The sequence below is a fragment of the Desulfosporosinus sp. OT genome (genome assembly GCF_000224515.1).
Lineage (GTDB): Bacteria > Bacillota > Desulfitobacteriia > Desulfitobacteriales > Desulfitobacteriaceae > Desulfosporosinus.
Genome location: NZ_AGAF01000043.1, coordinates 1 through 57,671 on the forward strand (window position 1 = coordinate 1; position 57,671 = coordinate 57,671).

The 57,671-nt window shown below is 42.0% G+C and carries 51 protein-coding genes and 1 riboswitch; of the genes, 15 read left to right on the forward strand and 36 right to left on the reverse strand.

Annotated features, from left to right (window positions below; genetic code table 11):
* The first annotated feature begins 261 nt into the window (after positions 1 to 261).
* The 5 genes from DOT_RS03500 to DOT_RS31580 all read left to right on the forward strand — a co-directional run bounded on the left by DOT_RS03500 (position 262) and on the right by DOT_RS31580 (position 7,358).
* The gene (locus DOT_RS03500) at positions 262 to 2,250 is read left to right on the forward strand and encodes a TPR domain-containing glycosyltransferase (RefSeq protein WP_009614256.1); all 1,989 of its coding nucleotides are present in this window, start codon (positions 262 to 264) and stop codon (positions 2,248 to 2,250) included.
* Positions 2,234 to 3,991, forward strand: coding sequence for a glycosyltransferase family 2 protein (locus DOT_RS03505; protein WP_009614257.1), 1,758 nt, complete (start codon positions 2,234 to 2,236; stop codon positions 3,989 to 3,991). The genes DOT_RS03500 and DOT_RS03505 overlap by 17 nt, the downstream gene beginning before the upstream one ends.
* The gene (locus DOT_RS03510; protein WP_009614258.1) at positions 3,988 to 5,100 is read left to right on the forward strand and encodes a glycosyltransferase family 2 protein; all 1,113 of its coding nucleotides are present in this window, start codon (positions 3,988 to 3,990) and stop codon (positions 5,098 to 5,100) included. Before DOT_RS03505 ends, DOT_RS03510 begins: the two co-directional genes overlap by 4 nt.
* 26 nt (positions 5,101 to 5,126) lie before the next feature.
* Complete coding sequence (locus DOT_RS03515) at positions 5,127 to 6,803, forward strand: glycosyl transferase (RefSeq protein WP_009614259.1); 1,677 nt, start codon at positions 5,127 to 5,129, stop codon at positions 6,801 to 6,803.
* Between the two features lie 243 nt (positions 6,804 to 7,046).
* Entirely contained in the window at positions 7,047 to 7,358 is a 312-nt protein-coding gene (locus DOT_RS31580; protein ID WP_242833763.1) for a tyrosine-type recombinase/integrase, read from the forward strand.
* A gap of 449 nt (positions 7,359 to 7,807) precedes the next feature.
* Here DOT_RS31580 and DOT_RS03525 read toward each other — a convergent pair whose 3' ends face one another.
* From DOT_RS03525 to DOT_RS03550, 6 genes are all read right to left on the reverse strand, one after another.
* A complete protein-coding gene (locus DOT_RS03525) occupies positions 7,808 to 8,113 on the reverse strand; it encodes a hypothetical protein (protein ID WP_009614261.1) in 306 nt (101 codons plus the stop codon).
* Between the two features lie 161 nt (positions 8,114 to 8,274).
* The gene (locus DOT_RS03530; RefSeq protein ID WP_009614263.1) at positions 8,275 to 9,291 is read right to left on the reverse strand and encodes a DUF6385 domain-containing protein; all 1,017 of its coding nucleotides are present in this window, start codon (positions 9,289 to 9,291) and stop codon (positions 8,275 to 8,277) included.
* Between the two features lie 155 nt (positions 9,292 to 9,446).
* Entirely contained in the window at positions 9,447 to 10,502 is a 1,056-nt protein-coding gene (locus tag DOT_RS03535; protein WP_009614266.1) for a DUF6385 domain-containing protein, read from the reverse strand.
* Positions 10,503 to 10,932: 430 nt separating this feature from the next.
* Positions 10,933 to 11,679, reverse strand: a complete 747-nt coding sequence (locus DOT_RS03540) for a UPF0280 family protein (protein ID WP_040411143.1) — start codon at positions 11,677 to 11,679, stop codon at positions 10,933 to 10,935.
* Positions 11,680 to 12,081: an NIL domain-containing protein gene (locus tag DOT_RS03545; protein ID WP_009614270.1), complete on the reverse strand. Its 402-nt coding sequence runs from the start codon at positions 12,079 to 12,081 to the stop codon at positions 11,680 to 11,682. It lies immediately after the preceding gene.
* Between the two features lie 4 nt (positions 12,082 to 12,085).
* Positions 12,086 to 13,282, reverse strand: a complete 1,197-nt coding sequence (locus tag DOT_RS03550; RefSeq protein ID WP_009614272.1) for a homocysteine biosynthesis protein — start codon at positions 13,280 to 13,282, stop codon at positions 12,086 to 12,088.
* Positions 13,283 to 13,502: 220 nt separating this feature from the next.
* A riboswitch (SAM riboswitch) is annotated at positions 13,503 to 13,628 on the reverse strand.
* A gap of 277 nt (positions 13,629 to 13,905) precedes the next feature.
* On the opposite strand from DOT_RS03550, the gene DOT_RS03560 reads away from it, so the two are divergent.
* The 3 genes from DOT_RS03560 to DOT_RS03565 all read left to right on the forward strand — a co-directional run bounded on the left by DOT_RS03560 (position 13,906) and on the right by DOT_RS03565 (position 15,305).
* Positions 13,906 to 14,466 carry a peroxiredoxin gene (locus tag DOT_RS03560; protein WP_139024115.1) on the forward strand — a complete coding sequence of 187 codons (561 nt, stop codon included), beginning with the start codon at positions 13,906 to 13,908 and terminating at the stop codon, positions 14,464 to 14,466.
* A 65-nt stretch (positions 14,467 to 14,531) separates the two neighbouring features.
* Positions 14,532 to 14,657, forward strand: coding sequence for a hypothetical protein (locus tag DOT_RS32220; RefSeq protein ID WP_009614278.1), 126 nt, complete (start codon positions 14,532 to 14,534; stop codon positions 14,655 to 14,657).
* A 309-nt stretch (positions 14,658 to 14,966) separates the two neighbouring features.
* Positions 14,967 to 15,305, forward strand: a complete 339-nt coding sequence (locus DOT_RS03565; protein WP_009614282.1) for a P-II family nitrogen regulator — start codon at positions 14,967 to 14,969, stop codon at positions 15,303 to 15,305.
* Here the strand turns inward: DOT_RS03565 and DOT_RS03570 are convergent.
* The 3 genes from DOT_RS03570 to DOT_RS03580 form a co-directional block, all read right to left on the reverse strand.
* On the reverse strand, positions 15,302 to 16,564 hold the full coding sequence (locus tag DOT_RS03570) for an ammonium transporter (protein WP_009614284.1): 1,263 nt from the start codon (positions 16,562 to 16,564) through the stop codon (positions 15,302 to 15,304). The two genes, DOT_RS03565 and DOT_RS03570, sit on opposite strands and share 4 nt — an antisense overlap.
* A 220-nt stretch (positions 16,565 to 16,784) precedes the next feature.
* Positions 16,785 to 17,315, reverse strand: coding sequence for a DUF5714 domain-containing protein (locus DOT_RS03575; protein ID WP_242833761.1), 531 nt, complete (start codon positions 17,313 to 17,315; stop codon positions 16,785 to 16,787).
* 450 nt (positions 17,316 to 17,765) lie between these two features.
* Positions 17,766 to 18,581, reverse strand: a complete 816-nt coding sequence (locus DOT_RS03580; RefSeq protein WP_009614296.1) for an N-acetylmuramoyl-L-alanine amidase — start codon at positions 18,579 to 18,581, stop codon at positions 17,766 to 17,768.
* Between the two features lie 601 nt (positions 18,582 to 19,182).
* On the opposite strand from DOT_RS03580, the gene DOT_RS03585 reads away from it, so the two are divergent.
* Both DOT_RS03585 and DOT_RS03590 read left to right on the forward strand, forming a co-directional pair.
* A complete protein-coding gene (locus DOT_RS03585) occupies positions 19,183 to 19,368 on the forward strand; it encodes a hypothetical protein (protein WP_040411152.1) in 186 nt (61 codons plus the stop codon).
* Positions 19,369 to 19,567: 199 nt separating this feature from the next.
* A complete protein-coding gene (locus DOT_RS03590; RefSeq protein WP_009614299.1) occupies positions 19,568 to 20,635 on the forward strand; it encodes an alanine racemase in 1,068 nt (355 codons plus the stop codon).
* Between the two features lie 296 nt (positions 20,636 to 20,931).
* Here DOT_RS03590 and DOT_RS03595 read toward each other — a convergent pair whose 3' ends face one another.
* Positions 20,932 to 21,633, reverse strand: a complete 702-nt coding sequence (locus tag DOT_RS03595; protein WP_050809819.1) for a TerC family protein — start codon at positions 21,631 to 21,633, stop codon at positions 20,932 to 20,934.
* A gap of 264 nt (positions 21,634 to 21,897) precedes the next feature.
* The gene (locus DOT_RS03600) at positions 21,898 to 23,280 is read right to left on the reverse strand and encodes a hypothetical protein (protein WP_009614304.1); all 1,383 of its coding nucleotides are present in this window, start codon (positions 23,278 to 23,280) and stop codon (positions 21,898 to 21,900) included.
* A gap of 219 nt (positions 23,281 to 23,499) precedes the next feature.
* Here DOT_RS03600 and DOT_RS30190 point away from each other — a divergent pair, with 219 nt between their 5' ends.
* Complete coding sequence (locus tag DOT_RS30190) at positions 23,500 to 23,664, forward strand: hypothetical protein (protein WP_009614306.1); 165 nt, start codon at positions 23,500 to 23,502, stop codon at positions 23,662 to 23,664.
* A gap of 612 nt (positions 23,665 to 24,276) precedes the next feature.
* Here the strand turns inward: DOT_RS30190 and DOT_RS30195 are convergent.
* The 8 genes from DOT_RS30195 to DOT_RS03635 form a co-directional block, all read right to left on the reverse strand.
* Positions 24,277 to 24,429 carry a hypothetical protein gene (locus DOT_RS30195; protein WP_009614310.1) on the reverse strand — a complete coding sequence of 51 codons (153 nt, stop codon included), beginning with the start codon at positions 24,427 to 24,429 and terminating at the stop codon, positions 24,277 to 24,279.
* Positions 24,430 to 24,511: 82 nt separating this feature from the next.
* Positions 24,512 to 25,597 carry a hypothetical protein gene (locus tag DOT_RS27655; RefSeq protein WP_009614311.1) on the reverse strand — a complete coding sequence of 362 codons (1,086 nt, stop codon included), beginning with the start codon at positions 25,595 to 25,597 and terminating at the stop codon, positions 24,512 to 24,514.
* Positions 25,594 to 27,411, reverse strand: a complete 1,818-nt coding sequence (locus tag DOT_RS03610; protein WP_009614313.1) for a cobalamin-dependent protein — start codon at positions 27,409 to 27,411, stop codon at positions 25,594 to 25,596. The genes DOT_RS27655 and DOT_RS03610 overlap by 4 nt, the downstream gene beginning before the upstream one ends.
* The gene (locus tag DOT_RS03615; RefSeq protein WP_009614314.1) at positions 27,408 to 27,656 is read right to left on the reverse strand and encodes a hypothetical protein; all 249 of its coding nucleotides are present in this window, start codon (positions 27,654 to 27,656) and stop codon (positions 27,408 to 27,410) included. The genes DOT_RS03610 and DOT_RS03615 overlap by 4 nt, the downstream gene beginning before the upstream one ends.
* A gap of 33 nt (positions 27,657 to 27,689) precedes the next feature.
* Entirely contained in the window at positions 27,690 to 28,973 is a 1,284-nt protein-coding gene (locus DOT_RS03620; protein ID WP_009614316.1) for an FAD-dependent oxidoreductase, read from the reverse strand.
* Positions 28,974 to 29,141: 168 nt separating this feature from the next.
* Positions 29,142 to 30,605 carry a hypothetical protein gene (locus DOT_RS03625; protein ID WP_009614318.1) on the reverse strand — a complete coding sequence of 488 codons (1,464 nt, stop codon included), beginning with the start codon at positions 30,603 to 30,605 and terminating at the stop codon, positions 29,142 to 29,144.
* A gap of 82 nt (positions 30,606 to 30,687) precedes the next feature.
* Positions 30,688 to 31,143 (reverse strand): RidA family protein, encoded by a 456-nt coding sequence (locus DOT_RS03630; protein WP_040411146.1) that lies wholly within the window; start codon positions 31,141 to 31,143, stop codon positions 30,688 to 30,690.
* 21 nt (positions 31,144 to 31,164) lie between these two features.
* Positions 31,165 to 31,590, reverse strand: coding sequence for a hypothetical protein (locus DOT_RS03635; RefSeq protein WP_009614320.1), 426 nt, complete (start codon positions 31,588 to 31,590; stop codon positions 31,165 to 31,167).
* Positions 31,591 to 32,056: 466 nt separating this feature from the next.
* Here DOT_RS03635 and DOT_RS03640 point away from each other — a divergent pair, with 466 nt between their 5' ends.
* Positions 32,057 to 33,484: an MFS transporter gene (locus DOT_RS03640; RefSeq protein WP_009614321.1), complete on the forward strand. Its 1,428-nt coding sequence runs from the start codon at positions 32,057 to 32,059 to the stop codon at positions 33,482 to 33,484.
* A gap of 275 nt (positions 33,485 to 33,759) precedes the next feature.
* On the opposite strand, the gene accB is transcribed toward DOT_RS03640, so the two are convergent.
* The 14 genes from accB to DOT_RS03710 all read right to left on the reverse strand — a co-directional run bounded on the left by accB (position 33,760) and on the right by DOT_RS03710 (position 51,843).
* The gene (gene accB, locus DOT_RS03645) at positions 33,760 to 35,616 is read right to left on the reverse strand and encodes an acetyl-CoA carboxylase biotin carboxyl carrier protein (RefSeq protein WP_009614327.1); all 1,857 of its coding nucleotides are present in this window, start codon (positions 35,614 to 35,616) and stop codon (positions 33,760 to 33,762) included.
* 347 nt (positions 35,617 to 35,963) lie between these two features.
* Entirely contained in the window at positions 35,964 to 39,503 is a 3,540-nt protein-coding gene (nifJ, locus tag DOT_RS03650) for a pyruvate:ferredoxin (flavodoxin) oxidoreductase (RefSeq protein ID WP_009614329.1), read from the reverse strand.
* A gap of 236 nt (positions 39,504 to 39,739) precedes the next feature.
* Positions 39,740 to 40,465, reverse strand: coding sequence for an FCD domain-containing protein (locus tag DOT_RS03655; RefSeq protein WP_242833762.1), 726 nt, complete (start codon positions 40,463 to 40,465; stop codon positions 39,740 to 39,742).
* Between the two features lie 543 nt (positions 40,466 to 41,008).
* Positions 41,009 to 41,734 carry an FCD domain-containing protein gene (locus DOT_RS03660; protein ID WP_009614334.1) on the reverse strand — a complete coding sequence of 242 codons (726 nt, stop codon included), beginning with the start codon at positions 41,732 to 41,734 and terminating at the stop codon, positions 41,009 to 41,011.
* 58 nt (positions 41,735 to 41,792) lie between these two features.
* Entirely contained in the window at positions 41,793 to 42,884 is a 1,092-nt protein-coding gene (locus tag DOT_RS03665) for a hypothetical protein (RefSeq protein ID WP_009614339.1), read from the reverse strand.
* Positions 42,881 to 44,701 carry a cobalamin-dependent protein gene (locus DOT_RS03670; protein WP_009614340.1) on the reverse strand — a complete coding sequence of 607 codons (1,821 nt, stop codon included), beginning with the start codon at positions 44,699 to 44,701 and terminating at the stop codon, positions 42,881 to 42,883. Before DOT_RS03670 ends, DOT_RS03665 begins: the two co-directional genes overlap by 4 nt.
* Positions 44,702 to 44,707: 6 nt before the next feature.
* On the reverse strand, positions 44,708 to 44,944 hold the full coding sequence (locus DOT_RS03675) for a hypothetical protein (protein ID WP_009614342.1): 237 nt from the start codon (positions 44,942 to 44,944) through the stop codon (positions 44,708 to 44,710).
* A gap of 353 nt (positions 44,945 to 45,297) precedes the next feature.
* Positions 45,298 to 46,587 carry an FAD-dependent oxidoreductase gene (locus DOT_RS03680; protein WP_009614344.1) on the reverse strand — a complete coding sequence of 430 codons (1,290 nt, stop codon included), beginning with the start codon at positions 46,585 to 46,587 and terminating at the stop codon, positions 45,298 to 45,300.
* Between the two features lie 140 nt (positions 46,588 to 46,727).
* Positions 46,728 to 48,191, reverse strand: a complete 1,464-nt coding sequence (locus DOT_RS03685; protein ID WP_009614346.1) for a hypothetical protein — start codon at positions 48,189 to 48,191, stop codon at positions 46,728 to 46,730.
* 72 nt (positions 48,192 to 48,263) lie between these two features.
* Positions 48,264 to 48,719, reverse strand: a complete 456-nt coding sequence (locus tag DOT_RS03690) for a RidA family protein (protein ID WP_009614348.1) — start codon at positions 48,717 to 48,719, stop codon at positions 48,264 to 48,266.
* Positions 48,720 to 48,740: 21 nt separating this feature from the next.
* Entirely contained in the window at positions 48,741 to 49,166 is a 426-nt protein-coding gene (locus tag DOT_RS03695) for a hypothetical protein (protein ID WP_009614350.1), read from the reverse strand.
* Positions 49,167 to 49,732: 566 nt separating this feature from the next.
* Positions 49,733 to 49,963 (reverse strand): hypothetical protein, encoded by a 231-nt coding sequence (locus DOT_RS03700; RefSeq protein ID WP_009614354.1) that lies wholly within the window; start codon positions 49,961 to 49,963, stop codon positions 49,733 to 49,735.
* 14 nt (positions 49,964 to 49,977) lie between these two features.
* Positions 49,978 to 51,150 carry an FAD-binding oxidoreductase gene (locus tag DOT_RS03705; RefSeq protein WP_009614356.1) on the reverse strand — a complete coding sequence of 391 codons (1,173 nt, stop codon included), beginning with the start codon at positions 51,148 to 51,150 and terminating at the stop codon, positions 49,978 to 49,980.
* Positions 51,151 to 51,186: 36 nt separating this feature from the next.
* The gene (locus tag DOT_RS03710) at positions 51,187 to 51,843 is read right to left on the reverse strand and encodes an HAD family hydrolase (RefSeq protein WP_009614358.1); all 657 of its coding nucleotides are present in this window, start codon (positions 51,841 to 51,843) and stop codon (positions 51,187 to 51,189) included.
* A 276-nt stretch (positions 51,844 to 52,119) separates the two neighbouring features.
* Between DOT_RS03710 and DOT_RS32225 the strand changes: the two genes are divergently transcribed.
* A complete protein-coding gene (locus DOT_RS32225) occupies positions 52,120 to 52,242 on the forward strand; it encodes a hypothetical protein (protein ID WP_009614360.1) in 123 nt (40 codons plus the stop codon).
* 611 nt (positions 52,243 to 52,853) lie between these two features.
* Here DOT_RS32225 and DOT_RS03715 read toward each other — a convergent pair.
* Positions 52,854 to 53,579 carry an SGNH/GDSL hydrolase family protein gene (locus tag DOT_RS03715; protein WP_009614362.1) on the reverse strand — a complete coding sequence of 242 codons (726 nt, stop codon included), beginning with the start codon at positions 53,577 to 53,579 and terminating at the stop codon, positions 52,854 to 52,856.
* A 1,328-nt stretch (positions 53,580 to 54,907) separates the two neighbouring features.
* Here DOT_RS03715 and DOT_RS30945 point away from each other — a divergent pair.
* On the forward strand, positions 54,908 to 55,063 hold the full coding sequence (locus tag DOT_RS30945; RefSeq protein ID WP_009614366.1) for a hypothetical protein: 156 nt from the start codon (positions 54,908 to 54,910) through the stop codon (positions 55,061 to 55,063).
* Between the two features lies 1 nt (position 55,064).
* On the opposite strand, the gene DOT_RS03720 is transcribed toward DOT_RS30945, so the two are convergent.
* Both DOT_RS03720 and DOT_RS03725 read right to left on the reverse strand, forming a co-directional pair.
* Positions 55,065 to 55,277 carry an aspartyl-phosphate phosphatase Spo0E family protein gene (locus DOT_RS03720; RefSeq protein WP_009614368.1) on the reverse strand — a complete coding sequence of 71 codons (213 nt, stop codon included), beginning with the start codon at positions 55,275 to 55,277 and terminating at the stop codon, positions 55,065 to 55,067.
* A gap of 589 nt (positions 55,278 to 55,866) precedes the next feature.
* Positions 55,867 to 56,709 carry an HDOD domain-containing protein gene (locus tag DOT_RS03725; protein WP_009614370.1) on the reverse strand — a complete coding sequence of 281 codons (843 nt, stop codon included), beginning with the start codon at positions 56,707 to 56,709 and terminating at the stop codon, positions 55,867 to 55,869.
* Between the two features lie 509 nt (positions 56,710 to 57,218).
* On the opposite strand from DOT_RS03725, the gene DOT_RS31335 reads away from it, so the two are divergent.
* Positions 57,219 to 57,506 (forward strand): hypothetical protein, encoded by a 288-nt coding sequence (locus DOT_RS31335; RefSeq protein WP_207637025.1) that lies wholly within the window; start codon positions 57,219 to 57,221, stop codon positions 57,504 to 57,506.
* Positions 57,507 to 57,671: the final 165 nt, after the last annotated feature.

Sequence of the window (57,671 nt, forward strand, 5' to 3'; positions counted from 1 at the left end):
AAACCCGTTGACGTAATTGTCAGATTACCTGAGGAATCTGTGTTTAACGCGGCATTATTACTACCGAAAATCTTAACCTTTGCCTGATCAGGATTGTCCTGAAAAATCTTAAAGTTTGCCATTCTTTTTTTGCCTCCCTTCTTCCGTTATCCAAAATTACCCAGATTACATACTACATGTTATTCTCTAACCCGACTGAAAGTTTCAATTTAATATGCATATATTATTGAAACGAAAAAGAGATGAGAGGCAAAACAAGTTATGGCTGAAAAAATCAGTTTGTGCATGATTGTAAAAAACGAAGGGCAAAACCTAAGCCGGTGCTTAAATAGCGTATCTAGTATAGTTAATGAAATTATTGTCGTCGATACCGGTTCAACTGACTCAACGTATAAAATTGCTCACCAGTATGGTGCTATCATTCATCATTTCCTCTGGAACGATAATTTCAGTGATGCCCGGAACGCCTCCTTGGAACTCGCTCATGGTGATTGGATATTATTCTTAGACGCTGATGAAGAGTTGTCGCCTGATAGTCGGGAGAGTTTGATCCGCTTAACTGAAAATATAGATATTGAAGGATATTTTGTAAAGATTCTAAATCGCCTTGGAAAAGAAGGTTGGATTGAAATTGTTCCCGATTTGGTCTTTAGGCTCTTCCGCAACAAAAAGGAATATCGCTTCCGTGGTGCGATTCACGAACAAATTGCCGATGTGATCTTGGAAAAGAACTCCCAGGCCCGTTATCAGGTCGCAGAAGAGCTAATAATCATTCATCATGGTTATTTAGATAAAGTAATTGAGGAGAAAGACAAGAAATACCGTAACCTAAAGTTAATTGAAAAAGAACTGGGGCTTCATCCTAATAATCGATTACTTCAATATCATTATGGCGTAGAGCTTTTTCGAGCCGAACGATATGTGGAAGCAGCCGCCGTCCTCATCCAGTCTGCGACAGATATCGATCCAAATACAATCTACCTCCCAAAGCTCTTACGCTATATTGTGATAGCTCAGCAGTATTCATCCCAACTCCATGAAGCTCTCAAATCCGCTGACCTAGGCCTCAAGCTCTTCCCTTACTATGCAGATCTTTACTATTATACTGGTCTCATCCTATTCGACCTTAAACATTATGCTCAAGCGCGGAATGCCTTTCTCCAGGCCCTATCCATGCCTGAACAACCCCCACACTACGCCTCTTTTGGTGGAATCAGGGGCTTTAGATCATACTATTATCTTGCTCAAATCGCGGAGTCCTTTTTGGATGAAGAAGAAGCACTCAAGTACTACCTCTATAGCCTGCGCGATAACGCACACTTTACCCACTCTTTAGAAAGTATTGTCAGGATTTTAAAGCCTACCAAGGAACCCTCCTATACGATGGAATGCCTGGAAAAGGTTTGTGATTTCTGCACGCCCGAGGCCAATCGCCTTATGGGAGATATATATTATCGAAATGGGGCCTATGGTTTGGCCTTACACTATTTCGACCAAGCAGAAGTCGGCTTTCCAGTTTCAACCGATATCAAACTGCGAAAAGGGATCTGCCTCATTCAGGAAAGGCGATTCTTTGAAGCATTAAGACTCCTTGAAGAGTTCATCCCTGGAAACTCTGAATACCCTATCGCCACAGTAAATAGGCTGTTTTACTTCTGGCTTCAGGACAAATCCCCGAAAGTACGCGCCCTTTGGAATGAGCTTCATTCTCTCGGATTAGCTCAGGATACTGAAAATGTAATCTCCCTATTTCTAACCTATTCAGAGGAAATTGCACCTCACCCTCAAATTTTTTTAGGTTCAGAAGGAATGTTACTTTTGCTTGATATTGTCCAACGCTTGGTCGCCATGCAGGAAATCAAGCGAGCTATGTATTTCTTACATGCGCTGCAAGCGGAATGCTTGACCGATTACAACCTGAAGATTGCCCAAATATTTATAGATTATGATGAGGAAAGCAGCGCAATTCCATTTTTGCAAGCAGTTATTGAAAGAAATCAATCGTCTGAAGCTTATTTCCAACTTGCAGAAATCTATTCCCACCTTGGACGGCTTACTGATGCAGAGCAATATTATAAACATGACCTCCAATTAGATCCGGATAGGCCTCGCTCCTATATTCGTCTTATCAACCTTTATACCGCTTGGCGACAAAACATTCTGAAGGAAGCCTTAGCAAAATACCCGGAAAACAATATTTTTCAGAAGTTGGCAAGGGAGGTTTCATCCAAACATGAAGGAACGGATTAGCCTCACTATGATCGTAAGAAATGAGTCCGCTCATTTAGCCAATTGCCTGGAAAGCGTTAAAGATAAAGTTGATGAAATAATCATTATTGATACAGGGTCTACTGATGATACTTTAAATATCGCTCAGCGTTATACCTCAAATGTTTTTACCTATCCATGGCACAACAATTTTAGTGACGCCCGAAACTTTGCCATTGAACACGCTTCAGGTGATTGGATCTTGGCATTGGATGCCGACGAGGAAGTTCAGTGCCAAGCTTCGTTTAGCTTTCACTCCTTAATAGCTAAAGAAAACGACAAAGAAGCTTTCTTACTTCCTCTTCTTAATCCGATTTTAGATTCAACGGAAGAATATAATTCATTTTATGTGCTCAGATTGTTCAGAAATAACGGGAACTATAAATATTTCGGTAAGATTCATGAACAGGTCACGATCCAAGACCAACAAAAAGTCGGGCTTGCCGTGGAGCCCATTTTAAAGCATAAATTATTACCCTTAAAGCTACGACATCAAAAAAGAAACCGCAACCTTCACCTGCTCAAAAAAGCTCTACAAGACGACCCTCATAACCCCTTCCTACATTATTATTTTGGTGTGGAGTGGCTCATGCTTGGTAAGGCTGGTTATGCTCTGCCTTACTTGCAAAAAGCCTATTCCAGACTAAGCGATGATCAGCTGCTTTTTCGTGCACCTACTCTAAAGTATCTCCTCGTATGCTTAAGAGCTTTAGGTCGTCTTGATGAAGCGCTCTCCCTTTGTCTCGAAACAAGCCTGCACTACCCCAACTTTACCGATATCTTTTATCTGGGTGGACTTCTCCTCGAAGAAAAGGAAGAATACCATGTTGCTTTAAAGTGGTTTAACCACGCTATTAATTGCGGTAAACCACCCGCTTTATTCAGCCATCTAACAGGGTCCGAAAGTTTCTTAGCTTACTATCACCTAGGCTTTTGTTATGAAAAGGTCGGGGAAACCTTTGAAGCTAGAGAAGCTTATGAAACCGCTCTTGAACTTAACCCAAGATTTCCTTACCCCCTATATAATCTCTTTTTGATCTTGCTTAGTGAGGAAGGAGCCGCTTACTGTTATCAATATCTAGAAGATCGCGACTACTTCGATGACGCCCTTTTCTGCCTTACCACTGCAGATTTATTTTTCCTTGCGGATCATGTGGCACAAGCCTATCTCTGTTTGGAAAACCATAAAGATTGTTTCCAAGGTGATGAACGGTTCCTCTTTTTCTATGGCAAATATTGTATCTATTCCGGAAGAGCAAACACTGGATTTGAGTCTTTAAACCAAATTCCAACGAAGAGCTCTTGTTACCCATCTGCGCAAGCACTATCGATTGTTGCGCTTATTCTACTAGGTGATTTTCCTAAAGCTAAATCCTCGGCAATCATGCTTTGGAAAAATCAACCGACCCGGTGTGAAGCACACATTTTCCTTTGCTTGATCAGGCTGATGCAAAAGCAAACCATTCCGCCATGTCCACTTAGAGTACGGGGTAAAGAAACCTTAGCCACTAATACCGAAATGCTTCTTGACTGTAAGCGCTATCGATCTCATATAATGTCTTACGATCCGCTAGTTGAGGCCTGGAACCAAGCCCTAGAGACTCTTATTAAATCTTCAGAAAAAGGTTTTGAACTGTTGTTTAATGATTATAACCAACGGGTACAGGGTCTCAATGACCGCCTTATTGCTAAGTTTGGGAACAGCTGGATGGATAAACTATGAAGACCAAAGAGACTGTAAGCCTATGCATGATCGTTAAAGATGAAGAAGACTGCCTTCTAGCCGCAATCCAAAGCGTCCAAGATTTAACAGATGAGGTTATTATTATTGATACGGGGAGTATCGACAGCACTCCCCAATTGGCTCTAGCAGCGGGAGCAAAACTATTTAAATTAGATTGGACGGCAGATTTCTCGTTGGCTAGGAACTTCGCCCTAAAACAAGCCTCCTCTGATTGGATCTTATTCCTAGACGCAGATGAAGTTCTTGAACCAATTGTCCCTGAAATCTTCAACAAACTCTTAAACAATGTCCATATTGAAGGGTATTTTCTGCGCATTAAAAATATTCTTGGCCCAACCTTGGGTGAATCCTACGATGAAGTTGTGCGTTTATTTCGAAATAGGCCAATTTACCAATTTGAGGGCGCAATCCATGAACAGATAGCCCCTTCTATTCTGAGAGCAAATAACGGCAGTAGTTTAGCTTCTGCCCTTCTCACTCTTAATCACTTTGGTTACCTAAGCAATCGTTTACAATCTAAAGAAAAATTTTCTCGAAATTGTAATATCCTTTTCGAGGAACTAGATAAGAATCCAAGCAATCCGTTTCTCCACTACTGCCTTGGGCTCGAATACTACCAACGGGACTTTATAACCGAAGGACTACAACACCTTACAAAAGCTATAACTCGCATGTCAGGTAACGAGGGTTATTTTGAAGATATTCTCCACAATATAGCGTTTGGCTATCTCCGTCTTGAGGAAACAATCAAATTAATTGACTTTTTAAGTCAAGCTATGGTTATGTACCCAGACCAATCGGATTTCCTTTTTCTTAGAGGAAACGCTTACCTTTCACAAGCGAATTACCATGAAGCAGCTGAGGATTTCAACCATCTCCTAGAGATTTTAGGGACTAGAACGAGTAAGTCTAATTCGGATAATGCAAAGAATATTTCCTATACCTTTTTAACACTCGCCCTTAAGGAAATCCAATTCTGTAGTTTAGCGCTAAAGAGACAAGCGCTAGAGCCTATGCATTCCAAAGCCAAGAACAAAATTAATGGTGCTTTGAAAGAAGCCTTCTTATTCTTTATCCAGCGAAAATAGTTTTCCATGAAGGGAGTCGAGAAGACATGAAGCATAAAGTTCTCATAGCTAGTCCAGTTAAACAAAAGGAAAAAATTCTATCTGAATTTTTAGATTCACTTTCCCACTTAAAGGCTAGCCAAGTTGAGCTTGATTTTACCTTTATTGATGACCATAATGACCACACTCTGCTTTCCCGCTTTGCCTTGGAACGACAGAATGTTCGAGTTTTCCCTGGTGCAACCGAGGGAGATTACCATTGTGACGAGTCAACCCATTATTGGCATGAAGATTTAATTTGGAAGGTTGCTCGCTATAAAGATTACTTTATTAAAATAGCCCTCGACGAAGGGTACGATTACCTATTTCTCGTCGACTCCGATCTCTACCTAGATCCCAATACCCTACCCCATTTGCTTTCTCTAAATAAGGATATTGTATCCGAAGTTTATTGGACACGTTGGAATCCCAAACTGATCCCTCTTCCTCAGGTCTGGATAAGGGATCAGTACACATTGTATGTGTCGAGCAGAGGGGAAGCTCTTAGTGAAGAGGAAATGAACAAACGGACCAAAGAATTTATTAAAATGCTTTCCCATCCAGGAACCTATAAAGTCGGCGGTTTAGGTGCCTGTACACTCATTAGTCGCACTGCCCTAGAACGAGGAGTATCATTTCAAGAAATATACAATTTAGGATTTACCGGTGAAGACCGTCATTTCTGTGTTCGGGCTGCAGCCTTAGGACTAGAGCTTTATGCAGACACGCATTACCCACCTTTTCATATTTATCGAGAGTCAGAACTTGAAAAACTGCAAGAGTATAAAGAAAACCTGGCTTGCGTCCACGAAGACACTGTCTTCGCACGTATTAGCCCTTCTTGCAGACACTGTCTTCGCACGGATTATTCATTCTGTCAGCTGCAGGCGCTGGCGGAAGACTCTGGTTGCTCTTTATACTCTGGCCATGGATGGTCAAGTGTCCCAGCAGATATGAATGGCGAGAAGGGATCTACCCCAAATTTAGGTAAAATTACTCTTGCAATGCTAGTCCGCAATGAATCTGGCCGCCACATAGAAATGGTACTAAAACAGGCTACCGAGTACATTGACCATGCCGTTATCTTAGACGATGCCAGTCAGGATAATACCACTCTGCTATGCCAAGAGATACTTCAACGAATTCCTTTAACTCTCCATTCGAATAAGGAACCTCTGTTTCATAACGAAATACTTCTACGAAAGCAACTTTGGGAAATGGCCATTAGTACGCAGCCAGAATGGATAATCATTTTAGACGCAGATGAAATGTTCGAACAAAACGCTCCGAAACAGCTGCGAGAGCTTTTAGCACAATCTTCAAATATCGATTACTATTCTTTTCGTCTCTTTGACATGTGGACAGAAACCCACTACCGAGATGATCTGCTTTGGCAAGCCCACAAATGGTATCGGCCTTTTATAGTTCGCTATATTCCCAAATTTCGTGCCGAATGGCAAGAAACCCCCCAACATTGCGGGAGATTTCCCAAAAACGTTATTGACCTACGCGGAGGAACAAGCCCTCTTCGCCTAAAACACCTGGGCTGGCTCAGACCCCATGACCGCTTGGATAAATATTACAGATATAAAAAGCTTGATCCCCATGGAACCTACGGCAATTTGGAACAATACCGATCAATCCTCGATCCCAACCCCACCCTAGTTCCATGGAAAAATAACTGAATATCACTTGTTCGCACCGCCATGCAAACGAGAACCCTCAATCGACCAGGCGACTGCACATGAAATGTGCTGCCTTGCCCAGACCCTGTTGCAAAAAAAGCATGCAAGAAGAACCGTCCTTAGTCCCCTCCGTTCCCTAGCCCAGGATGCAGTATAACACGAGCGCGACGTCTTTACGTAAGCAGAATCAGCAAACTTCCGTTAAAGCGAACAACCCCAATCGGGTAGGAGGCCTCATTATTGGTGTGTGATGTTGTACTCAGCAATCCGGCAGTACTTATCCTTACAGGAAAAGGTAATAAGGTACGCAGGGTTCCACTGATGAAAAACACTTTTACTTTATTGGAGCATTATATCCTGGAGAATTCCCTGGATAAACTCTGGAAAAGTGATTATCCTCTCTTTATTAATAAACAGCGTAACAAGCTCACAAAGGAAGGCGTGGCTTACATTATTTCTCAGTATGTTAGTTTAGCAAGAAGAATATCTACTATTGTGCCGGAGAAAGTGATGCCCCATATGTTTTGCCATTCGAAAAGCATGCACCTGCTATAGACTGATGTTAGCCTTATTTATATCCGAGACTTTCTCGGGCATGAGGATATTAAAACCACCGAGATTTATGCAAAATGTGATTCTGAGTTGAAACGCAAGGCTATTGAGAACGCCTATCCAGATTTAGTAGATAGTTATCTTCCTGATTGGAATAAAGATGCTGCATTACTTGACTGGCTTTCGAATCTTAAGTAGTCCAGATATTATGCAAAGTAAATTATGATGAATCACTTGAACCACGGTAGCTTTAGCGATTTACTTTGCATAATCGTCTAGTTAATCGCCATGCGTGGCGCACGACATGGGGTAGCGCACAAGGACGTGCGCTGCCGCCAATGCGCCAAGGATGGCGCTTTTGGCGGGAACCCCGCTCACCAAAGAAAGTAGCTTGAACGGGTAGTTTGCTCTGCTTCGTAAGACTGAGCGCTGTGTCATACAAGTCCCCCTTCTTAGTGTTTCTTCACCTTACTAAACGACTGGAAAAAATCATGCGCGAAGTTAGCTCCCTTTCCTATCACCAATCCAGTTGTAGCTATACCAATGATAGGGGTTGAGATCTTAACATTTAGCAGATCAAAAGCATTAATGTTGGTCTGAAAAGCAAGAAGTATTCCACATGCCAAACTCAATATTTCCAAAGTAAGGGGCCTAAATTTATCTGGGAACATGGGAATAGAGTAAACAATGTCTTTAAAAATCTCAACTAATTTTTCTACCACAACGGCTAATAAGAACACTAAAGCAAGCCCGTCCAAAACAATCTCCCCTCTATAGCTCCAACTTCCTCCTTTGTATATTCCATTATATTCCACACGGCTAATAGGGTTCTTTCAAAAGAACCCTTTCTCTAACCTTGAGATAACTAAGCAACCCAAATACCGTCCCTTGTCCCGTCTGTTCTCTGTCGTACAAGTCCCTAACACTGAGCCTGAAACCAAACTTGAAGAGGATTGGGGGATTGAGAACGACAAACTATACAGACATAACGTAGGAAACAACACGGGACTATAACTGCAAGCGCTCCTGGCAATATCTCACGTTCTGTATCATCTGGCACCCAGATTGCTCCATCTGGGCTGATATGTAATTGTACTGACACTCTTTCTGTCCCAATATTATGAACTGCAAAAGAATATACACTTACCTCAGAAACATCCTTAGGTTCGGATGCAGCAATGTCCTTAGAGGCAATAACCACTTCTGAGCTATGGATATACTTTTTTCTTGACATAATAATTTCTACTAAACCATCACTAGTAGAAGTAATAGGATTTCCATTACTCCCGTAAATTTTTACCCCATCATGAGTAGGCGTCAAATCCCGTAGTTCGGTCTTTGCCGATGTTCTTACATCAACCGGTATAGGAATAGGGCTAACCACCCTTACAGAGACAGGACTTTGAACCTTTCCTATGGAATCGACGTGACGGACGTATATTTGTCCTTTTTCATCAAGTTTTAGTGCTTGCTTGGGGTAGAGCCTCCATCCCTGAATTTCATGAACTACAATTATTCCCTCTCCTAGAATCCCAACCTCAATTCGAAGTCCAGTCACTCCTGCAGGCGTGGAAACAACTCGGGTATATGCTTCCGGTTCTGAACCTGGTCGCACAGTAAATAAATTTTGGCTCACCGCTCCAAGATATACTCGAATATAGCAAGGGACCCCCATCGGTTCTGCCTGAAGAACAACTAATATTTCCCATCGCTGCCCTTCTCCTGCAGGTATGATGACATCATTTCCTAGCGTGATCCCTGCTCCCGATCCAGAAGGATGAACAATCTTGATCGACCTTGGACCGTCTGGATTGCTACACCACTCCCACTTTGTTTCCTTATTTCCTCCCACTCTAACCCATCCATCTGGAAAATCCGAATTATATTCTTGACCTAATAGGAAATGACTATTATAGACCTGGTTTGTTTCAGTCACTTCCATCCACCTCGTATCAAAGTGTTCATAAATGCCTTTTCTCTAATCAATTAAGTTTCCTAAAGAAGGTGTAACACGTAATATGTATTTAACTTAAAGTGAAACGCGTCTACATAGCTTCCCAATGAGATTTTTAATATATTATGTTTAAAAAACTAATTTTGCGCCTGAACCCAAATTCTTAGTGTTGTTACATCATCCGCCCAATAAGATATCCTAGTATAGCGCAGAAAAACTCCAGGAGAGACAATAACTAACTTTTCGGAACCGACTTCTCTTTGCTCACCCTCTAACGCCCAATGAACGCCATCCGGACTTAGCTCTGCTTGTACATAAGCCGGCAGAGCTCCAAAATTATAAACTGCAAAAGAAAAGCGCGGCAATGCCGAAACATCGCGGGTTGTTGTCACTGACATTGTCTGCTTCGCAGTCACATCTTCAAGGCTTTCATGAAATCCATGGCCAAAGATTTCGACTTGAGCGCGACCACAACTTGATGTGGCTAAAGGAGCTTGACTACTTCCGCAAATTTGAACCCTGTCACGAGTCGGATTTAGGTTTCGTATATCAGCATCAATCTTTGCTTGAACAGTTACCGGAATCTTCAAGGGAATTGGCATAGCAAGCTGAATCGGCTTAATTATTTCTCCAATAGTTTGAATATGACTAATCGGCTGGATCTCTTTTTTTACTTTCTTCACTCGCCTCTTAATACGGTTAGGAGAAAGGGGATAGGCGATTAATTTATATATATATAAATGTCCCGCCCCTAATACTCCTGCTTCCAAACGCAGGCGCACAACATCTGAACCAGCACTAATATTTTGTTTCAAATGCTCCAGCTCTACCCCCAGCTTAAAACAAAATTCCCAAGGCATAGCTGCATCTCCGTTTGATCTAATGGGGTATATCCGTAAATAGGACTGCAATTCAGGCATACCACTTCTTAGGATTATTAATATCTGCCAATCCGATTTATTTTCTACGTTAAGAGAAGCCTCTAGTGTTTGAACAATACCTGCTCTAATAGCTGTAGAATTATTAATGTCCACAACGGGCGTTTCCAAAGGTTCATGCCTAAACCTCCAGCTCGTTTCATGATTTCCACCAATTTGAAGCCATCCCTCTGGAAAACTCGGGTGGGCTTTACTTTCTATGAGAAAATCTCCGTTTTGTACGCCATTGAACTTCTCTTTAAGAGCTCTTTCCATCTTTATAGACCTCCACCATCGAGTTATTAACAGTGCGCTGTCAACTTATCCTATCTATTAAACTCTAAAAATAGCACTCTTATGAATACAACTATGCAAATAATTCATTCCATTTCAAGGCTTTTTTTTAATTAAATTAATGTATAAAAACTAGTTATTTGTAATTTTCTTTTGATTTCGACACATACTTCCTATTACTCTCATATTATCCCAAAAACTGGGCATTGAATCTCGTCACAATTCGTGCTAAATTTGTCTTGTACAAGTTATCTAAAGAAACTAAAGACATTAGCGCAAAAACTTAAACCTCCCGACGGGGAGGTTTCTCTTTTTATCAGAAAGTTTAAGGGAAGGAATTAACTAGATGCTAATTCCTTCCCTTTGATACGTGGGCGTCATAACCACATTCCTTTTAGAATAACGGCGATTATTAATTTTTCATTGGAATTAACTTTACACTACCTTGAACTGCCAAACGATCGTCTTTAATGAGCAGTACCCCAGTAACCCCTGTGATCTTTGATGCAAATTCAAGAGTTCTTTCCAAATCGTCAACTGTCAGAATAAGGTTCCCACAGGCCGTTGCTACTGCATCCGCTAAGGCCACTGAAGGAGAGAGCACTACAACAGCATCGGCTTTGCCGAAGCTCAAGGAATGCCCCACTTTACCGGATGAAGTGCAAATCCCCAATGGGGTTTGGTCGGGTCGAATCTCAATTGCAACACGATTAGTGAGTGGTGAATCTCCTGCAAAGATCCCAACCTTACGAATACGACTAGTACGCATATATATATCTCCGCCGTTTTCCACAATCACATCACGTGAACGTTTCCCAATCGCTCTCCCAACCCACTCTGCCACCGCTCCAGCAACGGAGGCCATTGGCCCCACCCCGGCAAGACGGCCCGCTTCGGCCATAGTCTGAACTATCAAAGGGGCATCTGACAGAACCGGGTATGGAGTTAAGGCCTTCACAAAACCAGGGTCTCTCTGGACATAATCTTCAAGTGGCCCGCGACAAGCTCGAATCGTCTCTTCAACCCACTCTACCAGTTGAGTTGAAAACCGTTCTTTACGAACCCCAATATCCAAATCGGTTTCCTCAACAACCAATTGAAAATGCACCAGATCCTCCTGGCGGTGATGCTGCCGATAACTGCGTTCCGTGAAATTCAATTACAAACGAACCTCCATGGCCCGCATGGGGCAAACTTTTGTGCAAAGTAAGCAGACAATGCATTGATCTCCATCAAAGTGAACTTCCATAGACGGGCGTTCCATATATAAAGCACCCGTGGGACAAATACCTGTACACGCTCCACACATTACGCACTTTTCTTCATTACGCACAATTCCTTGGTTTAAGTCCTGCACCGAAATCCCCAAACTGCGTAAATAATTTAGTCCTTCCTCATTTCGCTCTCCGCTTACTTCCAAGACCATCGTACCTTCTTTTTGAGGGTTGACGTCAGCTTTTACAATATTAACCACCAAATCGTAGTCTTTAACCAAACGATAAACAATCGGTTTAACCGAGCTATCTGTCCCAAAACGCAAAACTATTCTCTTCGGTGACATTAAATCAATCCTCCTTTAAACTGTGGGCGATTACGCCATCAGCGGGTGAGGGTAGTGTCTTGACAGGTTCTGTCAGCTCAAATTCACCTTTTTGAATCCACTCTTTCAGGGTGGAAGCAATCTCACGAGCCCGAGGCATACTTGACAAAGGTGCTGTGAGAACTTCCTTGCCATTAACCTTGATCTTGCCACTCTTTAGGTCTGCATAACTGACATACCCTAGATTACCCGGTGTAAACGAGGGATACGCTTCCCCATAGTCGACAACGGGAGCAAATAATTCTTCATCCTTCAAAGCTGCGTACCGGGCGATTTCTTCATTAAGAATTGGGATGGGCACGCCAATCCCTACACTTAGCGTTGCACCATAACCAAGAAAGCTGGTTCCGACAAGCCACCTTGGACTCATTTGCTTCAAATCCCCAGTGACAGCAAGAGTCCCTCCTGCCCCGCTAAGTTCTTGACCCTCGATATTCATCATCGAAGGGAAATGTTGTGTACCGTTCCAAGCGACATAACCAATGCCACCGCCGAGAAAGATCTTCGTTCCCACTCCAATCGTTTTAAAATGAGGATCCTTTAGAAGCGGGCTCAGTTGTCCTGACGTAGAATAGTTGGCATTCCCTAAATGAGGTTTGATCATCCCCATATACGTATAAATAACACGATCGGTTAAGTTTACAGCACAATTATAATTCTGATAGGCATTCCTAGGATTATAAAGGATAGCCTCATTGATCTCATCCAATGTAATCGTGGTTTCCAAATTGCGCCGTGGGTAACAGTCAGTACCATATCCCAAAGCTTTTAATTTAACTGGTTTGCGTGCTACGAGATCTTGAATAACATGGCCCCCACCGTACCTGAATTCTCCCGGATAGTTACTATTCAATGGATCATCTTCCTGTAATTCAGCTGCTCCAATAAAGGCGTCTACTGCTGCTATGCCCGTATAGGCAGCTACGCCATTTAACCATACTTTCTGCATTTTCATCCGTGGTTTTGTGTGACCAAAACTTAAAAAGGCACCTGAGGAACACATTGGGGCAAAGGTTCCAGTTGTTACCACGTCGACTTCTTGAGCTGCTTTGGAGAGACCTTTTTCCTCCACCAGCGCAATGAGTTCCTCCGCAGTCATAACGACTGCTTTTCCCGCTTTAATCTTAGCATTGATCTCTGCGTAGGTCTTTTGAACACTCATGAATTTCTCCACCTCCCAATTTGTACTCTCTTCTAAAGGTACATAAGAAACTTTCTTCAGATGGAGTTTCCAACTCCAGTCTGAAGTTTAATTGAACTTACCCAGGTGCTTACCGCCACTAAACTTTCAAATAATCAACTCAAAACTTCTACTGATGGTTAATATAGAAAAGGCCTCTTCCAAGATAGAAGAGGCCAAGATTACGCGAAAATCGACACTCCTCTTATCTGCCAGAAGAATTCTCTTCTGCAAGAATTAGCACCATGCTTGTGCAAGCCAAAACATAGCGTGCAAAGCGGGTTGCCGGGTTTCATTGGGCTAGTCCCTCCACCACTCCGGATAAGAGCATAAAGTATTCAATTCATTACGCTGAGTCTAACATCTGTCTTATATCATGTCAATATGAAATTTTAGTATATCAAAACAGCCAAGCTTGCTAAGGCGGCCGCCTTAGTCGCATTGATAGAACAAGGCCATGGATGGCCGGGTGTCCCTGTAGCCAAGACCCGAACAGTTAGAGCGCCGCCATGGTTATCCTTTCTGCCCTAGTATAAAAAAGTGTCAGGATAAGCCGTGATAACGTAATCTAAAGAAAACGACTTTCGTAGGAGGTTGAGTTTTGTATGATTAGACCAACCCAACTTGCACCAGACTTTGAAGCTGAGGCATACCACTTAGGTAATAAAGTGACAATCCGACTCACCGATTTCAAAAACCAATGGGTTCTCTTATTTTTCTACGCAGGCGATTTTACATTTGTTTGACCTACTGAATTGGCGGCCGTGGCTGCCCGTTATGAGACGTTTCAGAATCTTGGAGTCCAGGTTTTAGGGATTAGTACTGATAGTGTCTATTCCCATAAAATCTTTGCAGAAACATCACCCTCTGCTCGCACTGTGCAATATCCGCTACTATCTGACCGTACCCATGACATTTCTCATCAATATGGTGTTCTCAGAGAAGAATTAGGATTTCCATTCCGAGCAACCTTTGTTATTGGTGCAGATCGCAAAGTGAAATATGCCTGCCTCTATCCTCCGGAAGTTGGGCGCAACATCGCTGAAATTATCCGCATTATTCAGGGACTACTTTATGAAGAAGCATCAGGTTTAGGTGTGCCAGCTTACTGGCAACCAGGAATGCAGGGAATCTCAAAAGACTTCAAATTCACCGGAAAAATTTAATCTCCAAGCATGATTATCAATACTCAGGGTATCCTAAATGTATTCCAACTTGAAGGAGGAAGACGATGGATCAGCCCAAACCGAGTAAGCGACCATTTCCCAAACGCGAAGAGCTACCTAATAGCCATCAACCAGATCTGGACGGGCGAACGGATTATGGGCGAGATGAAGAAACAACGCATAAAGGGTGAGGCGTATATACCTAAACGTAGGGAAACCTCAGGAATTTTAGTATAGAAAAGGAGGTACTTTGATATGTCAAATAAAGGGGCAGACAAAACGCAAACAGGGAAACCAGACAGAGGGAAGAACTCTCCGTTCAAGAAAAAAACTCCTCAAAGCCGGGCATAAGCCCGGCTTTTTCTTAGAAAGGATTTCATCAAAGAAAGCTTTCTGATATAATATAAAGGAGTATACATAATTTTGAAAAGGATTTTTCTAATTCTTTTCAAATATTGTCAGTATTAACATTAAATCTTAGAAATTAAAGGCGGTATTCTATGAAAAAAATCGAGGCAATTATTAGGCCAGAAAAACTCAATGATGTTAAGGACGCTCTATCTGACATTGGTGTAAAAGGGATGACTGTGTCTAATGTTTTGGGCTTTGGAAATCAGAAAGGATACACTCAAATTTACCGTGGTCAAGAAATCGTGACAAAGCTTTTACCAAAGATCAAACTTGAAGTAGTTATTTCTAACGAAAAAGTTGATGAGGTCATTTCTGTCATTACTAATACCTCAAAAACCGGAAAATTTGGCGATGGTAAAATTTTTGTATTTGATGTAATGGATACGATTCGTATCAGAACAGGTGAACGCGGAGACGATGCTGTTTAAATAGAAATGCTCTCGCTAAGCTCAAAGTCCGGATAGGCGGTCTCCCTATGTTGAGTTAAATCTAATCCATTAACTTGCTCATCATCCGTTGCACGAAGTGGAGTAAATATAGCTATTGCCTTCAAAACTAAATATGTCATTATACCTGTAAATAAGTACGTTGCGACAACTGCAAGTAGTTGGATTAAAACAGGGTGGATTCCTCCTCCATTAATCAAACCATTTTTACCTTGTGGATTAAGACTTAGATCCGCGAAAATCCCTGTAGCTATCGTACCCCAGGTCCCTCCGATACCATGGATCCCAAAGACATCCAAAGCATCGTCATATCCCAGCTTGGCCTTAAGAACACTTACAGCTAAATAACACACTCCTCCGGCGATAAACCCGATAAGGAGCGAACTACCCGTTGAGACATATCCTGCTGCCGGTGTTATTGCTACCAACGCAGCAATAATGCCGCTAACAGCACCAAAAACTGTTATTTGGCGACGATGAAGCCATTCGAATAGAGACCACCCTATCATACCAGCAGCTCCAGCTATCTGAGTTGTCGCAAGAGCAAGCACTGCCACGCCATTTGCTCCCATCGCCCCTCCTGCGTTAAAGCCAAACCAGCCAAACCACAACAATCCGCCTCCAAAAAGTACGTTTGGCATATGATGTGGGATGTTCCACTCGTATCCAACTTTTAATCGTTTGCCTACCACAAACGCCGCAACCAAACCCGACACGCCAGAAGCCATTTCTACAACAGAACCACCGGCGAAATCCATAACACCAAGGTTACGTAGCCATCCACCGACTCCCCAAACCCAATGAGCCAGTGGTATATATACAAAGGTACTCCAAAAGATTATGAACAGAATAAATGCAGGAAAGCGCATTCTTTCAGCAGTTGCTCCGCTGATAACCGCCGGTGTTATAATCGCAAACATCAGTTGGAACAAGAAAAATAACAAATGTGGAATAGTCGGTGCATAATCCGGGTTAGGCGAAAGTCCAACACCTTTAAGTGCCGTCCAATCAAAGCTACCTATTAAATGACCGTGGTCTGGTCCAAAAGCTAAAGAGTATCCAAAGAGTACCCAAATTACCGTGACCACACCTATGGCAGCAAAACTTTGCATCATAATAGACAGAACATTTCTCTTTCTGACCATTCCTCCATAGAATAAGGCAAGTCCAGGCGTCATTAGAAAGACCAAGATAGTACATAAGAATACAAAAGAAACATCCCCTGGGTTTAAAACCGTCATAATATTCCCCCTTTTTTCATAAAAAAAACGAAACTCTAAAAAGCGTAGTTAAATAACTTAAAACGCTTTTCAGAGCTCCGTTGCTCTACTTGATTGCTACAAGTAATCTAATTATAGTTTCCCGAGACTAATATGTCTAGAGTTCTCAAGCATAATACAGTATACAAGTTGCAATTAGTAGATGCACGTGATTAAAATATTTTCTCTATAGTTTCCCTTTTTACTTTTCTTTAAAATATGCGCATTTCTCTTTACGGCACCCATGAGGGTGCCTTTCAATATCTGTGCAGCTTAGTTGTTGCTGGTTGTTTTCTAAAGCCACATTCAAAATCTCCTTAACAAGATAGGTTGCTTCTTGTAAAGACTGCCTCACAAAGTTTTTACAACAACACGGGCCAGTTTCACTTGCAATTACACTCACTATTTTAGCGACAACTCGCATCGTTTGAGCAGTTTCCTGATCCTTTGGGCAAGCTGCATTTAAGACAACACTGAAACAAGCCCCGATTGCTGGTGCTATGCCACACACTCCCGTCAAACCACAGTAACCGCCAATAGCTTGCCGTTTAGTTCTGTTTAATACTTCCACAACTTGATCGTCGGTCACCGTATAACTTCCTTCGTTTCTAATAGCTGAGATTAAGGCACCTGCAGCTACCCAAGCATTTTCACAGCCCAACATGGGTACTTTGTCCTTATACCCCATAAGGATTTCAGCAATTTCCAGGGGGTTTGCAGTCCGACTTTTCAATACATAGTCTCTAACGATCTCGAAACAACCTTTCCCGTGGCAATCATCGCAAACGTAATGTCCGTTTGAACAACAAATGTTGCCTGTCTCCATTTTGCCACAATCGTAGCATGCTAGCTCTTTGCCCTTACTAAAATAGTCCAACTGACTCCCACAGACTTGGCAATTTTCCGTATTAGTCTGTTCTACCTTTGCCTCGGAGTGCAACCCGGCACTCGATGAAGATTCTCAGCAACCGGATGTTGCCACTGGTTTATTGACAAAATCCAACACTACTTCTCCCTCCTTCTTTATTGTCTGATTTATATTAATGGAATCCGAACAGGTAGCACTACTAAGATTGGGAACCATGATCACTCACTAAATTAATTCTAACATGTTCGATCCTCTTTTTGTGATGTACCGTACCAAATGGTCAAAATTAAAAGCAGGCTATTTGCCTGCTTAAACTTAACTTAGATACTTTGCAACCGCTGCAGCCGTATCGTATTTATTGTATCCTGAGAGTAAAACTTCATTTGGATGGCTTGCTGTCGGTCCGCCAATAATGATTAATTTTTTAGCGTTCATGGCCTCCTTCGGTACTGAATGATCAGCAGGTCGTATGAAGATTGCACAATTATCGTTCTTAGCAGCTACATCTGTCCCTGCCCAATAATCCTCTTTAGTGTATAATAAAACTGCTACTTCTAACATATCTTTATCTCCTTCCTTATATTGGATCCCAAAGAAATCGCAAATTCCTTTAGTATGAGCGACCGCAAGCGCCTTACGGAAATCAGGATCCCTTAGCTTCACTGCATCCATTGCAGTGTCGATAAATCCATTTTCAGTGAGAATTGCGGGCATGCTTGTTTCCTTGAGCACCAAAACATTCTGTGTTTTTACTCCTCGATTCGCCCAATTTCCTATTTCAACAAGATAAGGCAAAACCTGGTTGGCTGCTTTTTCCGCTTGCCCACCTAAACCGATGACTAAAACTTCTTCCCCGGTTCCCATACCGGAGTTAACATGAATTGCCACAAACAAGTCAACCGTGTTCTTCTCAGCAATGTCCACACGAGCCATAAGTTCGCTATTAAGATCTCCTTCTAAGTGACCAGGAGCATAGTCACCATCACGAGTTAAGATTGTACTTATACCGTTGTTCTCAAGCATCGGTTTTAGTTTGAGACATACATCCAGCGTAATGTCTTTTTCTTGCAAACCGTTACCAACAGCACCTGGGTCATAACCACCATGCCCAGGATCGAGACAAACTTTCATGTTAATCCCCCTTCTTCTCTATATATTCAGAGTGATTGGACAGGGTTACCATTAACAGTTGTTGAAACGATTGGCGTTTTATAGAAAATAGAAAAAAGGCCCAACCATTTCTGGCGGGCCAAGAGGAAAGAGATTTGAGGATTGAGAGTATAAGAAATAATTCAGAAAGAGTATTGAACTTGAACTATGATACTGCAAGATTGATGCCAATAATCAAATGCGTTGATATTTTATCCACAACTCTACTTCTAACTCATTAGAAGCCGCTATACGTTCGTAAAGATTCCCTTTTTATTCGTTTTTTCGATTGTCATAGTTTAGTTTCATTTTAGTCTGATTTAGTATGATACACTTTACTCTGCAGATGTGTTCCATTTTAGACCACATTTCTTGCAATTTTTAGTATTATAGAATAGAAATAAGGCGCATCTATGCCTAAAAAATAAAATTATGTCGGAATATTCTCGCAGTACGAGGACAGACAAGCTGACTTATCATAAATTTATAAGAGGTTCTTTCGCTAATTTTCGTGCAGGAAATTCCTTTTTCTCGTAGAATCTTGTATAATTAGAGGTGATATTTTTTGAATGTGCAATATCTTATGATTCCCGTCTCAGATGAAAAACGTCTCCGTCTCACCTATGTTTGTAATAAACTAGGTATCACAATTGAACATTTTTTTGACACTGCGCTTCGCGAAGGAGAAATGGAGATACTTAGCAATGAGGCACTAAGACCAGGTGGTGCATTCTGGAACGAGGATGACCAAACAAAGGGCACTGAATAAAACTCTTCTTTAATTATAATCAATACGTAGTTACTCTTAGTGTATATTCCAAAGAAGAAAGAGCGAAGCCGCCTTTAACGTGGTTTCGCTCATTAATTCGCTTAGAAGTAGTAGCTTTAGTAGCTTTGCTAGCATTACAACACTTTAAACAACTTTACTTTCTGGTTATCGTTCTTGTCAAAGAAAGGAATGAAATATTATGTTAACTCCGTATGCAGTAATTGATATGGACTATCTAGAAAAAAATATTGGAACTATGGCAGACATAACCAGCAGATTGGAAATAAATTTAAGACCCCACTTTAAAACTCATAAATCACCCCTTATAGCTCAGAAGCAAATAGCTGCCGGAGCTATTGGAATTACCTGTGCAACACTAGGGGAAGCAGAAATAGCCGTAAATAATGGACTTAAGGATATTTTGATCTCTAGAGAGATCGTTGGCACTGGTAAATTATCGCTCTTAGCTGGCCTAGCCCGTCATGCTGACTTGAAAGTAGTAGTTGACGATCCCTATCAGGTCACCCAGCTTAGTGCTGCTTTAGCAGAATCGCCTGTCAAGCTGGGAGTTTTGATTGAGATTAATATTGGTCAGAACCGATGTGGAATAGATCCAGGTAATTTAACGGCCATAATTGACTTGATAAAGTTGATAAATCAACACCCCAAGCTCACTTTCTTAGGTTTTCAAGGTTATGAAGGCCACTTGGTACTCCACCCCAACGAAGATGAACGGACCACTCAAGTCGAGGAAGCCAATGCTAACCTAATGAACGTCGTCAAAGCAGTCGCAGAAGCAGGCTATCCAGCCAAAATCGTGACCGGCGGTGGAACCGGAACAACCCTGATCACTGGGAAAATTGAAGGAATGACTGAAATTCAGCCCGGAACTTATGCCACAATGGACGCTACTTATAGTAAAATTATGGGCCTTTTTTTTGCACCTGCTCTAAAAATTGTAACAACTATAATCAGTAAACCATCGGCTGAGCGACTAATCGTTGACGCTGGAAGCAAAGCAATCAGTACCGATTATGGCCCACCGGAAATCATCGGACATTCCGACTGGGTTTATCAATGCATCGGAGATGAATACGGAATTTTACGCCATGTGAACGGCCAACCCATAGCCGGAAACATCGGGGATGAAATCAGTCTCTATCCTGCTCACGGCTGCACAACTATTAATCTTTATGATAAAATTCACGGTTTTCGTAACGGCATTCTGGAAATAGTAATGCCAATCGGACGGGGCAAATCATTCTAATTTTCTTGAGTCAGAAAGGAGTCTATTAAATACGACTCCTTTCTAATGATGGTTATAAAGAAAACTTGGCTGGCGCCCGAAGACACTGTCTTCGCACGAATTACCCTTCTCGCAGCTTTGCGCAGGCGGCCGCCTTAGTTGCACTTATGCTTCCAGACGAAGACACTGTCTTCGCACGAATTAGCATTCTTGCAGTATACAAACGAAGTTTATACTTTCTGACTAGTACAAAAAAGCCTCACACTTTGTGTGAGGCAAAAATCTCAAAGAATTCGTATTTTACAACACCACTTTGGTTAGGCTGAATGATGTCTACCGCTGCCAGCATGAAAAGCCTCATCTTGCTTATTAGTTCTTCTAGAAATAAAAACACCTACCAAAATAACAGTCACCGCAAAAGCCAGCGGAATTATCCACGATGTCCAGTTAAAGGCACTTAAAAACGGTTCAATCTTTTTATCTGAAATGGCCATTTCTCCTGCAGTCCAACCCAAAATCCCTGCACCAATTATAATAGTTATTGGCCACCTTTTCATCAAAAGGCTGATTAATTTGCTTCCCCAGATAACAATTGGTATACTCATTACTAAGCCTACAATTATCAAAATCATATTTCCATTAGCTACTCCGGCAATTGCTACAACATTGTCCAGACTCATCACTAAATCGGCGACTATGATCGTTTGGACAGCACCCCATAGACTGTCCTTTGCTTCAATTTCCCCATTACTTTCTTCATCAGCTATCAATTTTACAGCGATCCAGAAAAGAAGCAATCCTCCGATTAACTTCAGAAATGGTATTTGCAGTAAATATACAGCAATAAACGTTAAAATAATCCTCAAAACAACTGCTCCACCACTTCCCAATAAAATAGCCATTTTTTGATGTTTGGGAGGTAGTTCTCGACTGGCTAGAGCAATGACGAGCGCGTTATCACCACTTAATAGAATATTTACGGCAAAAATACTTAATAGTGTTACTAATAAAACCATCATAATCCTCCCTCTCTTCACGTTTGCAAAACGCTTTGGATATCTGCAACTTCAGTTACATTTCTCTAAATCGACAAGAAATCTAAGAAGTACTGCCGGATTGCGATGGATGATTAGCCTTGGCAAATGTATCTTCATTATATGAGCTCGTCCAACTTGGATATGCCTTTCAATATACATCACAAGTCGGACGAGTTGAATAGTTGATCTTGTACACCATAAATTGAGAAATGATCATGAATTGTATGCAACGTTAGTAAATGAAAACTACATTATCAATATAGCCACGATAGTAGTTGCCGCTAATCCTAACATAACAGGGAAGAAATTTTTTCTAGCAAGTTCAATAGGATTAACTCCTGCAATTGCTGCAACGGGGATTAAGCCCCAAGGAATAATTGTACCGCCACCAGTCCACACTCCTGCGATTTGCCCTAAGGCAGCCAAAGTTGCCTTATCAACGGCTATTGCTTTACTAAAAGTCGCTGCAACACTACCCACCAAAGGTAATGGCGAGAATCCAGAGCCATCGAGACCGACCACCATACCAGTAATTAAATTTACAATAGCAACAAAGACCTTATTCAATGGAACAGCTTGAGAAAGAGCAATACCGAAGTCTTCTAAATACCCTGTTGCCGTATCTAAACTGAGAATAGATTTGGCTAAATCACCTTTACCAAGGAAGAAGAATCCTGCGATAATAATTACTGGTGCAAAAATCTTGATACCAAATATAAATCCATCTCTGATATAGTCAGTAGTTTTCTCTAGTCCTTCCCAACCGTACTTTAGCATGGTGCCTACTGCTAAAATTAAAACTGCTGTAGCTCCCAAAAGAGCGGTTGCATCTCCACCTCTAAGCTGCAAAACCCACATTGCGATAATATCAGCTAAGAAGGCTAATGGAGTAACTGTAGCTAAGAAATACGATACCCAATCAAGATCTCTCGTTACTTCTTTAGATAAAAAAGCATCACGCTCAAGCCTCAATGCTTCCGGGTTCTTTTTCATATCCTTCTTTATCATGATAAATGCAGTAATTGTGGTAACAAGACCCATGGTAATAATTAATGGTACACTAGCAGACATGATCGGACCAGGGTCAGTGAAACCAGCTGCTTTCGCAGTAATTGTCGGAGCTCCTTGAATAATATAGTCTGTTGACAAGCCTATCCCATGACCAAATAAGTTCATAGCCACTGCCGCACCCATAACCGGAAGTCCCGCTCTAACTGCTACAGGAAGCATTACCGCTCCAATTAAAGCCGTAGCAGGAGATGGCCAGAAAAACCATGATGCAAACAACATCGAAAAACCTAACACCCAAAAGGCAATATCCGCATTTACCATTAGTTTGGCTGCAGGTCTCATAACTAAGTAATCGGATCCTGTGTCACTCAATAATTTTGATAAAGCTACAATTAAGGAAATTACTACAATAATTCCCCAAAATTCATTACCTGCAACAATTAAAGCATTATAGACGGTCGTAACTGCACCTACAATAGTATGTTTGACTGCAAATCCGACAGTCAGTAATCCAAGTATACAAGGAATTAGAGGATCTTTCCGAAGGGCCATGACAACGATTACGACCAATACCCAAAAAAGGAATAACCAATGAACTGATGTTAACGTTACTGGCATGTATACTCTCCTCCTTAACATTCTTATCACACAAATAGTTTTTACTTCGAGAAGACAATTTATTCGAACTTTGCTTTCCAGATTATACTTCATAAATAAATTGAAACTTCAATAAGCACAACTTCCGAATCAGGTTTTTGAAAAAATTGTTGTTGCAAGTATAGATTCGCTTATTTATTGCCATTTTATTAGTGAGATTAATGCTAAGGAGGTATAACTATGAAATTGGTAGAGTTAAAACAGCAAGTAGATGATCTTGTCAACAAGAATTTAGGTAACTTGGAAGTTGTAGATGAAAATAGAATAGCTTTTGAGCAAGTCATCATCGATCATGACCAAGGAGAAGACGTAGCATTAATAAGCCATGGGCTTAATCCAGTTTAAGGAAAAACTCGCTAAGCTCGATGATTCGTAGTCTGGAGTGACCGAATCATTTTAATGGGTTACACAAACGCCTAAGACCAAGTGTTTTAGGCGTTTTAATTTTATTGTAATACACCATCTCCATTTTCTAGTTAATTTAAAATTAACAACAGTCTTGGCAACCAAAGGGTTCACTAAAAAACCTGTTTATAAGATTCTACCACAATCTCCTCCTTTCATTTTTAGTTATTTTAACTCGATCATTTTTTTATGATAACTAAAAATAAAATAAATTCAGTTATCATAATACAGATTACTACTCATCACAGATGAGCAGTAATTAGCTAAAGTATATGCACTTTTATTATATTGCACAATCGCTGATTTTCCGGTGAATTTGGTTATAACAGTCTTTGGGCAGTGTTAAGCTCGCTTATTCGATAAATTTCTTATTTTATCTTTATTTATCCCTTTTTATCATTTCATACCGACTTTATTCTGACAATGCTTAGTTATCTTTTTGAATATGGCGTCAATGGGTTTAGTAGATTGTAAATACACAATAAATAGACTAGGGGCGTAAATTTTCTTACGCCCCATTTTGAACTTAGCAACTTTGCTTTTTCAATGCCTCTAATCAACAACAGTAACAACTTCAGATGCACGTTCTGAACCGCGCTGGGTCATTTCAGTATCAGTGATGGTATTATTTTGGACACCGTTTGTTACGGCTCCCACAGTAGGTTTTTTGGTCACATTTGTTGTCTCAAACTTATTGTATCCCATTGCATTACCCTCCTTCAAAATCCTTGAACAACATAACTATTATCCCTCACAGTAAATAATAAAATGCCCGGTAAAAACTTCCTCATTTCAAACAACCACAGGCTAAGATAACGCTAGCCAATCCCAAACAATCGTCTTGGACAACATCAAATACAGGGATTTTAGCCGCTTTAGCAACTAGCTCTTTCAGCTCTGAACGTTCGACATAGGCCGGCTCGTAATTATTTGTTTCGTACCGGTACTGAGGGTAAAACGGATTCACAGTGATGGCCAACAAAGGCAAAGGATTGCGATAAACGACTGAACTTCCCGCTTCCCTTATCTTAAGTAAAAACTCATGAATAAGACTGGGTTCATTGGGGATCAAAATCTTGGTCGGATCTTGCAGTACCCAGAGCATTACTGAAGCAAAAGGAATCTCCATCAATCGCCTCAGACACGATGGAGTGATTAAACCAGGGCAATAAAGCCCTACTGCCTGTTGTGCAACTCGTTCCAAAGGCTCAAGCTCACCTGGTTCAAGTAACGATTGAGTCGTTGCGGCTAGAATTTTATGATTCTTTCCCCATACTACCGTAGTGCCCGCATTTAATAACCCTTCTCGGACGAGATCCTGAGTCACGGGCAGGTAGTTACAAGCTTCAGCTAGATACTGAGCATCGAAAGCGACCTGTTGACTGTCAGGCTTATACGAGGCACCAGTGGCCAGAATAAGTCCGTCGGTTTCAACCATCGGTGCCATCCTATTTAAGGCTCCGTCCACAATGATTAATTCAGCACCGTGACGGTATAACCATTCACGAACTGTACGCAGATGTCGGGTCTGATTTGGCCCTGCGGTGACGACCAACCCTTCCCTTTCCACTTTAGCACATACCAATTTCCCCAATGGCGTCGGAATAGGGAGAGTCTCGATCACGCTGAGCTTAGCGCTGCTAACTTCCAGACAACGTGCGGCGGTCACCACTAAAACGCCACGGGGAACAAATAAACGAGGTTTGGGCAATCCTGTGACATTGTCCACGGATTCTCCGTCGTACCCAATACTAGTCAGGCCCAAATTAATTCTTTGCAAAGTGAAATAATTGAGCAAAGAAATTGTGGTTGTTGTTTTGCCCGTATTTTTAGCAGTTCCGGAAATTCCCAGTATTAACTGCCTGTGACTCATTGTTTTACGACAGTGTCCCTGCCGCTGCGTCCTGGATAGGCACCGTCTTCTCGGCTGCCCAAAACACCATCGTACAGGGCCTGGACAAAATCACCCTTAGCCACAACATCTGTCAAAACTTTATCAATACCCGTTACAATTTCGTCACGCCAAATTTCCATCTGTTTCGTCTGGGCAATCGTTGTATGGCCATAGAATCGTAAGGCTTCTGCCACTGCTCTCAAGGTGTCTATTTTAGAAGGCACGGTAATGGGACCACCAGAATAAGCCTCATCAGCTGAGGCAATTGTAACGGCATCAACTTCTAGCATTGATGCCAAAACTGCATGCATAGCTGTACTGGCCGATGATTGTACTCTGTCTTCCGTCTGAGTTAAGAAGCCAACTGGAGCACCCGGCCAGATCGGAGCCTCGACAATTTCCTTGAGAGCCATTATTTTGGCGGCATTAAACTCTACGTAATTGTCAGTCATTTGCCCGCCCACCATAACCTCTGGCGACTTGCAGAAAAGTGGCTGTAGAATTGGTTTGCCGCCTAGGCGAACGCCTAAGGCAGCCGTGATTAACATTCCGGCAAAGGCCTTAAAGGCGGGAACACCACACAATTCTTCGTTTGTCACGACATCAAACGGCATACCATATTTGACTGCAAAACGGATGGCTGCGATTGCGTCAACAGTAAGACGGGCGGGATCAGTGCCGGCCCCAAGAGAGCCGTAACAGATATTGATCTTGGTCAAATCTGCGCCAATCTTCCCGGCAAGTACTACAGTTTCCGGAGTATTCAGACCGCGGTGAGCCCTAATCTGCCACAGAGTGCTTTCTTCCAAGGCTCGTTTGATTCGGTTAAGATTAGCCGGAGTCAGAACCGTTCCATCCTCTTCATGGGTCAAGAAACCATCTAAAAGCCCTTCCGTGCGCGCTCCCCAGGAAGGATCGAAATGCACAACACCATCAGCACCCCAAGCTTCACTAACCTTAATATGACCAATATCCATAAACGGACAGCCTGTACCATATTGGTTGAAAACAAGGGGTTTCGCCCGTGCCGAAAGCTGCGGAACTTTCATGGTCTCTATTGTCCGAGCGACATAATCCTCGAGACCTACCACCTCTTCCTTGCTAAAGCGCCGGGTCTTGGAATGCAAGACTCCGTTCTCATAGAAGTTACGCACCATCTCGTCGCTGTGCTTAACATACTCTCGCTCGAACTTCGCCATCGGCTCATAATCACGCCAGCGATGAACATCCCAAAGCTCATCCCTGATTTCAGCCCGCCGTACACCGGGGGAGGTTTTGCCTTGAGCCCAAGTCAAAATCATGTCGGTGATCCGATCGAGTTTTTCTTTTATCCCTTGATGACGATAAGCGTAACTATAGCCTATGGTAAAGTCCGTCTTATGTTTAATCGTCCGCTGTTTGGCTTCAACATATTCCCTGTCCTCAACAAAGGCCACAGCTTCCTCCACAGTGGTACCTGGACCGAACCCGGCATCAAACCCAAGCTCAGCCGCCAGCTCAGGTCGAATGGCCATCCCACCAATGCCAACCTTGACTCGCTCTCGGATGCCTGCTGCATCGAGCAGGTCAACAAAACGGGCTAGAATTTCCGCTACTCCGTAACCTAAGGTACGGCTCACTAAGACAGTGTTCACGCTGGACTTGGCAATCTCCTGAATAACTTCTTCCACTGGCAAATCGGGAGGCAGAAGGATCGTCTCATGCCCTGCTTCTTCCAATCCCCGGCGGACCATTTTCAAACCAACATCATGAACGGGATCAAGCGGAATTAACATAATTTTCTGTTTGTTCATGACATCGAATCCTCCTTGTCCAGCGGTTTTAACCAGCCATAATAGTCCCCTGAACGGTGGACATACGCCCTGGCACGAATCCGTGATCCTGGGCCTTGGAATTGGCTGAAGACGATGTCTACATCGTTAAATCCCCAATCTTTCAACAATTGGATGATCAGTTTACGGCCTTCCTCTTCACTACTGCAGACGATGAATGTTTCAATATCAAGTCCATCCATAATCCGATCCAGAATCCTAGGCACGAGTCATCCCCTCCTGCTGTTTGGGTTTTAAGCTTAGACCAGTTTCTTAGCAAAAATTTTGCCCATTCCCGACTCTTCAACTTTGCTGTGAATAGCATCAGCATCCGTGCTGTATAAGCCCTTGTCTTGCATCCGTTTAAAGTAAACTGAACCTGAGAAAGTATATTTCTTGCCAAGTCCTTCGGGAGTCTTAACTTGCTCCTTGACATGGGCAATGGCATCGCCTATCGCCAAACTCTCAGGAACTATAACTAACTCCAGGCCTGCAACGTAACGTACGGCGTTGGTCCCAGCCAAGCCTCCCGTGACAACGGCTTCGGTATGGCCCACGAGTGGACCAGCCTTTTCTCCAGCGCAGAACAGATTGTCCACTCCGTCGACATGTAAGGCATTATCACGAGGAGACATTGCCATATAACGGACAGAGTTACCCAAGTCCCCGGCATAAGGATCCTCGTACCGAGCGTTTTCAAAACCAGGAATCTGGCGTAACATATCCAATGGATAATAGGCGGCCATTAACTTGGCGTGATCGGTATCCAAAAGAATGATGTTATCTGCAAACTCCTGCAAAGCGTACTGTTGGCAAGCCTTCTTGCCTAAACTTTCCGAACTCTTACGGAGATGTTCAGGAATTGGAACTACACAAACGCCCGTGCTGTTGAGAGTATTCCTAACGTCTTCACTTAACGACTCTTTCAAGAGTTTGCAGGAACCACTCATCGCACCCACTTGACCATCGGGCTTCTTACCGACGTATTCTTCGACACCGGCTTTAGCTGCTAAACTGACACGTCCGCCATAACTGTGACAACGGATAACACACATTCCACAGCCATTGCCATATTTGTTGCAATTTGCATAAGGCCCGGCGCTTCCGGTCGTATCCAGAAAGACGTCCCCACCAATTTTTTCACCGGAATCCAGAATCACTTCCACAATTTTTTTGCCATCCATTACAACGTCTTTGACACGGCTCTTCATTCTCAACTGAACGCCTTTTGCCTCCAACATTTTCTTGATAGCAGGTTCGATCTTCGCCACACTATAGAGAGTCGCGTGATTGTGCCCCGGAAAATTGATATTCTTGTGAGTTGCCACTTCGTCCACAACATGGAATATATCTCCCAAACCCATAGCAATGGCCTCTTCCGTAGCGGTCCAGCGTCCGTTGTTGCGCATAATTCCACCGACAAGACCCGTTCCGAGCAGCATGTCCGTTCTTTCTAGGACAACCACCTCTGCGCCGGCTTGGACAGCAGCCACCGCTGCACCGGTACCGGCCCACCCTCCACCAACTATTACTACTTTGGCCATTTTTCTGCCTCCTAAAAATCAATTAAAACAATGGCAGCATCGTTCGGCGAAAGCCAAGCCAATGCTGCCAGAACTTTAGTTGTCAAATCAATAACATTGAGCTAGTTGACCTATCCTGATTTTGTTGAGCACTAGGCATACAGTTTTTCCCGTTGTTTCTGAGGAAGTTTACAGAATGCCAGCATATTTACAGGTGATTTCAATCAAACGAACAAGAGCTTGTACACCCCAACGTGTTGGGAATTCCAGCAGGTTCCCATCCTCGTCGGTGGTTCCCAGGTCAGGGGAAATATAAATATTGCCATCATAAGCAACTGTCGGTACAACTCCCATGGGCCCCATACCTGTTTGAAATATATTAGTCCCTGAATACATGTCCTCAATGGAGAAGATAGGAATCCCCATTTTGCCATTCTTCCAGGTACCTTCATAGTTAACTTCAACCGCACGAGAATTGTAGGATTTGTTAATGATAATTCCATCTTGGAGTTGAGCCGGGAGTTTAGCAAATTCTTCTCTGATGATTTTTTCAAGCGCATCGACAGCATTAGTGTAAACTCCCGGATTGTCACGGAGAACTTTGAGAGTTTGAATTTGAGTTAGCAGGGCTTCTTTACCTGGATCAAAGCCGACAAAAGCAGCTTTTCCGTAAGAGGCGGTAGTTCCGTATCGGTCACCATGCATTCCCATGGAACGGCGGACAGCAACCATGTATTCTTCTTTGCCGATAATTAATCCACTCGTAGCAGCCGCCGATGCTTTGTCCATACTATAGATGATCACGTCGGCACCAGTTTTTCTGGGATCTGAACCAATAAACGGAACGCCCCAAGCATTGTCCTGCACATAAGGAATTCCATACTTCTTGGCAATCCTAGCATATTCCTTTTGCAGAAGCGGCGCACCATCACTATCTTTCTCAGCGTAACCATAACCAGGAGTCTCATAGGAAAGAGAGGTTATCCCTGTCAACATTTGTTTATGAATGTCAGCATGATATTCAACAGCTTGGGCAGTGGACTTAGCACAAACCTCAGTTAACAGAACTGAGGGATGATATTTAATGCCGTGGACATCATACTTGGCACCTTCCAGACGAACAACCACAGTGTCAGTATTGTTTTGCCGTTTGCCGAAAAATCCCAATTCACCAGGAGTGGTCCCACGGTCAGCAATCAGATCTTTATAACGAGCCGGGAAAGGACGTCCATAACCCCCCTGGTGATGCCAGTGTTTCTCGTAAGGAGCAATATAACGGGCGCGATAAGTATCGCCGACACCAGCGATTGACGGCGTAAACAAACTACCGAAAACTGCCCACAACCCTGCTTCACAAGTGCTTGTGGAGGCAACATCATACTCATCACCATAATAATCCTTAACAAGCTCTCTTATTTCATCAACCAATTTAGCCAGCGGCACGACTTCTTTCATACCTTTTTCGCTAGCTTCTGCAATATCACGACGGAGAGGAGCCGGGCAGCCTGAAACACCACCGGTTAAACCAAACTTCCCACGAACTTCGGGGGGAATGCCAATTTCATCAGCAGCTTTTTTAGCCTCGGCGTAGATGTTGGGTATATTGGCCTGGAGTTGTTTATACATTTGAAATTTGTATTTAGGTGTTGTCATTGTTCGACCTCCTTGAAATTTGTCTAGTTTGTTGAAAAACATTAATGCTGATTTATACCCTTACTCTTGGTTCTTTATAGGATCATTTCAATTTGACAATAATCTCAACTTCGACAGGCGCATCCAATGGCAATTCACTCACCCCAACCGCTGATCGGGAGTGACTTCCAGCATCACCAAAAACTTGTCCAAACAATTCCGATGCTCCGTTGACCACCTTAGGTTGAGCCGAAAATCCAGCGGCACTATTGACAAAACCAGTTACTTTAACAATCTTTTCGATGTTATCAAGACTGCCTGCAATCCCTTTTACCGCGCTCAGACAATTAATCGCGCAGATCTTGGCGGCTTCATAACCATCTGTTTCACTGACTTGGCCACCGACTTTTCCTTTATACTTTAATTCGCCATTGACAAAAGGAATTTGCCCAGAAGTGTAGATATATTTCTCGACCTGGACAGCGGGTACATAAGCTGCCACCGGCTTAGGGGTCGCGGGTAAATCAATACCCAATTCTTTAAGTTTTGCCTCAAACATTTTGACCACCTCCATATTTCATTACTCACCCGTAATCTCAGATTCAAGTTTTAAGTTTTTTTCTACTCCATCCGACCTAGTATCAGAAGCGAGAACTATGTTTAGATGGTTTGGTAAATGAGTCTCATCAAACCCTACGACTCGTCCTAAAACTTTATCCTGGCAGGTAAGCGTATCACCAACAGTCATGACTCCTCCAGCAGTAATTTCGATAAAACCGATATAGGCAATTTTATCGACTTTACTGCCGGGTCCGGCATTTTCCTGATCCGTTACGATTAATTCATGCACTTCATCTTTCAAGACTGCCCTTGAAATCGTCGGAATCAACTCTAGTCCGCGCTGTTCCAACTTACCCCTGAGGATAACTACTAACTTACCTTTGATCACCCTTTTAGCGGCATATGGGTTCTCACGAAAAAAACCCGCTTGATAGGGATCTACCATATGTGCTTCCTATACCTCCTCACATTCAGTTTCAATATTTACTCATCTATGGCGAGCTTAGCCGAGATTAGTATATCCTTCATTTAAATTTCAATACCTTCGTTATCATCTTCCACCGCACCTTTACTATTTATCCAAAACACTATTTTAAGAGAGTTTGTTTCTCATTTTTCTCAAGATATAAGTGGAAATAATAACTCTAAAAGTTAAAGAGAATAGCCTCATCGGCCATCCTCGACAAAGGAATTATGCATTTTAAAGGTTTGAGGAAACTATTTTATTCCCTGCTCCACTCCTTAATGAATTAACTCTTGTTTCATAGGGTACTGTACCCTTATTTTATTGTTCAAATGTCAGTGTGTTATTAGGAATCATTTAGGAAATATTCGATATTTATCGACATTTTATACAACTCAGTTTATACTTAATTAGGCTTGAGAATATTTAGACGGGAGTTAGAGTGTACATGCTTAATTTAAATAATTCACCCTACCGAAAGTGGTTCATTCTTGTTTCTGTTTCGCTAGGCATGCTCATGTGTTCTTTGGATGCAACAATCGTAAATATTAGCCTTCCTCAGATCACCCAATATTTCCACACCTCCATGGCTAACGTTGAATGGATAGTAATGATTTATCTTCTATTTATTAGCAGCTCACTGTTAACTTTTGGTAGACTTGGAGATATGTATGGCCATAAACCGCTCTATCTGATAGGATTTGCTATTTTTACTATTGCTTCAGCCTTAAATGGAATGTCCTATTCGATTCATTACCTAATTACGTTCCGAGCCCTGCAAGCCATTGGCGGAGGGATGCTGATGGCTGTCTCCCAGGCTATAATCGCAGCGACCTTTGATGTATCCCAACGTGGCAGGGCGATTGGGATGAATGCAGTCATCGTTTCTTTAGGCTTGGCTATGGGTCCCACCATCGGGGGAATCTTAGTGAGCAAATTCGGTTGGCAGGCCATATTCCTGGTTAATATCCCGGTAGGAATCATTGGCACACTGGCGGTTGCCTTGATCGTCCCCTATAAAAAGGGTACACCTCAGAAATTTGATTATCTCGGTGCCCTATCTTCGTTTATCTTCTTATCAACTTTTCTTCTCGGCCTTAGTTATGGTCAAGACTGGGGATGGGACTCCCTGTCTATTCTTGCCCTTTTCAGTGCATCAATTATCACTTTCTTAGTTTTTATCTTGGTCGAAAAAAATCACAGTTATCCGATGATTCAGCTAGTCTTGTTTAAAAACCGCCTGTTCTCGGCGGCTAACTTTGCTGCCATGTTGAATTATTTTACCCAATATATCATTATTTTTTTAATGCCTTTCTATCTTCTCAACTTGGTGCATATGAAGGCAAGTGATGCCGGACTACTCATGGGGGTTTTTCCTCTTACGGCGGCCATCGTAGCCCCATTTAGCGGTACCATTTCTGATCGCATTGGCTCCCGCTTCCTGACTTCATTGGGCATGGGATCAATTGGTTTAGCCATATTCATGTTAAGTACCACCAATGTCTTAAGCAATACGCCTTTGATCGTAGTATGTTTGGCTTTAGTAGGTGTCGGTACAGGGCTATTCGTGTCTCCAAACAACGCTGCCATTATGGCCAGTGTACCCAAAAGCATGCAAGGCATAGGCTCTGGAATGATCGCGACAATGCGTACCATTGGACAAGTGATGGGTGTTGCCGTTAGCGGAGCAGTTTTCAGCAACCGTCAGGCTGTTTATATGACTGTCCTGAAAATAGAGAATCTAAGTATTAGCCAGATAAACAATCAAAGTTTTATTTGGGCAATCCGGGATACCTATTTAGTCGCCGGGACAATTGCTTTACTGGGTGTCATTGTATGTTTAGTCCGGAGCAATAACTCACCCGTCCTAAAATAACTGTTTTTATTGTTCAACTTACAAGAAGTTAGTTTTCCCGTTTCTAATATGTCTAGGGTAAGATCTCCCCTAATCAAAGTTCTACTAGGGTTCTATGATGCAAATAACAAAACGGGGCTGTTGCAAAACAGGCGCACAAAAAAATAGTACATAAAAAATGCGCCTTGAAATGGCCTATTAAGCCTAATCCAGACGCATTTTCCTGTTTACGGGGCTACTGATCTGTGCATTTGCTCTTGCAAATTCATTTTGCGACAGCCTCGTTTATCTTTCCCTCATTTCTCGATAACGAACAAAGGTTGACCATATTCGACAGGTTGTCCATCTTTCACCATAATCTTGACAATCTTGCCTGCCGCGTCCGCCTCAATCTCATTCATCAGTTTCATAGCTTCGATAATGCAAACCGGTTGACCAACTTTGACCTGCAGCCCCAGTTTGACATAAGGAGCTGCATCAGATGAAGGCGCTTGATAAAATGTTCCTACCATAGGGGATGTAATCGTTTCTGTGACCCCTAAAACGACAGATTCTGGCGCGTTAGCCGGACCTACCTCCATACCGATTGCTTTTTGAGGCACTGGTGGAGGAGCCATGACCGGAATACCAGCAGCTCCACTAGATCCTTTGCTAATCGATACCTTTAGCCCTTCTTTTTCAAAGTTTAATTCGCTGATTTCAGTTTCATTCACACTCTTAATCAGTTCTTTTATATCATCTAAATTAAGTTTAGAATCTTCCTTAGTCAATAACTGAGGCTGAATTTTTGGGGTTTCAGGCAATTCCTCTTTAAGACTAACGCCCATTTTTCGTTCCTCAAAAAACTTCTTAGCAATTTGGGGAAATAAGGCATAACTGATAACATCTTCTGGAGAACAAGCAAATCCTGCGCTTTCTCGTTCTGCCTTAGCCAGTCCGGGTTCTAGTACATCAGCCGGTCGAACAGTCAGCGGTTCTTCATCTCCAATGATTTTCTTTTGAATTTCAGGATCGATAGGTGCTGGAGAACGACCATATAAACCGCGCACATAGGCCTTGACTTCCGCAGGAACTAGTTTATATCTGGCACCGCTCAGAACGTTTAATACGGCTTGAGTTCCGACAATCTGACTAGTAGGGGTGACCAGTGGTGGATAACCCAATTCCGCCCGGACCTTCGGAACCTCCTCTAACACATCATAAATGCGATCCATTGCCTTCTGTTCTTCCAGTTGAGTTATAAAATTAGTGATCATACCCCCGGGAACCTGATGTTCAAACACTTTCATATCCGAGATACGAGTTATACCTCGGTCAAAACCACGTTTTTTTCTGTGTGTTTCAAAATACTCTGCAATTTGAAACAACTGATGTAGATTCAGGCCCGTATCATACTCTGTTCCCTCGAACGCCCGAACAACGGTTTCAACCGGAGGTTGACTTGCTCCAAAAGCTAACGGAACACTCGCACTGTCGATCACATCTACCCCTGCTTCTGCTGCCTTCAAATACGTCCCAACTGCCATTCCGCCAATATAATGGCTATGCAAATGGATCATAATTCCTAACTCTTTTTTCAACAACTTGACCATTTCAAAGGCTTTAAACGGAGTGAGCAAACCAGCCATATCCTTGATGCATATGGAATCAGCACCAAGCTCTGCCAGTGCTGTGGCTGTTTCTAAGTAGTGTTTCAGCGTATGCACTGGGCTAATCGTATAAACAACAGACGCCTGAACATGTGCCCCTGCCTGTTTAGCGGCTTGAATAGGAACAACCATATTCCTAACATCATTTAACGCATCAAAAATACGGATTATATCAATTCCATTTTTCACACTCAGCGCTACAAATTCCCTTACAACATCATCCGAGTAGTGTGTGTACCCGACTAAGGACTGGCCTCTTAGTAACATTTGCAGTGGCGTCTTTTTAACTCGGCGTTTGATTTGCCGCAACCGTTCCCAAGGATCCTCACCCAAGAAACGCAAACAGACGTCAAAGGTAGCACCTCCCCATACCTCCAGAGAGAAAAATCCGACCTCATCCAAATCTGCTAGGATTGGCAGCATATCTTCAGTACGCATCCGAGTGGCCCAAAGGCTCTGATGAGCATCCCTCAAGGTGGTATCCGTAATCTTGACTGGTTTCACTGCCATTACCCCTCTCTGAATTCTCCTCACTTTTGAGAATTCATACAAATAAATCTTGTTCAAATCACATTCCACCTGTGAGAGACAATAGTACTCTCCATGAGTACATATTATATATACTTATGCTTCATTTTTCAACAAAATTAACATAAATATACTGTATTTTTAATGTCCGCAACCTCTAAAACTAGTAGATGCAAAAGGAGTCCATCCCTAGCATATCGGATAGACTCCTTTACTGTGTTACTTTCGTTAGAATCTTACCGACCACAATTTACATCATAATCGAGACCAATGCTCCCGAAGTCCTAATTATCCCAATCTGACCTATAACCCTTAGACTCGAGTTACTGCTCTCCGTATTTGAATTCTGCAAGACGCTTGTAAGATTCATAGCGCTCCTTAGCATGAGACTCGGCAACAGTAAACATTTCATCTGCAGTTTCCGGAAAGACGGTCGCTAAAGAGGAATAGCGGATTTCTCCCAGTATAAACTCTTTGAAAGGAGTACTCGGTTCACGCGAATCCAACAGGAATGGATTTTTACCTTCCTCTTTTAACAGTGGATTATAGCGATAAAGATGCCAGTATCCTGCCTCAACCGCTCGTTTTCCCTCCAGGATAGAAGTAGCCATACCTGACTTGATCCCATGATTTATACAAGGTGCATAAGCAATGATCAAGGACGGTCCCGGGTAGGCCTCAGCCTCAGCAATCGCTTTAATAGCCTGATTCATATTGGCACCCAGGGAAATTTGGGCAACATAAACATAACCGTAGCTCATGGCCATCATTCCCAGATCTTTTTTCCGGATCTTCTTGCCGGCAGCGGCGAACTTAGCAATAGCTGCAGTCTGAGTTGACTTAGACGATTGACCGCCGGTGTTAGAATATATTTCAGTATCTAAAACTAGAATATTGACATCATCACCCGAGGCAATAACATGGTCTAAACCACCGTAACCTATATCATACGCCCATCCGTCCCCACCGATAGCCCATTGAGATTTTTTGACTAGGAAATCTTTCCGAGCCAGAATTTCTTGGAAAAGGGGATCTTCCACTCTGTTCTCTGCTTGGATAGCCTGCACTACTTTTGTAGATAAAGCCCTGGAAACTTCGCCATCATTAAAATGATCCAACCACTGATGGAATGCGTCTTTTGTCTCTTCTTGAAGTGGCGTCTGCAATGCTTGCCCGATAAGGTCCGCCAACTTCTCGCGGTTATGTCTGATCCCCAGGAACATGCCGTAGCCGTACTCGGCGTTGTCTTCAAATAAGGAACTAGCATAGGTTGGGCCATGTCCGTCAGAGTTTGTCGTATAGGGTACGGAAGGCGCACTTCCCCCCCAGATCGATGAACAACCGGAAGCATTGGCAATCATCATACGATCACCATAGAGTTGGGTTAGCAACTTGACATAAGCCGTTTCTCCGCAACCTGGGCAGGCTCCGTTGAATTCAAACAACGGCGTGGCAAACTGGCTCCCTTTGACTGACTTGATGTCCATTAAGTTCCGTTTTTCTTTCACAGTCATGGCGTATTCCCAGTTAGCCTTTTCCAGCTCAATTTCCTGTTCAGCAGGTTTCATGATGAGTGCTTTGCCTGGAGCCGGACAAATTTCAGCGCAATTGCCGCAACCGGTACAATCCAATGGGCTGATCTGAATTCGGTAATGTAAGCCATCTAAAGCCTTGCCGACAGGTTTTTTGGACTTAAATGATTCAGGAGCCTGCGCAAGTTCGTCATCATCTAAGAGGAAAGGACGAACCGTGGCATGCGGGCAAATGTAAGAACATTGATTGCACTGAATGCACTCGTCAATTTGCCACTCTGGAACCATGACAGCAATACCACGTTTTTCATATTTCGTTGTACCGACTGGGAAAGTGCCGTCTTCTACACCCTCAAATGTACTAACCGGAAGTTCATCCCCCTCATGACGAGCCATTCTTTTTTGCACATCCCTAACAAAACCCGGCTCACCACTTATGGCATCAGCTATGCTTTCGTCCTTTGTCCCTGCCCAAGACGCTGGAATATTCACTTTGTGCAAAGCTCCCACACCTTGGTCGACAGCACTCCAGTTCATATCCACGATCTTTTGCCCTTTTTTTCCATAGGTTTTCACGATTGAGTCCTTTAAGTATTTGACAGCATCATCCACAGGAATCACATTGGAGAGTTTAAAGAAAGCCGACTGCATAATCATATTAATGCGTCCACCAAGTCCGATTTTACGAGCGATTGAGATAGCATCAATCGTATAAAATTGGATGTTATTATTAGCAAGATAACGCTTAAGCTTCTCTGGCAGATGCTCTTCTAGCTCAACCTCAGTCCATGGACAATTGAGAACGAAAATTCCATTCTTCTTCAGGCCTTTGATGAGATCATACTGATACAGGAAGGATTTATTGTGGCAAGCAACATAATCTGCGCTAAAGACTAAATAAGAGGACTTAATAGGCGTTTTACCAAAACGCAAATGAGAGATCGTTGTGCCCCCAGATTTCTTGCTGTCATACTCAAAATAACCTTGGGCATATAAATCGGTATTATCACCGATTATCTTAATAGCTGACTTATTGGCCCCCACTGTACCATCGGAACCCAAACCCCAAAACTTGCAGCTGATTGTCCCAGCAGGAGTCGTTTCGACAACCCCTTCATCTGGCAACGATGTATGGGTAACATCATCCACAATCCCTATAGTAAAGTGATTCTTGGGCTCGGTTTGGGTTAAATTCTTAAAGACCGCCAGAATTTGGGCTGGATTACTGTCTTTCGAGCCTAAGCCGTAGCGCCCTCCGACGATAACAGGTTTCACCTTCTGATCATAGAATACATTCACAATATCTTGATATAAGGGCTCTCCCAGAGAACCGGGTTCTTTGGTTCGGTCAAGGACCGCGATTTTCTGTGCACTCTTGGGCAGGACATTCAGCAAGTGTTTGGCCGAGAAGGGGCGATAAAGGTGAACTTTTAAAATCCCTACTTGGTTACCCGCTGCATTGAGGTAATCAACAACTTCTTCCGCTGTATCACAAACAGAACCCATGGCCACGATTACCCGATCGGCATCAGGCGCACCATAATAGTCAAAAAGATGGTACTCACGGCCAGTCAGGCTCTTGAGCTGTTGCATATAGCTTTCAACGATATCGGGAAGCGCATCATAAAAAGGATTAGCTGCTTCACGACCTTGAAAGTAAATATCTGGGTTTTGTGCTGTTCCCCGAAGAACCGGGCGTTCTGGATTTAAGCAACGATCTCTAAAGTCCCGGACTGCTTGAAAATCGACCAATTTAGCAATATCTTGAAAGTCAATGATTTCAATCTTCTGGACCTCATGCGAAGTTCTAAACCCGTCAAAGAAGTGTAGGAAAGGCACGCGTCCTTTGATTGCCGATAAGTGAGATATGTAGGCTAAATCATGCGCTTCCTGAACGTTGGCTGAAGCCAGCAAGGCAAACCCTGTTTGCCGACAAGCCATGACATCCTGATGATCTCCAAATATTGACAAAGCGTGGACTGATAAAGCTCGAGCACTAACATGAAAAACCCCTGGCAAAAGTTCACCGGCAATTTTGTACATATTCGGAACCATAAGCAGCAAACCTTGAGATGCTGTATAGGTTGTCGTCAAAGCCCCAGCTTGGAGCGAGCCATGGAAGGATCCTGCCGCACCAGCCTCAGACTGCATTTCCACAACCCTTACAGACTGGTCAAATAGGTTCCTTCTATCATGAGCAGACCATTCATCCACTTCTTCTGCCATCGGGGAAGAGGGAGTAATCGGAAATATCGTTGCAACTTCAGTCAAAGCATACGACGCCATAGCCGCCGCCTGATTCCCATCCAATGTTTTCATAGATTTAGCCACTCCAACAATCCTCCTTAAATAAACTCTGTTCTTAATTCTCCATCTAAACTTATCGCAACGTAACCGCTCATCATGGATGAGCAACGATTAGCTAAAGTATATGCACTTTCATTACATTGCACAATCGCGAATTTCCAGTAAATTTCGTTATTTCAGTCTTTGAGCAATGTTAAGTGCACATTTTTGATATATTTCTTAGTATATCATTATTTTTCTCTATTTTTCAACGATTCGGACTATATTTTAGCAATGCTCCAATACCTTTTAACGTCTAGAATAAGGCTCTCAATGTGTTGAATCATCGCCCGCTCAGCCTGATCAGGATCACGTAACTTAATAGCTTTGACAATCTCACTGTGACCTACGACCAACTCCCCGCCCACCTGAGTCCGAATGTACTCAAGAATAGGAGACAGCTTCGCATCATGTCTAATTAAGTCCAAGGCAGCCGCCAGAACTTTATTTTTACCAGCAGAAGCTATAGTCTTATGGAACTTGACATCATGTTCCGCCGTTAACTGTTTCCGAACTGAAAGCTCTTGCTGTTCTAGCAACACAGTTTCTAATAACTTTATTTCTGCTTCAGTGGAATATAACGCTGCCAAGCGTGCCAATTCTCTCTCAATTGCTTTACGAGCAGTCAAAATGTCCAGAAGATCCTTTTCCTTAAGCGATTCCAATATTTCAATAAATTGGTTCCCAAACCTTCTCAGTTCCTGGAGATTTTGCATTCGAACTAATTCTTCTCTGCCCCAATTCGTAATTATTCGCCCTTGAAAGCCTAATTTTTCGGTCATATTCTTTTTATCCAGTTGACTTAAGATCCGCCCAACCGTAGCCTCGCTAACATTGAACCCTTTAAGATGCATAGACTGGCTTAACTGACCGGAACCAAGCGGTTCTGCTTTTTCAGCTAAAACCGTTAAAATCTCATAAACATAATTATCATTTTTTCTAGGCAAGTAAATCACTCCCATTTAAGTCCCTCATCTCAGATGAGCTGTCTGGATTACATCTTTACCTCAGACAACACTGCGATAACATTTTTAAGTATAGCACTATTCGCCCTTCACATGTGCTACATTTTCCACTTCCTCATCTGAATAAATCCGGTCTTATCCACTATTCTCTCTCTTATTACAGTAATAATTTTTGATAAGCTACAACAACTATTGCTGTAATAATTAAATTGAAATAGTTTCATAAGTTGAATTTATTAACTAAAGCAACGGCACTTTTGATTTATTTGCCAAGTGCCGTTGCCTTTTTATTTCTATAATGATGTATTTTGTTTGATTTCATCATTCAGATAATCTGAATAGGCCATACCGCTCTAAGTCAATCGACTCAACATCGCCGTTTCCCAGCACATCTAACCGAGGCTGTCAGTGAGCTTAAATGTCTAAAAGCGGCGTGACAATCACGCCGCTTTTAGACATTTACGTGTGCGCCATATATCCGTTTTGCTTGTCTCAGCCTTCTGAAAAAGGTGATATAGCATTAGGCTATTTCTTAACTGAACTCCTGTACCTTTTGACATCTGAAATAAGACTATCAACATGAAATATCATAGCGATCTCAGCCTTATCAGGGTCACGCTCCCTAATAGCCTTTACAATTTCGCTATGATCGTTGACTAGTTCTCCCTCAACTTCGGTACGTATACGTTCAAGAATAGGTGAGAGTTGGGCATCATACCCAATTAACTCCATTGCAGCTGCTAAGACTTTGTTTTTTGAAGCCTTAGCCAATAACTTATGAAACTTAACATCATGTTCTGCAGATATACGTTCCTTAACCTCATACTGCCCTTGTTCCGTGACCATATCCAGCAATAATTGAACTTCATCTGCATTAGCATTAAGAGCCGCTAGTCTAGCTAATTCTCTTTCAATAGCCCTTCTAGCTACAAGGATATCAACAAGATCATCAATCTTTGTCAATTCTAAGGTTTCAATAAACTGATTACTGAAGATTTGACGTTTTCGCAAAGTTTTTAGTTCTGCCAACATTACACGTCCTACTTCAGTAATAGTTCGCCCTTGAAAGCCAATCCTTAAGGTCCAATTGTCCTGATCCATTTGCCTTAAAATACGACCAATTGTTGCTTCACTCAATTCGACCCCTTTTGAAACAAAAAGCCGACTTAATAACCCAGATCCAACCGGTTCAGAGCTTTGTGCCAAAAAAGAAAGGATTTCAATTTTGTAATTTTCAGTGTCACCGTGCAAACCAATCACCCCAAATCAAATTCGGATCCTTAATCACCTTTATTGATTTAGAATATCATCATTGTATTCCAGTATCAAATATTATATTAGCTAAGTTAGTACAACTATCATTAACTATATCGAATACAGGGACATTAGCTAATGAAGTAACCTCTTGCAGCAATTGTCCCTTGTCAATGTAGGCCGTTTCGTAATTATCGGATTCATATCTATATCTTGGATAAAAGGGATTTACTGTTATAGAGATTAAAGGCAGTCTATGCTTATAACCTAAAACTGATCCCTCTTGTTGTACCTTGGTCATGAAATCATGGGTAACCTTTAAATCGTTACCAACGATAAGTTTTATAGGGTCTGAGAAAATATACGTCATTCCTCGTGGAAATGGGATCTCTATGAGTTTTTTAAGGCATTGCGTAGTAATAAGGCCCGGACAATATAAGCCTCGAGCATCACTGGAGTGATTAAAAAAAGGGCGTAATTGTTCTGGATTCAACAGTAAATCATTGACCTCCGCCACAATCTCACCCGAACTATTCCAAACAACGGTCGCCTGAGAGTCAAGTAATTTTACCCAGGCAGGATCTTTAAGCAAACCTTTAGCACTTTGAGGGTAATTACATATTTCGGCCAGGTAATGAGCATGGATTGCCACCTGATGGCTATCCAAGTTATATGAAGCACCTGTCGCCATGATAAAACCATCGGTTTCTACCATAGGGGCAATTCTACCTAAGGCTCCATCCACTATAATTAGTTCTGCACCATATGAAAACAGTAAGTCACGTACATTCTTTAAGTGATAGCTTTGATTAGGTCCAGCCATTACAATGAGTCCCTCACGCTCCACTACTGCACAAACAAGTTTGCCAAGGGGAGTATCTATACCTAAATTTTCCAGAATCTTTATTTTAGCACTACTCGCTTGGAGGCATTTTTCTGCAGTTACAATCAAAAGTCCTTTTCGGACAAATAACCTTGGTTTCGGCAATCCGGTCACATTATCAATAGTCTCTCCATCATAGCCGATACTAGTCAGACCGATTTTTACCCCCTTGGTATTGTAATAATCTAATAAAGAGAGCGTAGTGGTCGTTTTTCCTGTATTCTTGGCAGTTCCCGCGATGCCAATTGTTTTCCTAGCGATCATATCGTTGTGACAGTGTCTTTGCCGTTACGGCCTGGATAAGCACCGTCCTCCCGGTTTCCTAAAATTCCTTCATATAAAGATTGAACAAAGTCCCCTCTTTCTACTATTTTATCCAATACGCTATCTATCCCAGAGACAATAGAATCTCGCCAGACTTCCATTTGTGGCGTTGAAGCAAGAGGTGTTTGACCGAAGAAGCGGAAGGCTTCACTGACTGCCCTCAAGGTATCTATCTTCGAAGGAACGGAAATTGGACCACCAGAATAAGCTTCGTCTGAAGAAGCGATCGTTACTGCGTCAACCCCAAGCATTGCTGCTAAGCTAGCATGGAAAGCAGTACTTGCTGACGATTGGACACGATCTTCAGTTTGAGTTAGAAATCCTACAGGTGCACCTGGCCACATTGGAGCATCAATTATTTGTCGCAAGGCCATAATTTTAGCGGCATTAAATTCTACGTAATTATCCTTCATTTGGCCGCCAACCATGACTTCAGGTGATTTGCAAAATAAAGGCTGAAGAATTGGTTTCCCACCTAAACGGATACCCAAAGCTGTAGTAATGAGCATTCCGGCAAAGGCCTTATAGGCAGGTACGCCACATAACTCTTCGTTGGTTACAACGTCAAACGGGAGGTTATATTTGGCAGCATAACGTATGGCCCAGATACCATCTACAGTCATCCTTGCCGGATCTGTCCCTGCACCAAGAGAACCATAAGCAATATTTATTTTAGTTAAATCAGCACCTATTTTGCCAGCTAAAACAATCGTTTCCGGTGTATTTAAACCTCTGTGCGCCCGCACTTGCCAAAGAGTGCTTTCTTCTAAGGCCTTCTTAATACGATTCAAATTAGCAGGAGTAATTACCGTTCCATCCTCCTGGTGTGTAAGAAACCCATCTAAGAATCCTTCTGTCCTAGCCCCCCAGGAAGGGTCAAAGTGCACAACTCCATCAGCACCCCAAGCCTCGCTCACCTTAATATGGCCAATATCCATAAACGGGCAACCCGTTCCATATTGATTAAATACCGACGGTTTTGTGCGGTTATGCTGAAGTTTAGGTGTTTTAATAACTTCTTGAGTTCTGCGGACATATTCCTCTGAACTATTGATTTCTTCTTTTGTAAAGCGTCGGGTTTTCGGATGCAAAATTCCTTTTTCATAATAGTTTTTGCCTAGATCATCACAATACTGCTTATATTCATTATAAAAGTCAGTCATAGATTCGTAGTTACGCCAGCGTTGCACATCCCAGAGTTCTTCCCGAATAGCGGCTCTTTGGACACCGGGCGAAGTTTTGTTAGCCGCCCAATTCAGGATCATATCTACAATTAAATTCAGTTTGGCTTGGATACCTGCATGCCGGAAAGAATATGAATATCCTTCAGCTAGATCTCTTTTGTTTTTTACTACTTTTTGAGAACCTTCGACATATTCCCGCCTTTCGACAAAAGCTAATGCTTCTTCAACCGTAGTACCTGGACCAAATCCGGCATCAAATCCTAATTCAGCGGCTAATTCTGGTCGAATGGCCATACCACCAATACCCAGATTTATCTTGCTTCTAACTCCGACGACATCCAGAAGATCCACGAAATTAGCCAATAATTCAGCGACTCCATAACCTAATGTTCTACTCACTAAGACAGTGTCTGATCTTTGTTTGACGATTTCCTGAACAATTTCGTGGACGGGTAAATCGGGCGGCAATAAAATTGTTTCATGCCCAGCCTCGTCTAAACCTCGACGTATCATTTTTAATCCCACATCATGCACCGGGTCAAGCGGAACTAGTAATACTCTTTTTCTACTCATGGCGTCTTACTCCTCATTTCCAAGTTCAAGCCAGCCATATACGTCCCCTGAACGGTGGACGTATGCCCTAGCCCTTATTCTTGAGCCTGGACCTTGATATTGACTAAACACAATATCAACATCTTTGAAACCCCACTCTTTGATTAACTGAACCATTAATTTGCGGCCTTCTTCGTCGCTATTGCACACCAAAAAAGTTTCAAAATCTATGGCGTCCATAATTCGATCCAAAATCTTGGGCATAAGCCACCTCCTCTGCAAATAATGCCCTATGATATGAAACAATTTTTGCATTATGATAGTTCCAAATTTTCAGTTAATTTTTGGCAGTTTGATTGTTCAAAATAGCGTTCAAAATAGCGTTCAAAATTTTGTGCTAAACACTATTATCAGTAAGACGTACTACGTTGCATTTCAAAATGAAATACACGCACTACTAAACTCATCATTGATACGGTTCTGCTCAAAACTTTGAACGCTAAAATAGCTATTTTCAAATTTTAATGAGCGAAGCGCGAAACATAATAAACAATATTTAAGGTTGTGATTTGTGATTTGTGATTTCTAATTCCTACCAGGATATAATGCAGTACTAATTACACTAATTGTTTAGCGAATATTTTACCCATTCCCGCTTGTTCCACTTTGTCTTTGATTGCATCAACATCAGTACTGTAGAGGTTTTTCTCCTGCATTCTTTTAAAGTAGACTGAACCGGAGAACGTGTATTTCTTACCAAGACCCTCTTTAGTTTTGACCATCTCGTTAACGTGAGCAATAGCATCACCAATTGCTAACGTTTCGGGAATTACGACCAGGTCTTGACCTAACGCATAGCGAACTGCATTGCTGCCACCCAAGGCACCTGTGACAATAGCTTCTGTGTGTCCGACAAGTGGGCCAGCTTTTTCGCCGCCACAAAAGAGGTTGTCCACACCAAGGACATGTAAAGCGTTATCACGTGGTGACATAGCCATATAACGCATCGAGTTACCCATATCTCCAGAATAGGGATCTTCATAACGAGCATTTTCAAAGCCCGGAATGGCCCGTAACATATCCAGCGGATAAAAAGGCGACATTAATTTGGCATGGCCCGTATCTAAAAGAATAATATTTTCATTGAATTCAGCTAAGGCATATTGTTGGCAAGCCTTTTTTGTCAGGGCCTCGCTACCTTTTTGTAGTTCTGCTGGAATCGGAATAATTGCGACACCTGTTTCGTTTAACATTTTTTGAATCTCTTCACTCAAGGATTCTTTGAGAAGCTTACAAGATCCACTCATGGCACCGACAGTACCGTCTGCTTTAGTTCCCATGAATTCCTGAACACCAGCTTTCGCTGCTAAACTAACACGACCGCCGTAACTGTGGCAACGTAAAACGCACATTCCGCAACCATTACCATATTTATTGCACATAGCATACGGACCAGCAGTCCCAGTGGTATCTAGGAAAACATCCCCTGTTATGACTTCACCGGAATCAAGCACAACTTCTTTAATCTTACTGCCGTCCATCACTACGTCTTTGACACGGCTTTTTAACTTAATTGTCACGCCTTTAGTTTGGAGCATCTTTTTGATAGCAGGCTCAGTCTTAGCTATATCATATAAGTTAGCATGTTTGTGACCGGGGAAATTAATATTCGTATGACGGGCGACAACGGAATCAAGAATATGAAAAACATCCCCTAAACCCATGGCAATTGCTTCTTCGGAAGCTGTAAACCGACCGTTATTACGCATAATACCACCGACTAACCCTGTACCTAATAACATTTCAGTTCTTTCAAGAATTGTAACTTCTGCCCCCGCCTGTGTTGCTGCAACCGCTGCTCCAGTACCAGCCCATCCACCACCAACGATAACAACTTTTGGTGCCATGTTTTTAGCCTCCTATTTGTTAAAATAATAATTATGAAGCTTAGTTATTTTTCACCCTTACCACAGTAGTATGGTGGTTTTAATTCACCATACTACTGGCAAGGGAAAATCTACAACTTTTTTACCAAAACCGGATTGACTTAGAGGATGCCTGCATATTTGCAAGTGATCTCAATTAAGCGCACAAGAGCTTGTACACCCCAACGGGTTGGGTATTCGAGAAGGTTTCCTTCCTCGTCAGTTGTGGCCAGGTCTGGAGAAATATAAATGTTACCGTCATAAGCAACGGTTGGAACAAGACCCATCGGTCCAAGTCCGGATTGGAAAATATTTGTGCCAGAATACATATCTTCAATAGAGAAGATGGGAATACCCATTTGACCGTTTTTCCAAGTTCCTTCGTAGTTGACTTCCACTGCTCTAGAGTTGTAAGACTTATTAATGATGATCCCATCCTGCAGTTTAGCGGGTAATTTGGCAAACTCTTCTTTAACTATTTTTTCCAGAGCGTCAACGGAACCCGTGTAGACTTTGGGATTATCACGCAGAACTTTGAGCGCTTGAATCTGGGTAAGGAGTGCCTCTTTACCTGGATCGAAGCCAACAAACGCAGCTTTACCGTAGGAAGATGTCGTGCCATAACGATCACCGTGCATACCCATTGAACGACGGACAGCAACCATGTATTCTTCCTTACCAATGATTAAACCACTGGTTGCTGCACCGGCAGCTTTATCCATACTGTAGATGATGACATCAGCACCTGTTTTTCTGGGGTCGGAGCCAATAAAGGGGCATCCCCAAGCGTTATCTTGAACATAAGGGATTCCATATTTTTGGGCAATCTTGGCATATTCTTTTTGGAGGATCGGAGTGCCGTCAGCATCCTTTTCAGCGTAGCCATAGCCAGGGGTTTCATAAGCTAAAGAGGTAATACCTGTTAGCATAGTTTTATGAATATCGGCATGGAACTCAACAGCCTGGGTGGATTTCATAGCATCAACGCCGGTTAGAAGAACGCTAGGATGGTATTTGATCCCATGTACATCATATTTAGCGCCTTCTAATCGCACGACTACGGTATCCGTATTATTTTGACGTTTACCATAGAAACCTAATTCACCAGGAGTGGTTCCTCGATCAGCAATAAGGTCTTTATAACGAGCTGGGTAAGGACGACCATAGCCGCCTTGATGGTGCCAGTGCTTTTCATATGGGGCTATGTATCTAGCCCGGTAAGTGTCGCCAACGCCTGCAATAGAAGGAGTGAATAAGCTGCCGAAAACTGCCCACAGACCTGCTTCACAGGTACTGGTGGAAGCAACATCATATTCATCACCATAAACGCCTTTAACAATTTCTCTGAGCTCATCCACTAATTTGGAAAGGGGAACGACTTCTTTCATGCCTTTTTCACTAGCTTCGACAATGTCTTTACGTAGTGGTGCCGGGCACCCTGAAACGCCACCGGTTAAACCGAACTTGCCCTTGACCTCAGGCGAGATACCAATTTCCTCGGCAGCCTTTTTGGCCTCTGCATAGATGTTAGGTATGTTCGCTTGTAGTTGTTTGTACATTTGAAATTTAAAATCTGGAGCTGTCAATTGTTTTTCCCCCTTATTATATTTAATCTCATTTATTATAAAAATAGAATATAATATTCTATTTGAAAACTATTACTTGAGCCTAACAATCATTTCTACTTCAACCGCGGCATCAATAGGCAGTTCATTGACACCTACAGCAGAGCGAGCATGCCGTCCAGCTTCACCAAAAACCTCTCCGATAAATTCGGAAGCACCATTGATTACTTTAGGCTGCTGGTTAAATCCAGGGGCACTGTTCACGAAACCGACTACTTTAACAATTCTTTCAATATTATCCAAGCTGCCAGCTAAACCTTTAATAGCACTCAAGCAGTTAATAGCGCACATCTTAGCGGCTTCGTAACCTTGACCTTCACTTATTTCAGCACCGAGTTTTCCTTTAAATTTAAGCTCGCCGGCAGCCAGTGGAATTTGACCGGATGTATAGATATACTTATCGACTTGGACAGCTGGAACATAGGCGGCTAACGGTTTTGGTGTTTCGGGTAATGTAATACCCATTTCTTTGAGCTTAGCTTCGAACATTTGGCATCATCCCCATTTCTTTTATTTAAAATTAATTTCGGATTCCAGTTGCACACCCAACTCTATACCATCCACCCTATTCTCTGAAGCAATGACAATGTTCAGGTGATTAGGCAAATGAGTTTCGTCAAATCCAACAATTTGACCAACTGATTTACCTTGGACTGTTAGGGTATCACCCACCACCAATACACCGCCTTTAGCGATTTCAACAAAACCTATGTAGGCAATCTTATTAACTTTGCTTCCAGGGCCAGCAGCCAATTCGTCGGTTATAATTAACTCATGAACCTCATGTTTTTGCACTGCCCTAGAGATCATCGGGATCAATTCCAGTTCTCGCTTTTCTAACTTGCCCCTTAAAACAACAACCAGTTTACCGTGAATAGCAGTTTTGGCTGCATAGGGGTTTTCGCTAAAAAAACCTGCTTTATAAGGATCTACCATAGGTTCCTCCTTTCAATTTCAGTTATTTCAATTTAGATCATTCTTTTATGATAACTAAACCCTCAATAAATTCAGTTATCATAATTAACCGCTCATCATAGATGAGCAACGATTAGCTAAAGTATATGCACTTTTATAGCATTGTACAATAGCTGATTTTCCAGTAAATTTCGTTATTTCAGTCTTTGAGTAACGTTAAGCACACATTTTCGATAAATTTCTTAGTTTATCTCTATTTCTCCCAGCTTATCAAGAATAGTTACTATATTCTAACAATGATTTAATACCTTTCAATGCCTTGAAGCATTGCCGTTCAGCCTGATCGGGATTACGCAGCTTAAACGCTTTAACAAATTCACTCATGATCTTCGACCTACCCAATAATTTTTTAAAAAACGTACATCAACTAACTAAAAAGCAACGGAACTTTTTTCATTTAAAAGTGCTGTTGCTTTTGTTTCTTTACATCTTTTTAAATTTTGCATCCCCTGAAGAACTTGAATATAGAATAATAGCCCATGGCTTCACCCCGGCGCTTAGCAGGAACGACATCGACCACTTAAGTACTAATCGCGACAGGTACCACTGACCATCCGATGCCATGTAAAATTCTGATTAGGATAACCCACCAAAGTGAAGATTCCCATGATAAGTCCGACGGAAGCAACCGAACCACCCAGTTGCAAGACATAATCCTGGAGAGTAGACAAAAGGTAGTAGAAGCTGGCAAAGACTAAAAAGCTTGTTAAGTCGACCAGAAGAAAGTCCCTTGTCCAAAGGCTGCTCTTTTCAAGCATATATTCCCACCCTCTTAAAAAGTATGGAATTCTGAAAGGCTCCCTTTGGCGAATCGGTCTGGGTGCAATAAACTAAGGTCGATCCGCTCAGTTCTGCCCCTCAAAATTAAGTCTGCTATGATTTGACCGGTAGCAGGAGCATGCATAAATCCATGCCCGCTTAACCCGTTCGCCAAAAATAGTCCTTTTAATCCTGGTGCTTCTCCGATAATCGGATGAAAATCAGGCGTTTGTTCGCAAATTCCCGTATAGGTGCGCAACCATTTTATATCAATGGCTGAAGGGATTGTCTCCATTGCTGCCAGAAAAAAATCTTCAGCTCGAGATTTGTCAACCACTTCTTCCAATCCAGGCCAGGTGTCTCTATCCGTTCCTCCCAATAATACCGCCTTACCGCTAACTTCCTGATGTAAATAAAAACCGGAGGCTAAATCCACAATCGAGGGAGTAGCCTTGGGCACATCTCTCGGGTTGCTGCAGACGTAAACTTGGCGGCGGAAGGGCTGCACCGAAAGCGTAATCCCAGCCGTTGCAACTAACTGAGCGGCATAAGGGCCAGTGGCATTCACTATGAGTGGGCTCCAAAGCGTCCCTTGCCTCGTTTCAATGCCTTGAACATTATCTCCATTGTTGATAATCTTCGTTGCTTCGCGGTCAAAATGAACAACAACTCCTTGGCGACGTACTGCTGCGTAAAGTGCTGCTAAAACGGCATACGGATCAGCATACGCATCCCAGGGGCACAAGGTTCCACCTAGAAAGCGACCTTTTTGAAGATACGGAAAAGCCTTCATCAGCTCCTCTTGTTTAAATAGCTTCATAGGTATGCCCTCTGCCTCAGCTTGTTCAGTTGTCAATTGCAGCTGATTCCACAATTCCTCATGAGCGGCCAGCATTAAATACCCCTTTTCCAGATACCAGCACGGGACTTCAAAGACTGACTCGAAATTAAGGAAAAAATCTCTACTGAGAAGACTCAGGCGCCTCAGCAGAGGACTGCTAAATTGGTAGCGGATGCCGCCGGTGCATTTGCCAGTGGAACCTAGTCCCAGCATTTTCTCCTTTTCCAATACAGTTATCGACAGTTTAGGATTTGTCTCTAGGATGTGATAAGCAATGCTTAATCCTATAATACCGGCACCAAGGATTATGATATCTGACTTAAGCTGTTTACTCCTAATGTGCATTTGAGCTCCGACCTGCCCTTTCCTGCAACCTGATTATTATGTTCTTAACATTTGAATTAATTCCATTGGATAGTTCAGCAAGTACTTCGCACCGTTTGCTATTAATTCTTCCTTCGACCTGAAACCCCATAATGCCCCTACAGCAAAGGTTCCGGCACTATTTGCAGTTTTCATATCCACATCGGTATCGCCCACATAAACTAAGTTCTCTGGAATAATGCCCAATCTTTCACTGATTAGTAAGGCCCCAAAGGGGTTTGGTTTTCTAGGTATCTCAGCTCTAGATCCAATTACTAGTTCGAAATTCGACTTCGGTAATAAGGCCGTTACTATTCTTTCTGTTAGTTCATGATCCTTATTCGAGAATACCGCTAATTTTAAATTGAATGACGCTAGTTCATCGAGTAGCTCTACAATGCTCTCATATGGTCGAGTCTTATTAAGACAATTTTTTCGATATTCCTCTATCATCGAACCGTAATACCTATTAATTAATTCTTCCTTTCGAGATGATTCAGGTAATGCTTCACGCACAAGATTTTTCACTCCATTCCCAATGAAGTGCTTATAAGCTTGAAGATCATGAGCTGGAAAGCCGTATCTTTGAAGAACATTATTCATAGAATCAGCTATATCTTCAAGTGAATTGACAAGTGTTCCATCAAGATCAAAAATAATCCCTCTAAACTTCATGATGTCTTCCTTTCGTTAAATACCCTCACATTTTCTCTGTAATCATTCCACATCACTTCTTCATTTCCTCTTTAAATGCTGAAATAATTCCTAACAAAGCAAAAACAGCCCGACCCATCTGCCTGTTTAATCTTCTTTTCGGTCATTGACATTACCAAAAACCCGATGCTTAATTTAGCCTATGTCTTTTCGCTTACAAATTTTAGTAGTATTGTTAGGATTGAAATGACAAAAACTAAACATGTTAATGCGAAAGCTTGAGGAGGAGGTTACGATATGAGAATGATGAAAACAAGAAACAGTTTATTGAGCCCACGTTCGTTAGTCGTCCATGCAGTTGGTATAGGTGCAGCCGTTTGGCTTGGTAAGGCTTGGGGGAAAAATACTAAAGAAGATTAAGTAAAGAGCCGTCCGAAAGGACGGTTTTCTTTATCTTTAAACAATAGCAAAAGAATGACGCCCTTTTGGGGTCTGCCTCGAAGAAGAAGCAAAATTTCCAAATTAAATTGATAATTGCATTAAAAGACCACCCCACAGCAAGGGCGGCCTTTTCATCTTTTTCATGTAGTTTCTTCTCTATCTGTAAGATCCTATATTATTAGAATACAACAGAGTTCTAGAAATTCAATCATGATTATGTCAAGAATTCATTAAGATTCAAAATAGATAAAAAAAAATCTCCTTTAGTATCGCGAACTATTAGGAGATTTTTTACATATTAATCAGGACTAATCTAGTCTTGCCCAAAACGCTACAAGACTAGACCTTCTAAAAAGTCCCCTCCGAATTGCTGTCCCCGGAGGGGAAAAAGGAGCATATACACATGAAAAAGACAGAGCAAAGGGCTAAAAAATCCCTCTGCATATTATACCATGATAAATAACGTTATTGTTAGTTTCGCCATTTGGTAAGTTATAGGGGACAAGGAGATGTCCCTAATGGCCGGCAAGCTAAAGATTGAAATAGTTGATATAAGTATAAAAACTCCCCTCGCTAAGAGAGGAAAAGCATCATTTGAATGTATCTATCACGTAAACTAATCGATTATACATGTAGCGTGACATTCGCTTATACCCTATGTCATTTGGATGAAGTCCATCCGACAACAATGCATCCAAAGTTTGATTCTTCGGAAATCTACTCCATACATCTAATAAGTTAGACCCAGTCTTAGCAGATACATTAATAATTGCTTTTCTGATACCCAAAAATAGAGATTCGTCGGAAGAAACCATAGGAGGTTCAACAATACAAAATATATCTGCGCTAGGAGCTTTGTCTTTAATGACATGGATGAGCCGTGTGTATTTTCTACTGAACTGATTTGGCGAGTAGAAATTTCGATCGTTTCTTCCAACGCAAATAAATACAGCGTCTGTAGTACTTTCTATCTCTGTCGCTCTCTGTAAGCAATAATCAACAAGGGTTCCTGATGAAGCTTTGTTTTCCCATGCTATGTTGTTTGAATAGGTTTTGGATAAAGATGTTGCAAGATTAAGATCCCATCCAGTTGTTAAGTGATTTGAAGCACCTTGACTAACAGCAATCGAGTCCCCAAGAATTACAGCATTTACTGTGCCTTTCTTTAACTTTTTGATACCTGTCAAGCTATGAGCTTTAGCAACTGCTGCAATGGTTGCAGTTTTCTGTGCTGCCTGAACTGTTTCTGGAGTACCAAAAATCACCATAGTAAACACCAGTGTTGCGGATAATAAATACATATCTAGCTTCTTCATGGCCACTAACTCCTCTTGTGTCCAATACTTCGCAAATAGCTATCCTCTAACCTTTTACTACCAGTCCCAATCATCTCATAACTCTGTCGCGAAGTAAGGGGAAAAATGTCACATAACATAAACATGCTTGTCTCTCCATCTATTTTATGTGAACATACCAGTTCATGTCACTCAGATTTTTACTTAATCATGGAACCTACTCTCCATCACGTTTTCTATCCCTTCCAGCCATATCAGGGCATAAAAATAACCATCGTTGGATGGCTGCCATGTAAGGAATCCTTAATAATATAAGTACCTTAAAGAAAAGACGCTCCAATTTAAGAGCGTCAACCTTTTGCTTTAAGATGGGCCCCGTAATTAAAAGCAAGGACTGATGCCAAACTGAGCAAATAAGAAATTATGAACTTCAATCTGGCTCCCCCCTTTTTTGCTAATTATATATTCAGTATAATACCTGTTATCTTCTTACATAATGTCCAGATGACACATTCTGAGGGGGACTTTAGTCCTGCATTATAACGGTGTAGGCTCTGACTCCATGCACCTATGTTAATGGGCTGTGCCATCGTTTTCGAAGTACACTCGCCTTGCACCTCTGATGAACATTTGAAGGACATGCTGAATAAAATGTTTTAGAAGAATCATTTCGCACTTAGTATATTTAAAATAAAGGAGTGAAATTCATGATTCTCACGGCATTAATAATCATCATTGTTTTATTGTTGATAATTATCTGTGAACTATTGGGACTACTCCGAAAACACCTCAAACCACCCCATCCACCTCATCCACACAATCCATGCAGACCCTACTAAGATTATCCATTAAACTCTGGCCTAGGCGTTTGGCTAGGCTTTCTTTCAATTAGACCCCCTGAAATTGCTGAAAGCTAGCGTATAGCCTTTATAAGGGAATATATGAATTAAAAATTATAATGACATTGCGCTTACCTCCGGACGCGGAGGTTTTTTTCTAGCACATCGTTAAATACAAGGGGAAAAGAGATCTCCGATTTCAGATGCCTAGCAAAAGTAAAATCAAGAATCTCAAAGATGATATTAAGTGCAGCATGTGAAAAGCCGTCCCACAGCAAGGACGGCCTTTCGTCTTTTTCATGTTGTTTTATCTATCTTTATAGAACCTTTTGTTGTTGGAAGTATAACATATTGAATTACGTTCGCCATTAGTAAGTTATTGGTAATAGTTTGTTTGATCATTAATAGGCTGAAATGTTTTCAGCTTTTCGCATCTGGAATAAATTAACGTGTTAGAATTCTGCCTTTTGCAAAAACTAGACTCAGATTTAGTGTAAAGGAGATTAGAGTATGGCAACCTTAGGCAAAAACATCAATACTAAGACAAATTTTGTACCGCAAGGAAATACTCCTAAACCCGGAATAATAACCCCAGAGTCAGAAGTGATATTAGAAAAGCTTCGAGATAACCCAAAAGGAAAATCAACAGATCCTAGTCATAATTGATTTATTCAACGTCACAGGGCTGCTTTAGCAGTCTTGTTTTTTTAACCTCATCTTCTATCCTCATCATTATTCCTTCGTACCTATCTAAGGCAGCATGCAATTCATGGCACGCAGCCACTACTTCTGGATCAGTATATGATTTATTCTGTTGTACCTCGAGCGTGCTTAAGCGCAATTCTTCGATTTGGTTAAGTAGTCCATCCAGTTGAAACATGATATCACCCTCCTCCAATTGGTTTAGGGATTAGTATGCCCGTATATTATCCATGTACTAGTTGGACACAAACATATAAAAGTCCCTCACAGTTTACGATGAGGCCCAAGGCTACATTTTCTAAAAAAGTCACCTAGACGATAGTAATCATTTGATTCATTCACTATAAAATATCCCAACATCCTTTCTAAGATTCAAGAAATACTATAAAGGTTAATATATTCCCAATTGAAACAGACCTATAATGACTTAAAAGATCGGGCTTCTCAAAATCAAGGCCAGGAACTAGGGCAGCTCAACAACAATTTCAAAACATAATTCAATAAGTGCAAAAGCAATTGCAACAATCTCAAAGCCCTCCTACCAATTAAGGCAGGAGGGCTTTGGTCATAAACTAAGAAGGCCTCCGCGTCCGGAGGTCGATTGCTCAATGTCCTATGGGCTTACTCTTGTTATGTGAATATTATTATAGGATATACTTATAAACTTTTTATAAACTTTTTATAAACTTTTTATTAATGATCGTCAATTGAAAGAGGTCTCCTGAAAATCGTCCCTTTGAGATCACTGGCCCGAAGGCGTGCCTCCTTTAGCTGAAAAGGCTAGGATCCACAAGGAATTTCTCAATGTCTCTCATAAGAAGCTTTAGATCGGAGTCTTTGAGTGCTAACAGGTCGAGAGCTGTTGGTTCTATGGGGTTAAAAAGGCTGTCCACGCCGCCACACATTCCTACTAAACCTGCAAGTCCATTAGCAACGTGAATTATGCTGGACAGTTCTATACGACTTTGTGCTTTGGAGGGGGAATGATGAAATGAAATCGCTGCTATGAGATCATCGGGTAAATTCCAAGCTCTGGCCAGAAATCCTCCGACCCTTGCGTGGTCAAAGCCTATAACTCGCTCTTCAAGCTCAACATAGGAAAGTTTTCCTTCAGTCACTTTTTTCAAAAGATAATGACCCACTTCCTGAACATAAACAGAGATAATCAGCTTTCCGATATCATGTAGTAAGCCGGCGGTAAAAGCAACATCCCCGTAAGGAAGTTTCCGGTATTGACACAATCGTTTCGCGACCATAGCGGTAAGAAGTGAATGTTTCCAGAGTCCCTCTTGTTCAATCTCGTACCCCGCAAGTTGGGCCTTAAGTAAAGGGGCAACCGCAGCAGACATCGCTAACCCTTGGGTTACCTGAAAACCAAGTATGACGATCGCTTCCTGAAGGGATGAGATTCGCCTCGCGTAGCCATAATATGCAGAATTTGCCTGTCGAAGTATACCGGCAGTAAGTGCCAGATCCTGCCCAATAACGGTTTCAAGCTCTTTCACGGAGGTCGTAGGATTTTTAGTTAAGGCAATCACTCGCATGGCAGAAGTAGGTAAGGGGGGGAGATCTTGTACTCGTTTCAATATATGTTGCAATTTTACAGGCACTTAAACCTCTCCTTCACTTATTCAAATTATCCCGTAAATATTGCTATCAAAGATTTTCACCATAATTAACCATCTCTTTATTATACTATCACTATTTCAAAGTCTTGGAATAGGACAATAGTCTTTTTATAGCCGGAAAAAGGACCCAATAAATATCAATGCATGCATTTAATTCACCCTCAGAAAAGCCTATGAGGGTGATGTCTTTGTTAAGAATAGCATAGTGGTGTGGATTTGGGCAACGATTTAACGACACAGAAAGGTAGAAAAATGCCCCCACCGTTTCCGGCGAGAGCTACAGGAAGTAGTACACTTGTACATTCTAGTACAATGTATTGGTAACATCAACCATATAAAAGATGTTATTTTGTCGTAATATGCAAGACTCTTATCATTGTCTTCAGCTTCATCCAAACCTCTAACCTCCTTCTTTACCGATTTAAGAGGTCTTCTCTTGTGTCTGTAGAATAAACCATATAAGCAAACAATTTAGAGAAAGGAGAAATGATATGGAAAATACATTTATTATCTTTTTCGTGGGAACTGTAGTAGCCATGTTTATTGCCATAATCAGCTCTGGCCGACGTAGACCAAACTCGCATAACTCACATATAAACCACGATACAACAAATGCATCAGACTTCTCTAATTTTGATTCCGATGTTACTCATCATCATTCTCATCACCATCATGGGCATATCGACCACGGCTCGAGTTTTGATTTCTCACATTCGCATGTCGATTCAGGATCTTGCCATTCCGGAGGTTGTGATAGTGGTGGCGGAGGTTGCGACTAACAGAATTATCCCACTCACCATGGATATCAAACTTCATTTAACTACACTAATAGTGAAGGATCCCCCTTCCACATTGTGGAATATTTACAAACGCGATTTACCAGGGCTAGAAGCAAGAGACTTTTTTAAAAATCTCCACAGTTAAAATATTTCAAATAACTAAGG

Coding starts and splice junctions, on each gene's coding strand:
- DOT_RS03500 (WP_009614256.1), top strand. CDS start 262: ATGGCTGAAAAAATCAGTTTGTGCATGATTGTAAAAAACGAAGGGCAA.
- DOT_RS03505 (WP_009614257.1), top strand. CDS start 2,234: ATGAAGGAACGGATTAGCCTCACTATGATCGTAAGAAATGAGTCCGCT.
- DOT_RS03510 (WP_009614258.1), top strand. CDS start 3,988: ATGAAGACCAAAGAGACTGTAAGCCTATGCATGATCGTTAAAGATGAA.
- DOT_RS03515 (WP_009614259.1), top strand. CDS start 5,127: ATGAAGCATAAAGTTCTCATAGCTAGTCCAGTTAAACAAAAGGAAAAA.
- DOT_RS03535 (WP_009614266.1), bottom strand. CDS start 10,502: ATGGAAAGAGCTCTTAAAGAGAAGTTCAATGGCGTACAAAACGGAGAT.
- DOT_RS03545 (WP_009614270.1), bottom strand. CDS start 12,081: ATGTCACCGAAGAGAATAGTTTTGCGTTTTGGGACAGATAGCTCGGTT.
- DOT_RS03550 (WP_009614272.1), bottom strand. CDS start 13,282: ATGAGTGTTCAAAAGACCTACGCAGAGATCAATGCTAAGATTAAAGCG.
- DOT_RS32220 (WP_009614278.1), top strand. CDS start 14,532: ATGGATCAGCCCAAACCGAGTAAGCGACCATTTCCCAAACGCGAAGAG.
- DOT_RS03565 (WP_009614282.1), top strand. CDS start 14,967: ATGAAAAAAATCGAGGCAATTATTAGGCCAGAAAAACTCAATGATGTT.
- DOT_RS03570 (WP_009614284.1), bottom strand. CDS start 16,564: ATGACGGTTTTAAACCCAGGGGATGTTTCTTTTGTATTCTTATGTACT.
- DOT_RS03580 (WP_009614296.1), bottom strand. CDS start 18,581: ATGAAAGTTTGTCTCGATCCTGGGCATGGTGGTTATGACCCAGGTGCT.
- DOT_RS03585 (WP_040411152.1), top strand. CDS start 19,183: ATGATTCCCGTCTCAGATGAAAAACGTCTCCGTCTCACCTATGTTTGT.
- DOT_RS03590 (WP_009614299.1), top strand. CDS start 19,568: ATGTTAACTCCGTATGCAGTAATTGATATGGACTATCTAGAAAAAAAT.
- DOT_RS03595 (WP_050809819.1), bottom strand. CDS start 21,633: ATGATGGTTTTATTAGTAACACTATTAAGTATTTTTGCCGTAAATATT.
- DOT_RS03600 (WP_009614304.1), bottom strand. CDS start 23,280: ATGCCAGTAACGTTAACATCAGTTCATTGGTTATTCCTTTTTTGGGTA.
- DOT_RS30190 (WP_009614306.1), top strand. CDS start 23,500: ATGAAATTGGTAGAGTTAAAACAGCAAGTAGATGATCTTGTCAACAAG.
- DOT_RS30195 (WP_009614310.1), bottom strand. CDS start 24,429: ATGGGATACAATAAGTTTGAGACAACAAATGTGACCAAAAAACCTACT.
- DOT_RS27655 (WP_009614311.1), bottom strand. CDS start 25,597: ATGAGTCACAGGCAGTTAATACTGGGAATTTCCGGAACTGCTAAAAAT.
- DOT_RS03610 (WP_009614313.1), bottom strand. CDS start 27,411: ATGAACAAACAGAAAATTATGTTAATTCCGCTTGATCCCGTTCATGAT.
- DOT_RS03620 (WP_009614316.1), bottom strand. CDS start 28,973: ATGGCCAAAGTAGTAATAGTTGGTGGAGGGTGGGCCGGTACCGGTGCA.
- DOT_RS03625 (WP_009614318.1), bottom strand. CDS start 30,605: ATGACAACACCTAAATACAAATTTCAAATGTATAAACAACTCCAGGCC.
- DOT_RS03630 (WP_040411146.1), bottom strand. CDS start 31,143: ATGTTTGAGGCAAAACTTAAAGAATTGGGTATTGATTTACCCGCGACC.
- DOT_RS03635 (WP_009614320.1), bottom strand. CDS start 31,590: ATGGTAGATCCCTATCAAGCGGGTTTTTTTCGTGAGAACCCATATGCC.
- DOT_RS03640 (WP_009614321.1), top strand. CDS start 32,057: ATGCTTAATTTAAATAATTCACCCTACCGAAAGTGGTTCATTCTTGTT.
- DOT_RS03665 (WP_009614339.1), bottom strand. CDS start 42,884: ATGATCGCTAGGAAAACAATTGGCATCGCGGGAACTGCCAAGAATACA.
- DOT_RS03670 (WP_009614340.1), bottom strand. CDS start 44,701: ATGAGTAGAAAAAGAGTATTACTAGTTCCGCTTGACCCGGTGCATGAT.
- DOT_RS03675 (WP_009614342.1), bottom strand. CDS start 44,944: ATGCCCAAGATTTTGGATCGAATTATGGACGCCATAGATTTTGAAACT.
- DOT_RS03680 (WP_009614344.1), bottom strand. CDS start 46,587: ATGGCACCAAAAGTTGTTATCGTTGGTGGTGGATGGGCTGGTACTGGA.
- DOT_RS03690 (WP_009614348.1), bottom strand. CDS start 48,719: ATGTTCGAAGCTAAGCTCAAAGAAATGGGTATTACATTACCCGAAACA.
- DOT_RS03695 (WP_009614350.1), bottom strand. CDS start 49,166: ATGGTAGATCCTTATAAAGCAGGTTTTTTTAGCGAAAACCCCTATGCA.
- DOT_RS03700 (WP_009614354.1), bottom strand. CDS start 49,963: ATGCTTGAAAAGAGCAGCCTTTGGACAAGGGACTTTCTTCTGGTCGAC.
- DOT_RS03705 (WP_009614356.1), bottom strand. CDS start 51,150: ATGCACATTAGGAGTAAACAGCTTAAGTCAGATATCATAATCCTTGGT.
- DOT_RS03710 (WP_009614358.1), bottom strand. CDS start 51,843: ATGAAGTTTAGAGGGATTATTTTTGATCTTGATGGAACACTTGTCAAT.
- DOT_RS32225 (WP_009614360.1), top strand. CDS start 52,120: ATGAGAATGATGAAAACAAGAAACAGTTTATTGAGCCCACGTTCGTTA.
- DOT_RS03715 (WP_009614362.1), bottom strand. CDS start 53,579: ATGAAGAAGCTAGATATGTATTTATTATCCGCAACACTGGTGTTTACT.
- DOT_RS30945 (WP_009614366.1), top strand. CDS start 54,908: ATGGCAACCTTAGGCAAAAACATCAATACTAAGACAAATTTTGTACCG.
- DOT_RS03720 (WP_009614368.1), bottom strand. CDS start 55,277: ATGTTTCAACTGGATGGACTACTTAACCAAATCGAAGAATTGCGCTTA.
- DOT_RS31335 (WP_207637025.1), top strand. CDS start 57,219: ATGGAAAATACATTTATTATCTTTTTCGTGGGAACTGTAGTAGCCATG.